Source organism: Pedobacter agri PB92 (assembly GCF_000258495.1).
Lineage (GTDB): Bacteria > Bacteroidota > Bacteroidia > Sphingobacteriales > Sphingobacteriaceae > Pedobacter > Pedobacter agri.
This window is the reverse complement of sequence record NZ_AJLG01000017.1, coordinates 1-42,067: the sequence shown is the minus strand read 5'-3', so window position 1 is coordinate 42,067 and position 42,067 is coordinate 1. Positions and strand designations below refer to the sequence as shown.

The 42,067-nt window shown below is 37.9% G+C and carries 27 protein-coding genes and 1 pseudogene; 18 read left to right on the top strand and 10 right to left on the bottom strand.

Features of this window, described 5'->3' with window-relative positions; genetic code table 11:
- Nucleotides 1–11: 11 nt before the first annotated feature.
- From ON09_RS04200 to ON09_RS04175, 7 genes and pseudogenes are all read right to left on the bottom strand, one after another.
- Nucleotides 12–497, bottom strand: coding sequence for a hypothetical protein (locus tag ON09_RS04200; RefSeq protein WP_010599810.1), 486 nt, complete (start codon nucleotides 495–497; stop codon nucleotides 12–14).
- 118 nt (nucleotides 498–615) lie between these two features.
- A pseudogene (rimO, locus tag ON09_RS04195) lies at nucleotides 616–1,948 on the bottom strand (30S ribosomal protein S12 methylthiotransferase RimO).
- Nucleotides 1,949–2,053: 105 nt separating this feature from the next.
- A complete protein-coding gene (ftsY, locus tag ON09_RS04190; RefSeq protein WP_010599809.1) occupies nucleotides 2,054–3,016 on the bottom strand; it encodes a signal recognition particle-docking protein FtsY in 963 nt (320 codons plus the stop codon).
- A gap of 82 nt (nucleotides 3,017–3,098) precedes the next feature.
- The gene (locus tag ON09_RS24730; protein WP_010599808.1) at nucleotides 3,099–3,254 is read right to left on the bottom strand and encodes a DUF4295 domain-containing protein; all 156 of its coding nucleotides are present in this window, start codon (nucleotides 3,252–3,254) and stop codon (nucleotides 3,099–3,101) included.
- Between the two features lie 85 nt (nucleotides 3,255–3,339).
- The gene (gene rpmG, locus ON09_RS04185; protein ID WP_010599807.1) at nucleotides 3,340–3,522 is read right to left on the bottom strand and encodes a 50S ribosomal protein L33; all 183 of its coding nucleotides are present in this window, start codon (nucleotides 3,520–3,522) and stop codon (nucleotides 3,340–3,342) included.
- Nucleotides 3,523–3,565: 43 nt separating this feature from the next.
- Entirely contained in the window at nucleotides 3,566–3,799 is a 234-nt protein-coding gene (rpmB, locus tag ON09_RS04180) for a 50S ribosomal protein L28 (RefSeq protein WP_010599806.1), read from the bottom strand.
- Nucleotides 3,800–3,894: 95 nt separating this feature from the next.
- Entirely contained in the window at nucleotides 3,895–4,371 is a 477-nt protein-coding gene (locus ON09_RS04175) for a hypothetical protein (protein ID WP_010599805.1), read from the bottom strand.
- Between the two features lie 141 nt (nucleotides 4,372–4,512).
- On the opposite strand from ON09_RS04175, the gene acs reads away from it, so the two are divergent.
- Complete coding sequence (gene acs / locus ON09_RS04170; protein ID WP_010599804.1) at nucleotides 4,513–6,411, top strand: acetate--CoA ligase; 1,899 nt, start codon at nucleotides 4,513–4,515, stop codon at nucleotides 6,409–6,411.
- Nucleotides 6,412–6,467: 56 nt separating this feature from the next.
- Here the strand turns inward: acs and ON09_RS04165 are convergent, their stop codons facing one another.
- Together ON09_RS04165 and ON09_RS04160 are read right to left on the bottom strand one after the other, a co-directional pair.
- A complete protein-coding gene (locus ON09_RS04165; protein WP_029204101.1) occupies nucleotides 6,468–7,832 on the bottom strand; it encodes a RagB/SusD family nutrient uptake outer membrane protein in 1,365 nt (454 codons plus the stop codon).
- Nucleotides 7,833–7,849: 17 nt separating this feature from the next.
- A complete protein-coding gene (locus tag ON09_RS04160; protein ID WP_029204100.1) occupies nucleotides 7,850–10,942 on the bottom strand; it encodes a SusC/RagA family TonB-linked outer membrane protein in 3,093 nt (1,030 codons plus the stop codon).
- Nucleotides 10,943–11,141: 199 nt separating this feature from the next.
- Here ON09_RS04160 and ON09_RS04155 point away from each other — a divergent pair, with 199 nt between their 5' ends.
- From ON09_RS04155 to ON09_RS25860, 9 genes are all read left to right on the top strand, one after another.
- Nucleotides 11,142–11,327 (top strand): CsbD family protein, encoded by a 186-nt coding sequence (locus ON09_RS04155; RefSeq protein ID WP_010599801.1) that lies wholly within the window; start codon nucleotides 11,142–11,144, stop codon nucleotides 11,325–11,327.
- Between the two features lie 148 nt (nucleotides 11,328–11,475).
- On the top strand, nucleotides 11,476–14,295 hold the full coding sequence (locus tag ON09_RS04150) for a ligand-binding sensor domain-containing protein (protein ID WP_051010169.1): 2,820 nt from the start codon (nucleotides 11,476–11,478) through the stop codon (nucleotides 14,293–14,295).
- A complete protein-coding gene (locus ON09_RS25000; RefSeq protein ID WP_316927770.1) occupies nucleotides 14,276–15,601 on the top strand; it encodes a hybrid sensor histidine kinase/response regulator transcription factor in 1,326 nt (441 codons plus the stop codon). Before ON09_RS04150 ends, ON09_RS25000 begins: the two co-directional genes overlap by 20 nt.
- A gap of 115 nt (nucleotides 15,602–15,716) precedes the next feature.
- Nucleotides 15,717–18,791, top strand: coding sequence for a SusC/RagA family TonB-linked outer membrane protein (locus ON09_RS04145; RefSeq protein ID WP_010599800.1), 3,075 nt, complete (start codon nucleotides 15,717–15,719; stop codon nucleotides 18,789–18,791).
- An 18-nt stretch (nucleotides 18,792–18,809) separates the two neighbouring features.
- Nucleotides 18,810–20,294: a RagB/SusD family nutrient uptake outer membrane protein gene (locus ON09_RS04140; protein WP_029204099.1), complete on the top strand. Its 1,485-nt coding sequence runs from the start codon at nucleotides 18,810–18,812 to the stop codon at nucleotides 20,292–20,294.
- A 107-nt stretch (nucleotides 20,295–20,401) separates the two neighbouring features.
- Nucleotides 20,402–21,460 (top strand): glycoside hydrolase family 130 protein, encoded by a 1,059-nt coding sequence (locus tag ON09_RS04135; RefSeq protein ID WP_010599798.1) that lies wholly within the window; start codon nucleotides 20,402–20,404, stop codon nucleotides 21,458–21,460.
- Nucleotides 21,450–22,736: an MFS transporter gene (locus ON09_RS04130; protein WP_010599797.1), complete on the top strand. Its 1,287-nt coding sequence runs from the start codon at nucleotides 21,450–21,452 to the stop codon at nucleotides 22,734–22,736. Before ON09_RS04135 ends, ON09_RS04130 begins: the two co-directional genes overlap by 11 nt.
- Before the next feature lie 55 nt (nucleotides 22,737–22,791).
- Nucleotides 22,792–23,967, top strand: a complete 1,176-nt coding sequence (locus ON09_RS04125) for a hypothetical protein (protein WP_238533600.1) — start codon at nucleotides 22,792–22,794, stop codon at nucleotides 23,965–23,967.
- Entirely contained in the window at nucleotides 23,957–24,508 is a 552-nt protein-coding gene (locus ON09_RS25860; protein ID WP_238533599.1) for a hypothetical protein, read from the top strand. Before ON09_RS04125 ends, ON09_RS25860 begins: the two co-directional genes overlap by 11 nt.
- Nucleotides 24,509–24,834: 326 nt before the next feature.
- Here ON09_RS25860 and ON09_RS04120 read toward each other — a convergent pair whose 3' ends face one another.
- Nucleotides 24,835–27,768: a M16 family metallopeptidase gene (locus ON09_RS04120; RefSeq protein WP_010599796.1), complete on the bottom strand. Its 2,934-nt coding sequence runs from the start codon at nucleotides 27,766–27,768 to the stop codon at nucleotides 24,835–24,837.
- Between the two features lie 218 nt (nucleotides 27,769–27,986).
- Here ON09_RS04120 and surE point away from each other — a divergent pair, with 218 nt between their 5' ends.
- The 8 genes from surE to ON09_RS04080 all read left to right on the top strand — a co-directional run.
- Nucleotides 27,987–28,832, top strand: coding sequence for a 5'/3'-nucleotidase SurE (surE, locus tag ON09_RS04115; RefSeq protein WP_010599795.1), 846 nt, complete (start codon nucleotides 27,987–27,989; stop codon nucleotides 28,830–28,832).
- 9 nt (nucleotides 28,833–28,841) lie between these two features.
- Nucleotides 28,842–29,114 carry a hypothetical protein gene (locus ON09_RS04110; RefSeq protein ID WP_010599794.1) on the top strand — a complete coding sequence of 91 codons (273 nt, stop codon included), beginning with the start codon at nucleotides 28,842–28,844 and terminating at the stop codon, nucleotides 29,112–29,114.
- 97 nt (nucleotides 29,115–29,211) lie between these two features.
- Nucleotides 29,212–30,321, top strand: coding sequence for a lipid-A-disaccharide synthase (lpxB, locus tag ON09_RS04105; RefSeq protein WP_010599793.1), 1,110 nt, complete (start codon nucleotides 29,212–29,214; stop codon nucleotides 30,319–30,321).
- Nucleotides 30,322–30,572: 251 nt separating this feature from the next.
- Nucleotides 30,573–33,671, top strand: coding sequence for a SusC/RagA family TonB-linked outer membrane protein (locus ON09_RS04100; RefSeq protein WP_010599792.1), 3,099 nt, complete (start codon nucleotides 30,573–30,575; stop codon nucleotides 33,669–33,671).
- 246 nt (nucleotides 33,672–33,917) lie between these two features.
- Nucleotides 33,918–35,324 carry a RagB/SusD family nutrient uptake outer membrane protein gene (locus ON09_RS04095; protein WP_010599791.1) on the top strand — a complete coding sequence of 469 codons (1,407 nt, stop codon included), beginning with the start codon at nucleotides 33,918–33,920 and terminating at the stop codon, nucleotides 35,322–35,324.
- Nucleotides 35,325–35,526: 202 nt separating this feature from the next.
- The gene (locus ON09_RS04090; RefSeq protein WP_010599790.1) at nucleotides 35,527–36,528 is read left to right on the top strand and encodes a LacI family DNA-binding transcriptional regulator; all 1,002 of its coding nucleotides are present in this window, start codon (nucleotides 35,527–35,529) and stop codon (nucleotides 36,526–36,528) included.
- 216 nt (nucleotides 36,529–36,744) lie between these two features.
- Complete coding sequence (locus ON09_RS04085) at nucleotides 36,745–39,189, top strand: glutaminase family protein (protein WP_010599789.1); 2,445 nt, start codon at nucleotides 36,745–36,747, stop codon at nucleotides 39,187–39,189.
- 94 nt (nucleotides 39,190–39,283) lie between these two features.
- Nucleotides 39,284–42,067: SusC/RagA family TonB-linked outer membrane protein (locus ON09_RS04080; RefSeq protein ID WP_010599788.1), on the top strand; the 2,784-nt coding region annotated here is incomplete at its 3' end.

Here is a 42,067-nt window from a genome sequence, read left to right as displayed (position 1 = left end):
TTTTTTATATATTACTGAACCTGAATTGTATAAATACTTCTTGGTGATGCATATTCCTGCGGTGCTGCTATATTGTTAACAAGCAATTTTACAATTACGCCGTTCTTTACTTCTAAATTTAATTGGTAAATTTTGTCGCTCCCCAATTTCAGATAAAAATTATTGTCGATATTCTTAGCTAAACTAATCAGCTCATATGACGCTAATTGGTAATAGCTGATTTTATTGTCACTATTGAAAGTGAAAGGTGTATTGATGTAAACATTAATGTACTTGATGTTGTTATTAACATCTTTTGAATAAAGCTGTATTTGATTTTTATCAAAAAATCCAGGAGTTGCAGGATTTAATAAATCAATGCCCGAATTTCCTTTAAGAACAATCAAAGATGGGGTTGATTCAAGGGGCGAGCATGCGCAAAGTCCGCCACCGCCATTCTTTTTGCATCCAAGGTTGGCAATAAAAATGACCAATAAGATTAGAGAAAACTTTTTCATAGGTTTTTATTTCTTAAACGATTCTGTTTTACATTCTGCTACACTTTAAAGGCCAATTTCCAAAATAAAAGCCTGAAAGCTGTGTATTTGGACTTTAGAGATAAAAATATAGACGCAGTTAAACAATCGTTCCGTACAAGTCAAAATCTTCAGCTCTATCAATTTTTACATGTACAAAACTTCCGTTGGCTGCATATCCTGTTGCTGCATCAATAAGTACCTCATTGTCAACTTCTGGTGAATCGAATTCGGTTCTGCCTACAAAAAAATCACCTTCTTTTTTATCAACCAAAACTTTGAAAATCTGTCCAATTTTGTCTTGGTTAATATCGAAAGAAATACCCTGTTGAATTTCCATAATGTCGTCAACTCGTTGTTGTTTTACTTCTTCAGGAATATCATCGACCAAAGTATGTGCATGTGTTTTTTCTTCATGAGAATAAGTAAAGCAACCTAAACGGTCGAACTTGGTTTCGGCAACCCATTCTTTCATTTCTTGAAAGTCATATTCAGTTTCGCCAGGGTAGCCGCAAATTAATGTGGTGCGCATAGCGATGTTTGGCACTTTGTCCCTAATCTGGTTTACCAAATCAATCGTTTTCTGCTTCGTTGTACCACGGCGCATCGATTTTAGCATATTGTCGGTAATGTGCTGCAATGGCATATCCAGGTATTTGCAGATATTATCACGCTCATTCATTGCATCTAAAATCTCCATTGGAAAACCACTTGGATAAGCATATTGTAAACGAATCCATTCAATTCCCGGAACGTCAGATAAACGACGCATCAACTCATCAAGTTTACGAACGCCGTATAAATCTAAGCCGTAGTAAGTTAAATCCTGAGCAATAAGAATCAGTTCCTTAGTGCCGTTTTTAGCTAATATTTTTGCCTCATTTACCAATTCTTCCATTGGTTTGCTCATGTGTTTCCCACGCATTAAAGGAATGGCGCAAAACGAACATGGACGGTTACAGCCCTCCGCAATTTTAAAATAAGCAAAGTGCGATGGCGTAGTTAATAAACGTTCGCCAATCAGCTCATGTTTATAGTTTGCACCTAATTCGTGTAAAATATTCTGTAAATCATTGGTGCCAAAAAAAAGCATCAACATTTGTAATTTCTGATTCTAATTCTGGTTTGTAGCGTTCAGATAAACAACCTGTAACCACTACTTTGCCAATTTTACCCGCTTCTTTAAGTTCGCTGAATTGCAGAATGGTATCGATAGATTCCTGTTTAGCATTATCAATGAAACCGCAAGTGTTAATCACAACAATATCGTCCTTGCCCATTTTGTCAGCTTCGTGAACAACATTTAGGTTATTACCACGTAACTGTCCCATCAATACTTCTGAATCGTATATGTTTTTTGAACAACCTAACGTAATCACGTTGATTTTAGGTTGTTTAATTGCAGCTTTATTTCTTACTATTTTGGTATTCATCTTTTACACTTAATCTTACTATTACTTAAACAAGTGGGAGCGTCCCGCACCCTGAGTTTATTTCAGGGTTTTATTTGCCAATAAAGGCTGAATAAATTAGTTCAGTTATTTGAACAAACTACTCACAAACTCTTTTTTATCAAAAAGTTGTAAATCGCCTATTTTTTCGCCTACCCCAATATATTTCACCGGAATTTTAAATTGATCTGAGATACCGATCACCACGCCGCCTTTAGCTGTACCATCTAGTTTAGTAATCGCCAGGGCATTTACATCAGTAGCCTCGGTAAATTGTTTGCATTGCTCGAAAGCGTTCTGTCCTGTTGAGGCATCCAATACCAGCAGAATTTCATGTGGCGCACCCGGAACCACCTTTTGCATTACTTGTTTAATTTTACCGAGTTCGTTCATTAAACCAATTTTGTTATGTAATCGGCCAGCAGTATCAATAATCACAACGTCTTCGCCATTGGCTACAGCCGATTGTAAAGTATCGAAAGCAACAGATGCTGGATCCGAACCCATTGGCTGTGCAACCACTCTCACATCTACACGCTGTCCCCAAAGTTTAATCTGGTCAACGGCAGCAGCTCTAAATGTATCTGCTGCGCCTAACACCACCTTTAAACCCGATTCTTTAAGTTTATGTGCAAGTTTTCCAATGGTTGTGGTTTTACCTACGCCATTAACACCCACCACCATTATTACATAAGGTTTATGATCGCCATACTCGAACTGACGGAAATCGTTGCTGTTATTTTCAGATAGCAGCAATTGAATCTCATCTCTTAAAATAAAATTAAGCTCTGAAGTATTGAGATATTTGTCTTTAGAAACACGTTCTTCAATGCGTTTAATGATTTTTAATGTGGTGCTCACACCTACATCAGAAGTTACCAGAACCTCTTCCAGGTTATCGAGCACCTCATCATCAACGGTTGATTTTCCTGCAACAGCCTTGGTAATTTTGCTAAAAAAACCATCTTTGGTTTTCTCTAAACCTTTATCAAGTGCTTCCTGAGCTTCAGGTGCAGTTTCTTTCTTTTTGAAAAAATCAAATAAGCCCATATCTAAATTTTATATAACAAAAAAAGCCCTCCCGGTTAAAACGGAACGGCCTTTAATATTTTCTGATTAAAAAATATTAACCTTATTTAGATGCGATAGCATCTTTTACGTGGTCGTTATGAACGATAAGTTCTTTGAATGAATAAGCACCAGTTTTAGGTGATTTAACCATTGTAATTACTTTCGAATATTCTTTACCTGTACCGGTTTTAAGGGTTGCAACTACTTTCTTTGCCATGTTCTTATAATTTTAATGATTGAATGATAGATTGATAGAATGCGGGTTAAAACACCCTAAACCTTCTACCGTTAAATCATCAATCTTATTTAATCTCTTTGTGTACTGTTACTTTTCTCAATACTGGGTTGAATTTTTTCAATTCTAAACGCTCAGTAGTGTTTTTACGGTTTTTCGTAGAAATATATCTAGACATACCTGGCATGCCACTTTCTTTGTGCTCAGTACATTCTAAAATAACCTGAACTCTGTTACCTTTTTTTGCCATTTTAATATTAATTGTAAACTGTTAATCTCAACAGTTAATGTTTTTACAAAAATCCTTTTTTTACAAAACGATTGATCGCTTCGCTAATACCCACTTTATTGATGGTTTTAATCGCTGAAGTAGAAACTTTCAACGTAATCCAACGGTCTTCTTCAGGGATATAAAATTTCTGAAGTTTCAAATTAGGATAAAATTTGCGTTTGGTTTTAACGTTCGAGTGTGATACGTTATTACCTTTCATTGCCATTTTTCCTGTTAAATCACAAACTCTTGACATGACTTGTAAATATAGTTGTTAAAATATCGTCGCTTAATTTTTTTAAGAGTGTGCAAATATCTGAATAATAATTTAAAAAGACAATAGTACTGTGTTTATTTTTTTAAATTTAGATTGATATCCCACTTCCCTGATTCTAAAAGCTCAAAATCAAGGGTTTCACCCATGGTTACAATTTGCAAATGTAAGGGAAATTCGAGCTTGGTAAACGTATATAAACTTGATGTTTTAGTGGCTGATTCACCCTTCATATCCTCATATTTTCCCTTCAAAATTTTCACAGCAGAAATGGTTGGAAGGTTATCATCTCCATATTGTTTATTTCCCTGTAAAACTGCAGTTTTAATAGCATTGGAATTTGATTCTGCTGTCGCAAAACTGATCTTTACATTGACAATTTCCTCTTTGGATTTTTTGTTTTTACTAAAAAATACATCATCGATCTTCGCTGTTTTGGCAAACAAGATGTATTGATTTGTTTTTTTTAAGGTATCTGTTAGATGTTCACTGGCCGATGAAACCAATGAATTTGTAAGTAACAGACAAAAGATGATGGCGATAATTTTTCTCATAATTCAAAATTAAGATAATTCGGCAATTGTCGGTTTTTTTCCGCGTTAATTAACCACAACGTTTTTGATACAATTCGAATATTTAATTCCATCAATATTTATTTAAATTAGCCGCTACTAACAAAATATATACCTAGCACCATGCAAATCACATCTTTTAAGCAATACGAAGAAGATTATAAAAAAAGTATAGAAAACCCCGAGCAGTTCTGGGGAGAGGTTGCACAGAATTTTCAATGGCGCAAACCTTGGTTTAAAGTATTATCATGGAATTTTAATGAGCCGGATATTAAATGGTTTGAAGGGGCAAAGCTTAACATTACCGAAAATTGTCTCGATAGACACCTGGAAAAAAATGGCGATAAACCCGCTATTATTTGGGAACCTAATAACCCGGAAGAAGAAAGTGTAACCCTGACTTATAAAATGTTGCATGAGCGGGTTTGTCGTTTTGCTAACGTGTTAAAACGCAACGGAGCTAAAAAAGGTGACCGCATATGCATCTATATGCCGATGGTGCCTGAATTGGCTATTGCCGTTTTAGCTTGTGCCAGAATTGGTGCAGTTCATTCTGTTATTTTTGGCGGGTTTTCAGCAAAATCAATAGCCGACCGTATTAATGATTCTCAATGCAAACTTGTCATCACTGCTGATGGCGCCTACCGCGGCAATAAGCAAATTCCGCTTAAAGACGTAATTGATGATGCTCTAATTGGCTGCCCGACAGTTGAAAAATGTATCGTTTTAACGCATGTTCGTACTCCCGTTTCTATGCTGAAAGGCCGTGATGTTTGGTGGGAAGATGAAGTGAAACACGTGAACGATATCTGCGAAGCAGAAGAAATGGATGCGGAGGATATGCTTTTCATTCTTTACACTTCAGGATCAACCGGCAAACCTAAGGGCATAGTGCATACCTGCGGCGGCTATATGGTTTACGCAGGTTATACTTTTACCAATGTATTTAATTATCAACCTGGCGAAGTTTATTTTTGTACTGCAGATATTGGCTGGATAACAGGCCATTCTTACATTGTTTACGGACCGCTTTCTCAAGGTGCTACATCAGTATTATTTGAAGGCATTCCAACCTATCCCGATGCTTCGCGATTTTGGGATATCGTAGAAAAGCATAATGTAAATACACTTTATACAGCACCAACGGCCATACGTTCGTTGATGAGTTTTGGTGATGACCCTTTAAATGGAAAGGATTTGAGCAGCATCCGCGTACTGGGTTCGGTAGGAGAACCAATTAACGAAGAAGCCTGGCATTGGTTCGATGAGAAAATCGGACACGGAAAAGCGCCAATTGTTGATACCTGGTGGCAAACTGAAACCGGCGGCATTATGATTTCGCCGATTGCAACCGTAACGCCCACCAAACCTAGTTATGCTACTTTGCCTTTACCTGGTATTCAGCCAATTTTAGTTGATGAAAATGGGAAGGAAATTGAAGGAAATGGTGTGAGTGGAAACCTTTGTATTAAGTTTCCGTGGCCAGGCATGCTGCGGACCACCTATGGAGACCATGAACGCTGTAAACAAACGTATTTTTCTACTTATGAAAATTTATATTTTACTGGTGATGGTTGCTTACGTGATGAAGATGGATATTATAGAATCACGGGTCGTGTAGATGATGTGTTGAATGTTTCCGGACATAGAATTGGAACTGCAGAAGTAGAAAATGCCATCAATATGCATGCTGGTGTGGTAGAAAGCGCTGTGGTTGGTTACCCTCATGATGTTAAAGGACAAGGGATTTACGCTTTCGTAATAAATCCCGAAATGCATGGAGAAGAGGAGCTGACTAAAAAAGATATTCTGCAAACCGTAACCAGGGTAATTGGTGCGATAGCAAAGCCTGATAAAATACTTTTCGTTTCTGGTTTGCCTAAAACCCGTTCAGGTAAAATTATGCGTAGAATTTTAAGAAAAATTGCAGAAGGCGATACCTCAAATTTAGGTGATACCTCAACGCTATTGGATCCGGCGGTAGTGGAGCAAATTATCGAAGCTTCGAAAACTTTAAAATAAAATGCTAAAAAAAAAAGCCGATCTATTGATCGGCTTTTTTGTTGGATTTAACTTGATTAATACCCAGGGTTTTGCGTTAAGTTTTTGTTTGCATCCAGTTCTACTTGAGGAATTGGGAAAACTAAATTATTTGCATTCCATGGAATCGATCCAATATTAGTTTGCGTCCTTTTTGCATCATGCAGGGCAAAACCTTCGAAAGCAAGTTCCAGTTTACGTTCATTTAGAATGTTTGCAAGTGTTGCACTCGTGGTGGTTAGGCCAGCCCGGGTTCTTACTACTGCTAAATCTTGTAAAGGTGTTCTACCTCCAATTGGTGCGGCAGGTGCCAAACGAACATTGCATTCTGCTCTAATCAGATACATCTCGGCTAACCTGATAATGGAAACATTGCCATATGGATTCGCAAATTTTGAGGTGTACATATCTCCATCATCATAAAATGCATTTACCCTATCGTCTGTTCCAACATAATTTGCATCGATCCAGGCTTGCGAGATCACAGCATCTCCACGACCTCCATAAGTAGATGAACCGTAAAATTCATTGTAACCATTAAATCCTGTTAAGGTGGTCACCTGAATAGAAAAAACATCTTCGGTAGTATTCGATCCGGCACTGGATCCCATGGTTGGGAAAGCAGCACCATAAGATGAAGTTAAGGAATAATTTCCTGAGGTAATTACCCTGTTCGCTGCCGCACCAGCTGCGGCATAGTTGCCCATCTGCAGGTACAATCTGGCCAGCATTCCTGCTGCTGCAGATTTGGTTGCAAAAAAGCCGTTTGTTGCAGGTAGCTTAGCTTCAGCATCGGTTAAATCGGCAATAGCCTGGGCATATACAGCAGCAACAGTTGCCCTGCTTACATAACTTTGATCATTAACAGCTGTAGTTGGTGTCAACACGATGGGTACGCCCAGGTTGGTTGTTGGTGACCCATCATTATAGGCTTTACCGAACAATCTAACCAAATCAAAATAAACTGATCCCCTGATAAATTTAGCTTCTCCCTCAACTTTATCCTTTTTCGCTGCATCAACCTTTGCAATGGCGGCTAAAACATTGTTAGCATCATTAATAGCCGTATAACCCGCTGCCCAAACATTGTTAACAAAGGTGTTTGTTTTCAGTAGTGATTTATTAATGGTTTGCGTAAGCTCCTCATAAGTTCCGTACCATTCAATTGCATTGGTATTGGCCAGGAAATCTGCCATTAAAAAAGGTCTTCCACCGTAGAGATTTCTGCTTCCCAATGCTGAATATGATCCAACTAAAGCAACTTCTACATCTTTAGAAGTTAATAGTGCTTTGCTTTGCTCAATGGTATCTACAGGAGAAATTTCAAGCGCTTTTTTACATGATGACGCTACTGATAGTAACGTTGATGCCAATAGAAATTTATATATATATGTCTTTTTCATGTCTGTTCGTCTTTAAATTATAAGCCAATGTTAATACCAAAAGAAATTACGCGTGGCTGAGGTGCAGAATAGAAATCGACACCCTGATTAATATTGGTTGATTGATAGTCTGCATTAACCTCCGGATCCCAGCCTTTGTAGCCTGTAATGGTTGCCAGGTTTTGTGCAGTAGCATACAATCTCAACTTACTCAGTTTTATTTTTGTTAAAACAGATGCAGGAAAGGTATAGCCTAGTGTGAGTGTTTTTAAGCGCACAAAATTTCCACTTGATATGTATCTGGTTGAATTTCCAATTCCGTTTCCATAAAATAATCTTGGTTCCGGAACGGAAGTAATATCACCAGGCTTATCCCAATAAGCCATCTGATCAGCGGTTTGATTATCATAACCGTTAGATGCATTCGCACTCATGTATTGGCCACCAGCATTGAATATTTTGTTGCCAGCCACTCCTTGAAAAAACACACCCAAATCAAAGTTTTGATAAGAAAACGTATTATTAAAACCGAAGGTGTATTTTGGGTTAGGGTTCCCGGCAAAAATTCTTTGTGCCTGATTGATATCAGTTGTCGTCGATCTATCTAAATTGCCTGCAGCATCTGTGGTATTGCGGTAATACAAAGCATCTCCGTTAGCGGGGTTTACGCCTGCATACTCCGGTAAGTAAAATACGCCAATGGGTTGCCCGGCAATGGCAGCATTGATTTCGTTGCTGTTTAAAACTTGTCCACCTAAATCGGTGATTTTATTATTGTTAATTGCGGCCGTAAGTGCAGTAGACCATTTAAAAGCACCGACAAAGTTTTCAGTATTAATTCCCAGCTCAAAACCAGTGTTTTTCAACTTGCCAAGATTTTGTGTGATGGTTGCAAAACCAGTTGTTTGCGGGATAGGCACATCAAGCAATAAATCGGTGGTATTTTTTTGATAGAAGTCAAATGTACCTGTGATTCTATTTTTTAAAATACCGAAATCCAATCCTAAATCCAATTGTTTAGTTTTTTCCCAGGTTAAATCAGGGTTAGCTATGCGGGATGGAATCTGACCTGCAACTCCACCATAAGCACCTGTTCCACTAAATAATCCTCTGGCAGAATAATTACCGATCTCAGCGTTACCTGTCAATCCATAACTGGCTCTTAATTTTAGCAAACTGATGGTTTCGCTACTCTTTAAGAAATCTTCTTCTGAAGCAATCCATGCAACTGATCCTGCCGGGAAGTATCCATACCTATGGTTTTCTCCAAACCTGGAAGAACCATCTGCTCTCACACTAAATCCAACCAAATAACGATCATTGTATTTATAGTTTGCTCTGAAAAAATAAGAAAGGAAACTAAAAGCACTTTCGTTACTGGTCGCGATTACTTTAGTTGCTGCCGAACCTAATTTGATATAGGCATCACTAGGAAAATCCTGTCCTTCAATCGTACTGTATTTAGTAGTTGATTTTTGATAACTGGTTCCTAAAATCGCATCAAAAGTGCTCTTGCCAGCAGTTGTATTGTAGCTAAAGAAATTATTGGTATTGGTGTTAATTACAAAAGTGGAAATATTCTGACCATCGCCGTTAGCGGTACCAGTATTTCTAAAGGTTAACGATCCATAATAACTTTCCTCATTCTGGTTTAAATTATCAATAGAGAAATCAGTGCTGAATTTTAATCCTTTAGCCAGGTTTACGTTGGCAAATGCTTTTCCTATGGTGCGATAAACAGTTGCTTTGTAGGCTGCATTTTCAATTCCGATGAAAGGATTATAATAAACCGGGTAATTAGATGCAGCACCTGGAAGTGTTCCGCTAATTAAACCTGATCTTGGATCGATAAAAGGCGTAATAGGAGATAAGGCCACAGATTGTAGCGGACTTGAAAAGGCGTTGTCATTTGATAAACGATTGTTAATGCTGTTGGAGAAATTCAGGTTTACACCTACTTCTAGAAAGTCGGTAACTTTATTGGTTAAGTTTAGCCTTCCGCTGTAACGCTTATAACTATTTCCTACAACAATACCCTTTTGATCGAGTGCTTGTCCACCGATATAAAACTTCGTTTTTTCATTTCCACCGGTTAAGTTTAAGTCATACTGTTGTGTAATCGGGTTGTTCTGAAATGATTCTCTTTCCCAATTGGTATTCACTTTGTATGTTTGATAATCATTATTTCCTGCAGAGTAACGGTTTAATCTGCCTTCAACAATTGATGCGTAATCATCTAAACCTTCCTGAAGAGTGGCATAATCGCCGTTTAGAAAATCCTGATTTGCAGCACCGGCACCTGCTCTTCTGATAATTTGTACATATTGTTCGGCATTCAGAAATTCTCTGTGGTTAGATGGCGTGCTAATTCCGCCTAAAGCATTAAATTGAATAAGCGTTTTTCCAGCCTTACCTTGTTTAGTGGTAATTAACACAACACCATTAGAAGCCCTTGCTCCGTAAATAGCAGAAGCTGATGCATCTTTCAATACCTCGATTGATTCAATGTCGTTCGTGTTTAAATCAGCTAAGGCACTTGTTGGTGCGGTTGTACTGGAAAAGTCTCCGGAAGTAATCGGGATTCCATCTACAATATATAATGGCTCACTGCCAGCGGTAACTGAGGCTGCACCACGAACACGAACCGTGATTCCCTGGCCGAGTTTTCCATTTTGGGCCGAAATCTGTACACCAGCAGCTTTACCCTGTAAAGCTTGTTCAAAGCTCGTTACGGGCAGGTTTTCAAGATCTTTGGATTTTACTGAAGCAACTGAGCCGGTAACATCTCTTTTAATTTGCGTTCCGTAACCCACAACTACAACATCAGAAAGTGTTGTATTTTCTTCATCTAAATTAGCATTTACCGTAGCGCCCGTGATGGAAACTTCTTTGGTTTTAAAACCAATAAAAGTAAATACTAGAGTTTTCGCATCACCCGGAACGCTTAACTTATAAGCACCTGTGGCATCTGTTTGGGTTCCGTTGGCTGGAGCCCCCTTTACATATACGCTCACACCTGGAATTGCTCCAGCCATGCTGGATGTAACCCTTCCGGTGATGACCTTGTTTTGTGCGAAAGCAAGTGAAATCAATCCGAAAGATAAAATCATACTTAGGAGTAGTTTTTTCATCAAATTTTAGTTTTAGTTAATAAGGTTTTGGCTATTGAGGGAATGATATCTCAATTTAATAAAAAATACACATAAAACCTTTAGGAATAATTCGATTTAACAGTTTACATCGGTTGAATAGCTTATTTGAAAACAAAAAATGCCAAACACTGTTAATTAGTTATATCAAATATGGAGTATAAACATAAAATATATCAAAATGGATAAGTTAGAAATTAAAGGAAAGTGGAACGAAATAAAAGGAAAAGTTAAACAAGCCTATGCTGATTTAACTGATGATGATTTGAAACATGAAGACGGACAGGATGATGAGTTGTTAGGGAAACTTCAGCAAAAAACCGGTAAAGGAAGAGATGAACTGGTGAAGTGGATTAACTCGCTATAATTTCATCAATTATAATCAAAACAGGCGGTCAAGAAATTGATCGCCTGTTTTGGTATATGGTGTTTTTTAATTTGAATTGAATATTTTTGCCTAGCTTTAATCATCCCAGAATTTCTAGCCAGTAAAATTTTTGATTGACCAGCTTCATATGAGCAAAGCATATTCTTTATTTTTTTTCTTACTTATAGGATTAACAACCTCTAAATATGTTGTGGCCAACGATACAAAGCCAAAAACATCCTTTTATTATCGGCAAATCGATAGTAAAAATGGTCTCTCAAACAGTTCAATTAACACTATTTTCCAGGATCAGGATCAACTATTGTGGGTAGGCACCTGGGATGGTCTAAATCGTTATGATGGTGCACATTTCAGTGTATACAATCATAATATAGATCAGGTTGAAAATAGCATCGGCGGCAATGTGATATTGTCTATCAAAGGAGATCAAAATCAAAATATCTGGATTAGTACGATTGGCGGAATTTCGCGTTACAATAAGCCAAGCGGAAAATTCAGCCGATATTTTTATAAAAAAACTGCACCTCAAAAAATACGTGAAAACGAGTATGATTTGATTGTGAATGATAAAGGTGAAGTTTTTTGTTTTGCTGTGAATGGCGTTTTAAGCAAGTTTGATTTTGATCATGATCAATTTGTTTCATTTCAAAAATTTGGTACCAAAGAGACCATTGTTAAAATGAATTTCGTTGGCGACAAGCTGTGTTACCTGAATAAAAAGGGTATTTTAACTGTAACAAAAGTTAGCCAAAATAAACTCCAAACCGTAAAGTCTATATCAGATCCTTCTGGTATAAGCAATTTCTTCAGCGTTGATAACCAAATCATTTATACCACCAATACGGAGCATCAATTTATAGTGGATGGCAACTTAGCTGTAAAACCACTTGATTTACCGCTTAGAAAAATTAAAGCCATTGCAGCTTACAAAGCGCACTATTTGATAGCATGGGAAAATCAGGGAATGAGTGTTTTTGATAAGGCTTTCAAAAAAACTGATTTTTTAAGAAATGAAGTCACTGCGCTTGAAAATCTGAAAATTACTGGGTTTAACGTAGGAAATGACCAGGTATTATGGATTGGAACCGATGGTAACGGGTTAATTCAAATTTATCCGAAAGAAAATTTTTTCGGTTTGCTAACGAAAATAAACGGCACTAAAATTAATAAACCAATCAGGGCTTTTGCAGAAGATTCTGGCAATTTATGGGTAGGAACAAAAGGTAACGGCGTTTTTATTTTTAATAATTTCTGGTCGGAAGGGAATAAAAAACCGCAAAAAATAGACGTAAGTTCTGGCTTAGAGAATAATTCTGTTTTTGCCATTAGAAAAGGTGCAGATCAGTTAATTTATATTGGTACGGATGGCAGAGGACTTTCCGTACACGACTTAAAGCTGAAGAGAACCATTAACTGGAAAGACATCAAAAACACCGAGAAGTTGCCTGAATTTAAGTCGGTTTATTCGATTATACAAGATAAAAATGGGTCAGTTTGGATGGGGACCAGCGGTTACGGCTTAATTCACGCCAACATCGTTCGCAACGCAGACCAATCATTAGCAGTAATAAACTTTAAACAGTTTGCCTCATCAGCAGAAAATAACGGGCCCATTAATGATATTATTTATGCTTTAGCAGAAGGGAAGGATAATCGTTTATGGATTGCCTGTCGTTACGGAGGCTTAAGTGTGTTAAATAAAAAAACTGGTCAGTTTAAAACTTACAAGGCCTTCGGTTACGAAGGAAGTTTATCACATAGTGATGTATTGTCGTTATTCTACGATAGTAAAAACCGGCTTTGGATTGGTACCAGCTATGGCCTGAATTATTTGTCGAATGAGGAATCATTAAAAGAGAAGCCAAAATTTATAAAAATTACGACAGATAAAGGGTTGCCAAATAATACTATTCATGCTATTCAGGAGGATGGCCTAGGGAATATTTGGGTGAGTACCAATAAAGGGTTGGCTAAAATCAATCCCGCGAACAATAGCATTGCCAATTACCAGGAGAGCGATGGTTTACAAAGTAATGAATTTAGCGATGGTGCAACTTTTATGGCAGCCAACAACAATTTATTTTTCGGTGGTATATACGGCTTTAATTATTTTTATCCGAAAGATATTATTGAAAATACAAAACAGCCCAACCTGCTCATTTCCGATTTACAACTGGGAGGCAAGGCATTCCAAAATAATCAATATTTAATTGTAAAGGCAAAGCAGCAAACTATCCAAAGTTACGAGCTGGAACGAAAAAGTAATTTTTTCCAATTCTCTTTCAACGCTTTAAATTATTTTAATGCATCGAAAAATGAGTTTGCCTATAAACTTAAAGGCTTAGATCAGGCCTGGCGTTATACTGGAAGTGATGGGAAAATAGCTTATTACAATATTCCGCCGGGGAAATATGAATTACTAGTGCGCTGGAGCAACGGCGAGGGCGTTTGGACTAAAGATATTGTTGCTTTGAAACTGGATGTAAAGCAATATTTTTGGCTTACTTATCCGGCCTACGCCTTTTATTTATTGCTTTTAATTGCTGGGGGATATGCATTTCACCTTTACCGCAAGAATAAACTGGAGATGAAATTTAAGCTTGAACGCGAATATTTATTCAGGCAAAAAGATGAAGAGGTACATCGCCAGCGGATTAATTTCTTCACCAACATCGCTCATGAAATCCAAACGCCTTTAACACTCATTTTAGGGTCTGTTGAGCATTTTATGCAAAAGAAATCGTTACTGGATAAATCTGTAGATAAAAATTATTTTTTGTCAGTTGTGCACCAACATACGGCTCGCTTAACTTATTTGGTGCAGCAATTACTAGAATTTAGAAAAGCCGAAGCAGGGTACCTGAAAAGAAGTGATGATTATTTCGATATCAGTAAACTACTCAACAGCTTAACTCAGTTGTTTATTCCTGCTGCTGAAAAAAAATGAACAGCAATTTGTAAGAGAAATTCCCGAGGGGATTGCCGGTTTTATTGATAAAGATAAGTTTGAAAAAGTTCTTTTCAACTTACTATCAAATGCTTTTAAACATTCTGGTAAAGGAGATGAAATTATATTTAAAGCAAACTGCGAAGGAGATAAAAATGAGCTGGAGATTTTAGTTGCCAATTCGGGTTGTAAGCTTAAAGAAAGCGATTTAAAAAACATTTTTAAGGAGTTTCATATCGGGAATAATAAGCAGATCAATAATCAGAGTACAGGCATTGGCCTTGCTTTCACCAAAGAACTGATTTCCATTATGGATGGCGATATTAAAGTGAACCTGGAGAACGATTGGATTTATTTTAGCTTTAAGTTGCAACTAAAACAAAGTATCGAGGGCAAAGAAAACGAAGTGGTGGCATCTGCGCCTTCTTATTTGTTTGAATCGATTTTGAAACCTTATCATCAGGATACAGTTGAAGAGAATAACAAAGAGGCCTTGATAAACGATTTGAAGAGCGATAGCCAAGCTGTCATTTTAATTGTGGAAGACGATGCGTCGCTCCGTTTCCTGATTAGAAATATTTTGAAAGACCAGTATACCGTTTATGAAGCCGAAAATGGAAAAGCAGCCCTCGATTTTCTGAAAAATAATGCACCAGATTTGATCATCAGCGATGTGATGATGCCAGACATGAACGGACTTGAGCTTTGCAAACATATTAAATCAGCGCCTGCAACCTGCCACATTCCATTTATCATGTTATCAGCTAAAGGAACAGAAGAGAGCAAAACTGAGGGTTATGAAACTGGTGCCGACGCTTACATTGCCAAACCTTTTCATGTAAATTACTTGCAAATGCGTGTGCGTAAACTTTTAGATTATCGCAACCGCATGAACCATTTAATCAGGGATAGAAACATTAACAACCAATTTGTTGATGTAGATATGGATCAGGGTGATAAAGAATTCCTGAATAGCTTGGTAAAGGCTGTTGAAGATAATTTGGCAGAACCTGATTTAGATGCTGCCAAACTGGAAGATATTTTGTGCATCAGTAAGATGCAGCTGTATCGCAAACTTAAAACTTTAGCGGGCATGACACCATCTGAATTTATTAAAAGAATCCGATTAAAACATGCTGCAGTTTTACTCCAAAACTCAAAGCTTAACGTTTCAGAAATTTTCTACTTAACTGGTTTTAATAACAAATCTTACTTCTTCAGGGAGTTTAAAAAGATCTATCATCTGGCTCCGAACGATTATCGGCAAAAGCAACACGAAGGAACAGCAACCACGGAGGTTTCCTAATTAAAATAGCTTTAAATGGCTGTTTTGCAAGAATAGTGAACTAAAATGTTATTATAGTACACTACTCTTGCCTGCTACACTTTCTATATTTGCTCTCAATCAAATATAAATCTTTATGAAAAAAAACAGACGTATTTATGCAACGTTGGTTTTCTTGTTTTTAGCCGTTACAGGTTTTACAAGCTATGCACAAACTAGGGTAACCGGTAAAGTAACTGATGAAACTAATCAGCCTTTGCCTGGGGTAGTAGTGATGCAAACCAACACACAAAACAAAACTTCAACTGATGGAAACGGAGTGTATGTTTTAACACTTCAGCCAAATTCAGCACAAACTTTAACCTTTACTTATATTGGCTACAATGCCACAACTTTATCACCAGCTGGAGGTAGTTTGAATATTTCTTTAAAGCCAGCTTCGCAATCGTTAAGCGATGTTGTGGTAGTGGGTTATACCTCACAAAAGAAAGCTTCAATTACCGGATCAGTAGCTACGGTTGATATGAACGATTTACAAAAAACCAGAATTGTTGATGTAGCGCAAGCCCTTCAAGGTCAGGTTGCCGGTGTATTCGTTGCAGCCAATACGGGTGCTCCTGGCGATGGTATCAAACTGAGAATCAGGGGCGAGGGAACCTTAGGTAATAACGACGTACTTTACGTAATTGATGGTGTTCCTACTCGCGATATTTCATTTTTAAACCAGAGCGATGTAAAATCGATGACGGTTTTAAAGGATGCTGCTGCTGGCGCCATTTATGGCTCCCGTGCTGCTAATGGTGTGGTGGTAATTACAACCTTTAGCGGAACGAAAGGCAAAGCAAATATCAATGTTGAATATTTTGCAGGTTTTCATCAGGCAACTAATTTGCCAAAGATGTTAAATGCAGATCAGTATTTAACCATTAAAGATCGGGCATGGCATAATACTTTAGGCAATGCGGCAAACGCGGTGAGTCCTTATCAGGCGGCCAGAAGTAGAACGGATTTGGCAGATACCGATTGGTTAGGCGAACTGTTTGAAACCGGTAAATCAAAAAATCTACAGGCATCGGTAAATGGTGGTTCTGACCAGGTTCAGTATTTAATTTCGACAGGATATTACAAACAGGATGGTATTGTGGTTCAAGATCATGATGGTTACGAACGTTTCAATTTCAGATCAAACGTAAACGCAAATATTACAGATCGCTTCAAAGTAGGTACAAATCTTCAGTTAAGTTTCGCAAAGCAAGATAAATTGTCCTCAAGCGGCGATGTTCCTGGTGTAATTCGTCATGCATTATTGCGCCCGCCAGTTTTGGGTGTTTACAAAAGCGTTACTGATCCTACTTACTCGGCTGCAAATCCTTATACCGATTTACCTTTTTACACTAGTAATAATAACGGATGGGATAAAAATTTCGAGTTCAGTTCAAACCCAATTGCGATCGTAAACTTTACAAATGATAAGCGTAAAACTTTCCAAACATTCGGAAATTTATATGCTGAATATGCTTTTTTAAGCGATAAATCTTTAACCTTCAGATCAAGCGTGGGTGTTGATATCAGTTTTTCTCACAATAAAAACTTTGCTCAGAATTATGGTGATGATAATGACAACAATCCTGATGAACTTTATCCAGGTAAAGGCAGAAATAATAAGCCTAATAATTTAGATGAAAATAGAGGTGAAGTAATGAATTTCACGTTCACCAATACTTTGAATTATGTAAAAACTTTCGCACAGAAACACAATGTAAATTTCTTGCTTGGTGCTGAGAATATCTCCAGTAAATCATCAGCAATTGGTGGCAGCAGACAAAATTTTAATAAAAGCACTTCAGGTTTCCAGTACTTAGACTATGGAAGTTTAACCAATATTTATAATTCAGGTTCAGCAAGTGAGTTTAATTTGGTATCGTTTTTCGGTAGCGGAACATACAACTTCGACAATAAATATTTTGCAACAGCTACTTTAAGGGCTGATGGTTCTTCACGTTTCGGACCTTCAAATAAATGGGGTTATTTCCCTTCAGCATCAGCAGGATGGATTATCTCTAATGAGGAATTTATGAAAGATGCGCAATGGATTTCTGAATTGAAATTAAGAGGAAGTTGGGGACAAGCAGGTAATCAGGAAATTCCAAATAATACTTACCAAACTTTAGTTTCAGAATCTGGTGGTATCGTAAACGTGGTACGTTATGGTAACCCAGATGTGAAATGGGAAACAACTACACAAACCAACTTCGGTATTGATTTCGGTGTGTTGAAAAACCGACTATCATTAACTGCTGATTATTTTGTGAAAAAAACCGATGATATTTTGTTAACCGTAGGCTTGCCAGCTGTATCGGTAGGGGTAATTGATCGTACTTACGTAAATGCAGGTGAAGTAACCAATAAAGGTTTCGAATTTGGTTTAAATTTCAGAAATCAGGAACATGCTTTCAAGTATAACGTAAATGCCAACATCGCTACGCTAACAAACCGTGTGAATAAATTGCAGGAGTTTGTGAAAAATATCAATGATGACAGAACGCATACCAGAACTGAAGTTGGGCAGCCGATCAATTCTTATTTCGGTTTAGTTTTCGATGGTATTTATCAAACACCAGCTGAGGTAAGCAGTCACTTATTTACAAATGCAAATGGTGCATTACCAGGCGATATCAAGTTTAAAGATTTGAATGGCGATGGACAGATCAATGCTGATGACAGAACAACAATCGGTAACCCGGTTCCGAAATTAACTTATGGTTTTGCCTTTTCTTCATCGTTTAAAAAGTTCGATTTCTCATTCTTACTTCAGGGTGTTCAAGGTGTAGATCGTTACAATGATTTAAAACAAATTATCAATTTTGATAGCCGCCCTTTCAATTCCATGACTTCTGTTTTAGATAGCTGGAATGGTCCAGGTACAAGCAACACCTTACCAAGAGTAACTTTTAATAATAATGGTGGCGGTAATGTTTCCAGCGTTTTTGTTGAGGATGCATCATACCTAAGGTTAAAAAATATCGAAGTTGGTTATACTTTCGATGTTAAAAAAATAGGTGTTAAAAATGTTCGTTTATATGCCTCAGGTCAAAACTTGTTCACCGTAACAGATTATACAGGTTTAGATCCGGAGTCGACTTCTTTGATTGATCAGGGAACTTACCCACAATCAAAAGCATTTATTTTAGGATTAAAAATTAATCTGTAAACCCTTTTTGCAATTATTATGAAAAAGATATTATTTATAGGCGCAATGTTCAGTGTGGTAACATTCGCGGGTTGCAAAAAGCAACTTACTACCGAAGCGATAGGTTTAACAACTTTAGAGCAGGTAAATACGACACCAACGTTAGGAACAGTAGAAAATTCGGTTAACTCTGCCTATCAACTATTATCAAACCGCTTGAATATTCTGGCACAATGGGATTGGTCTGGAGGTTTGGTTTTTCAGAATGATTTGGTGATGCAGGATATCGCATCAGATGATATGGAGAAAAAATGGAACCCGGATGGCGATCAGCCCTGGATGGACGATGTAAACAATTTCACTTTTACATCTACAAACGGAGGTCCGAACGGGTTATGGAAATATGATTACGAGGGGATTAAAAGATTAAATATTGCCATTGAGCTACTAACCAAGCCTGATATTGAAGCGATTACTGGTATAACAACAGCCCGCAAAAATCAACTATTGGGTGAAGCTTATTTTTTAAGATCATATTACTATTTTTCTTTAGTTACCAATTTTGGCGATGTGCCATTAATCTTAAAACCAGTAAGTACCTACCAGGAAGCTTTCGAAGTAGCAGTGAGAGCTGATAAAAATGTAGTTTGGGACAAAATCAAATCAGATTTAAACTTAGCAAAAGGTTTGTTGCCAAATGCGAAATACAGTTCAGCAACTGAGAAGTGGAGAGCCAATAAAGGTTCTGCTATTGCTTTGTTGGCCAAAGCGGCGCTTTATACAGAGAAATGGGCAGATGTGGTAACGAACGTTAATGAGTTGCAAGGTTTAGGCTTTTACAGCTTGAACAGCAATTATTTTGATAGTTTTAATCAAACAAAAGAGTTTACAGAAAACGAAAATATTTTTGTTTACGATCACCAGTCAAACCAAAATCCATTAAAAGGTAATGGTATTTGTGCACCACTAGGTTGGGGTTTCTTTGCACCAAGTACCGATTTCTTAAATGCTTTTGAAGCAAATGACCCAAGAAAACTTTATACGGTTGATGTCCCAAATCAAAATGTAAATAAATTATTGGGTAGCACAAACGGATCGAACAAGGGAAATGATGATGCTGCAAACAATAAAGTTTACATCAGGTACGCCGATGTTTTATTATGGAAAGCTGAAGCTCAAAACGAGTTGGGTCAATATGCTGATGCGGTTTCCATCATCAATCAAATCAGAACAAGAGCAAGAACCAGTGTGGGCGCAACAGGTATTTTGCCTCCAGCTGGAACTTTACCCAATCGTGCTGCATCAACAGATAAAGCCGTTATTAAGGATTGGTTAATTTCTGAGCGTAGAGTAGAGTTAGGTTTCGAATCGCAAAGAATGTTAGACCTTAAACGCTGGAAATTAGCTAAAACTGTTATGACAGCGAAAGGCAAAAATTTCCAGGATAAACATTATCTATATCCGCTACCACAGGCCGAAGTTGATGCTTCTGCTGGTACGCTAAAACAAAACCCAGGTTATTAATCGTTAATTAATTGCTGTCTGTTATAAATGCAACAGACAGCAATTAATTTTTAAACTCATTTCAGGTCAATTTTTATTGGCTATTGGATAACTATTCCCTAAATATTATGACAGATAGTGCTAAAAGATTTTCTCAGAACCCAATTTTATCTCCAAAAGATTTAGTTCCAAGCAGGCCAGGTTTAGAAATTGCTTGTTTGCTTAACCCAGGCGTTTTTACTTTTCAAAATAAAACCTGGTTGCTTATTCGCGTAGCAGAAAGACCCCAACAAAAAGAAGGTATTATCTCTTTTCCAATTTTAAAAGGTGACGGTATAGAAATTATTGAGATCAGGGAAAATGATCCTGATTTGATTGCCGACGATCCTCGTGTAATCAATTACAAAGGGGCCGATTACTTAACTACACTTTCGCATTTACGTTTAGTTTGCAGTGATGATGGTATCAATTTTTACCAACCAGAGGGCTACCCATTATTGCAGGGCGAAGGACCGGCTGAAGCTTTCGGAATTGAAGATTGCCGGGTAGCATTAATTGATGATACCTATTACTTAACCTTTACAGCGGTTTCAGCAGAAGGTGTCGGTGTGGGTATGCGGACAACTAAAGATTGGAAAACGTTCGAAAAACACGGAATGATCATTCCGCCACATAATAAAGATTGTGCTGTTTTCGAAGAAAAAATCAACGGTAAGTTTTATACACTTCATCGCCCGAGCAGTGTCGATTTAGGTGGTAATTATATTTGGCTGGCCGAATCGCCTGATGGCATCCATTGGGGAAATCATAAATGCATTATTAAAACCCGCAAAACTAACTGGGATAGTAAACGAGTTGGTGCCGGTGCAGCTCCTATTAAAACCGAAAAAGGCTGGCTGGAGATTTATCACGGTGCCAATGCAGAACATCAATATTGTTTAGGCGCATTTTTAATGGATTTGAACGATCCATCTAAGGTAATCGCTCAAACCAATGAACCTATTATGCGCCCAATTGCTGAATACGAGATGTGCGGTTTTTTCGGTCAGGTAGTTTTTACCAATGGCCACACCGTTAACGGCGATGAACTGACCATTTACTATGGTGCTGCAGATGAATTTGTTTGCGGTGCTAAATTTTCTATTCAAGATATTTTATCGCAACTAGAATATAACCATGCTGACTAAACTTAAATCAGAAATTACGCACTTCAAAAATCAGTCGTATAATTTCAGGGTACTTACCCTTACCAACTTAATTTACAGTATTGTACTTCCTGTAATCGATATTTTTGTGGCAGCCTATGTTATGCGTAGCTCCAATGATCCTGTTAAAGTTGTCATTTATCAATTAACGATCTATACAGGCATTCCAATTACGTTTTTCCTGAACGGTTTTCTGCTCAGCAAGTTTTCCATCAAAACCTTGTATTCGTTGGGTATGATGTTAAGCGGCGTTTCCATGATGGTAATGATGTCGTTAACTACCCTGGATAATACTGGAATTGGTATTGCCGGTTTAATTATGGGGATGTCTTTTGGTTTTTATTGGGCGAACAGAGACTTCTTAGCACTTGCCATTACAAATGATGAAAACCGAAATTATTACTATGGTTTGGAAACGTTTTTCTATACCATTATTGCAGTTGTAATTCCAGTATTGATTGGTTGGTTTATCGAATTTAACGCGGTAAGTGGCGGTGCGCATTTGGCTTATAAAATTGTAACCGGGATGGTTTTCGTGATTACCATTTTAGCTTCTATCATGTGTTTCAGAGGGAACTTTCAAAATCCGACCGAAAAGAAATTTGTTTACTTTAAGTTCGATCCATATTGGTACAAGTTATTGCGATTGGCCACACTAAAAGGCTTGGTTCAGGGCTTTCTGGTTACTGCACCTGCCATGTTAATTATGCTTTTGGTTGGTAAAGAAGGAGCATTAGGAACGGCACAATCAATTGGTGCCATCATTGCGGCTATAGCCATGTACATCATCGGAAGAAATACATCACCGAAACACAGGTTATATATTTTTGGAACAGGCTTAGTGCTTTTTGCAATTGCTGCAATAATCAACGGTGTGTTGTACAGCAGTTTAGGGGTAATTCTTTTCATGTTATTTTTATTGTTAGCTAAGCCGCTTCTTGATTTAGCTTACTTTCCGATTCAGTTTAGCGTCATTGATATTTTAACCAAAAAGGAGAAAAGAAGTGAATTCGCCTATATTTTAAATCACGAGGCTGGTTTGTATATTGGACGCCTAACCGGAGCAGGTACATTTTTAATCTTAGCCTATTATTTTTCAGTTGAAGTTGCCTTGCGATACGCCATAGTTATTGTAGCGATATTACAATTGGCTTCTTACTGGGTGGCCAAAGACATTATTAAACAGGGCAAAATTGAAAATGTTGATCAAGCACCAATTTTAAGTAATGAAGAACCTGGCGTTGTTGCGCCAGTTTAAACCAAATAGATTAACCAATTGATCTGTATTTACAGGTCGAAACATATCAAATAATATGAGATTGAATTTCAAGGTACTTTACGCAATTATTTTTATTTCAAGCTGGAACTTTGCTCATGCCCAGGTAAAACAGCTTAAGCTAAGTAGGGTAGAAGAAATGGCGAATTTGCCTCAGCCATTAAAAATTATTGACTGGAAATTGATGGCACAAAACTTCGATAAAACCGTTTACGATTTTAATGCAAAAGGTGAGTATTGGCCAATGATTTGGATGGACAGCACCCGGAAAAATTTCGATCAGCCGGTAATGGGCATTTACACAGCTGTTGGCGATGTTCGTCAGGGTAAAAACAATAAAGGCATGTTCCACGAGGCATTAGCCAACATGGGTGCAGTCATGGGCGCAAGTTTAGTGGGGATAGACAAGAGCAAACAAAATGGTGTAAACTATGCTGCGATGTTGAAAAACTATTTTAATCGCGACACCAAATGGAATATCATGATGAACAATACTGCTCCGGAAGTAGCCCTTCTAGGTGGTGGCTATGGCAGAGACTGGTGGTATGATGTATATCCGAATGTGTTGTTTTATGCCGTTTGCGAGCAATATCCGGAAGAGAAAGATTTCGATTGGATGGCAAAAAGTATTGCTGAAAAATTTTATCAGGCCGATTCCATCCTAAAAGGCGATTACAACTATTCGTATTTCGACTATGCGGCAATGAAGCCTATGAAAAACCAGATTTGTGCACAGCAAGATGCTGCGGCTGGTCATGCCTGGGTGTTATATGCTGCTTATAAAAAGTTTGGCGATAAGCGCTATTTAAAAGGTGCTATCAGTGCGATGAAGGCCTTGGAAAGCAATAAGATTAATCCTACTTACGAATTGCTGATGCCATTTGGTGCTTATTTAGCTGCAAGAATGAATGTTGAGCAGGGAACGAATTTCGATGTGCAAAAGCTACTTGCGTGGACGTTCGATGGAACCGCCGTTTGCCGTGAGGGTTGGGGTGTTTTAACGGGGAAGTGGAATGGATATGATATTTCTGGCGTGGTCGGAAGTACAGTAGATCATGGCGGATATGGCTTTTTGATGAATACTTTTGATGCAGCCTGGCCATTGATCCCAACGGTTCGTTATGATCCATCTTATGCCAATGCAATTGGGAAATGGATGTTAAATGCCGTAAACGCTTCACGTTTTTTTTATTCCGCAGTATATGCCTGCTGATCGACAGACCATCCCGCAACATGCTGCTGTGACTAAAGGTGTAATCGCTTATGAAGGCTTTGCCAAAACTTCTACTTTTGATACCCTTTACATGGACAAAAAAGGGCCGGTTGCGCAGGGAGATGGGCCAAAATGGGTACCAGGTAAAAACCCTGATGTATCCCAATTTAGTGTTTATGGTAGCGGCCACGTCGGAATATTCGGCGCCATCGTGGAGAAAACTAACATCGAAGGTGTGTTGAAACTGGATGTTTTGGCTACTGATTTTTACAGAAATAAAGCTTATCCAACCTATTTAATTTATAACCCTTTTGCGCAAAGTAAAACCGTTGCTTACAAAGTAAAAGGAATAAAAAAAGTTGATCTATACGATGCAATTAGTCAAAAGGTAATTGTTAAAAATATTGCCGCTAAAAGTAATGTTTCTATTGCTGGCAATCATTCTGTTTTAATTGTAGAAGTACCTGCCGGAAGCAAATTAATAACCACTAATAAAAAACTAGTCGCAAACGGAATCGTGATCGACTATATGAAGAAATAAGTATCTACTTATGCGCTTAAATTAACGAAGCACTGCCTTAGGGTGGTGCTTTTTTTGTTTACAGAAGTTAGTGCCTGTACATTTATTACACGGCCTTTCTTCTTAAACCCGACAGTAGCGGCCGCCCCGAAATTTTTTCAATGAGGGCTATAGCGAATGGCGGGGCTGAAGACCGCCATGAAATTATGAACGTTCCTTTTCTAATTAATAATAAAGCATATAAAAATATTACAGCATAAAAAAAAGTGTTCCGGGTTTAAACCGGAACACTTTTCTATTTACTAGGCTTTGCCTTAATTTTTGGTCTTTCTGCTTTAAGCTTTCTCTTAGTATCCAAAAATCTGCTCTAAATTTAGTTTGGTAACAGCGCCAAATTTAGCTAAATCTGCAAGGTTGATTTTTTTCTCTGAAGCCACAACGCAATAACTATATGGTTTACCAGAAATATTACCATTATGGAATGATTTAACGTCAGCGAAAGTTAACGGCTTTAAAGCTGCATACTCATCAATTCTTGAATCATGATCGAAACCTAATTTCTGATCAGCTAAATATGTGTAAATGATACCGTCTTTTGTGATTCTTGTCGTTTCAATTCCATTCAAGGAATTACTTTTAGAAAGATCAAATGATTTATCAGACTCTGGTAATACCGTCAACAACTCGTTCATTCCTGCTACAGCCTCGTTCATTTTATCAGCTTGCGTACCTACGTAAGCAATCATCGTATTTTCTTTTTCTTTGCTGTTTGGCGAAGAATAAACTGCAAAAGTAGAATAAGCTAAAGCTTTAGATTCACGGATGGTTTGAAACACGATAGAACCCATGCCACCACCAAAGTAATTATTGAATAAGCCAATTTTTGCCGCATTTGCCGGATCATATAATCCAGAATTACGTACCCAGCGGATTTCAGCCTGCACCATATCATAATCTGCAAAGTAGACTTTGTTAGAATCGGTTTTGGTGTACACAAACTTCTTCATTGGTGCTGCAGGCGTAAATTCTTTAGCTAATGCATGAACTTTGGTAATATCAGCAGAAAATGCAGGTAACGTTTTCGGGCCAAAATAAGTGATGGTGTGCTTATAATTGGTTAAGTTATGCAACAAGTAAATTAAATCAGAAGATTTCATGTTTTTGATTTCATCATTGCTTAATCCGTAATTGAAAGGGTTATCCGAGCCGTATTGAGCATAACTCATTAAACCTCCTAAAATAGAAGCTTTGTTTAATTTTGCATTTTCTCTCGATTTCAATAAGCGACCTTTTAAATCTTCCAAAGCTTTTTCATTTGGCTTGCAGTTTGCAAGCACGTCTTCTAACAACACTACTGCTTTATCAAAATTCTCTTGTAAACCACTTAGAGAAACGGTTGTGATTTCGGTGCCTACATTAATGTTATAGCTGCAGGCAAGATTATAAAATGCTTTACTAATGTCTTCCGCAGAATATTTATCTGTACTTAAAAATGCTAAATATTGCGATGCATATGGCAATAATTTGTAATTGTAAGAACCCATATCAAAACGGTAGCTCATGCGAAATATACCATTTTCTGTATTCTGAACGGTAATCACATCTGCAATACCAGCTTTACCAAAATTCAAATCTTTTTGATAATCTAAAAACTTTGGTGCAATTGGTTTTACAGGAGAACTGATAATGGTTTTGGTGAAAGGGGAAACCTCATTAGCATTGGTTTTTACTGCGGTGATGGTTGGTTTTTCAACTTTGATAATGCTCTTATCTTCACCTTTATGTTTTAAGATGGATACATAATTATTGATGAAAAACTGATTGGCAAAATCTACAATTTCTTTCTTCGTTACTTTTGCCATCGCATCGGTTGCAGCTAAAGTTTTGTCCCACTCGGTACCACGATTTTGAATGAAAGCATCCATGGTTGCGTTGGCACGAACATCATTGTTATCATAGCCCTGAAGTTCTGCTAATTTGATATTGGCAACAGTTGCTTTTATTAAACTTTCGTCGAATTCACCTTTTTTAAGCAAATCAACTTGTTCTAATAATAGTTTTTGTGCGTCTTCTAAACTTTGTCCTGCTTTAGGCGATCCAGACAAAATAAAGATTCCATAATCCTTCATTTGATTATAACCCGCTCCAGCCCTCAACATTTTTTGTTGTTTATTAATGTTGATATCCATTAAACCTGCTTTACCGTTTGATAAGATGCTGCCAATCAGATCAAGCAATAAACTCTGGCGGCTATTTTGTGCAAAACCACGATAAGCTACATAAAGACTTTCGGCACTTGGACCATAAATATTAACCTTTTGAACCTGAGTTAATGGTTTTTCAGGTGCCGGGTTGTACAATGCCAGTGGCTTCGAAGCCATGTATGAGAAATTCTTGTCGATTTTTTTGATTAAATCATCGTAGTTAATATCACCCGACATAATTAAGGCCATATTATTTGGCACATAATATTTGTTGTAATATTTTCTGATTTCAACCAGTGATGGGTTTTTCAAATGCTCGATGGTACCAATGGTAGTTTGTTGACCGTAATTATGTGTTGGAAATAATGAATAAAGCATTTTCTCATACATTTTACGTCCATCATTGTCCATTCCAATGTTTTTCTCTTCATAAACAGCTTCTAATTCTGTATGGAAAATACGGAAAACCGGAGCACGGAAGCGTTCCGCCTGAAGTGACAAAAACTTATCTATTGCATTTGATGGCAAATCTTCCTCATAAACAGTTTCTTCAACTGATGTATGGGCGTTGGTTGAATTGCTACCAATCGATTTCATCATCTTATCATATTCATTTGCAATTGAATATTCAGATGCCTCGCCAGAAACTTTATCAATCTCTTTGTAAATTTCTTTACGTTTGGCTGGGTCGGTAGTTTTATTATAAGTTTCGTAAAGTGCCTCTATTTTATCTAATAATGGTTTTTCTTTAGCATAGTTTAAAGTTCCAAACTTATCAGTACCCTTAAACAAAAGGTGCTCTAAGTAATGGGCCAAACCCGTGTTGGTTCTCGGATCGGTATTACTACCCGCTCTTACTGCCATTTTGTAAGTAATGTTCGGCTCCTTATTATTTTGCGATAAAATTACGGTCAATCCGTTTTTCAGCGTATAGAAACGCGATTTTGTAGGGTCGTTGGTTACATACTTATAAGGGTAGCCACCAGAATTACCTGTTTTCCATTGGTACGCAGTTTGAGCTTTCACGCCCGAACTTGCAACAAGAAAACAAGCTAACGTAAATAGTTTGATTTTCATTTATTTGATTTTGGTTTATGATTGTGATTGGAGCATTTGGTTACTGTAAACCAATTACAGCAGTCAGTTAATAAGTTATTTATCCAAATATATATGGTTTCAATCATGGAATGAAATGCTTTAAGAATTTTCTAACTAATCATGTAGTAATAAATCATTTTAGCAGATAAAACTATGCGTTATTGTGCCTTGATTTTATATTCTGTATTTTTACCGACATGACAAAGCACAGGGCAAAACCAAATATTTTAGTTGTTAACGATGACGGAATTACTGCTACAGGAATAAAAAACCTGATGGAAGTAATGCAGGAAATTGGTAATGTAGTTGTGGTGGCACCAGATAGTCCGCAAAGCGGGATGGGGCATGCGATTACGATTGGCAAGCCAATCCGGTTTGATAAAGTTGACCTTTACAACGGCGTGGAAATGTATAAATGCAGTGGAACGCCGGTTGATTGCGTTAAACTTGGCGTTAATAAAATATTCAAAGGCCAAAAACCTGATTTATGTGTATCTGGAATCAATCATGGTTTAAATAATTCAATTAACGTTTTGTATTCTGGCACTATGTCGGCAGCAGTGGAAGGAGCTATTGAAAAAATTCCATCTATTGGTTTCTCCATGGATGATTTTGCAGCTGATGCAGATTTTAGTCATACCAAAAAATACATCAAAGATATTTGTTTACAGGTGCTGGAAAATGGCTTGCCGGAAGGTGTTTTGCTCAATGTGAATTTTCCAAAAGGTGATCAATTGAAAGGCGTGAAAATCTGCCGCCAGGCAAATGCAAAATGGATGGAAGAATTCGAAGAACGCGTTGATCCGTACAAACGTCCTTATTATTGGTTAACCGGAGTTTTTGAGAACTTTGATAAAGGCGAAGATACCGATGTTTGGGCGTTGGAACACGGGTATGTTTCAGTTGTTCCGGTTCAGTTTGATTTAACGGCACACCACGCCATTCAAACTTTAAACGGATGGAATTTTACAGGTGCTGATCAATTGAAATCTGATCAAGGCAAAACGACCATTTCCGCCCCTGACGGGATTAATCTGGGCTAGTTTTCAGCGATGAACGAAAAGCTAAGAAAACTGAACGATTCGGTATGGATCGGATTAGGTATCGGACTGATGATCCCTGCAATTTTATGTTCCATCGCCTGGTACATCATTCATCATGTCGCATCGTTAGCAAAAGCCGATTTATTATACATCGGTGGCATAGCAGTTAACGCTTATGTGATGCAACACTTTTTCAAATACAATAAATTAAATATTGGTCGGGGAATTTTAGCCGCCACATTTTTGTGTGCCTTCATTTTTTTCGCCTATAAAGTTTTTTAACATTATAACCGTCATTGCGAGGTACGAAGCAATCTTATTTAGACATCCGATTTAAGATTGCTTCGTACCTCGCAATGACGATAAGTGAGTTACTCCAATGAAATACTACCTCGTAGCCGGAGAAGCATCAGGCGATTTACACGGTGCAAATTTAATGAAAGCTTTAAAGCTGGAAGATCGTGATCCCGTGTTCCGTTATTTTGGTGGCGATAAAATGCAGGCTGAAGGTGGTGAATTGGTAAAACACTATGCCGATATGGCTTTCATGGGTTTTACCGAGGTAGTACTAAATCTAAGAACGATCTTCAAAAATCTTAAAAAATGCAAGGAAGATATTTTGAGCTGGAAACCAGATGTGCTGATCCTGATCGATTTTCCTGGTTTCAATTTAAAAATTGCTGAATTTGCAAAAGAAAATAATATCAAGGTTTGCTATTACATCTCTCCGAAAATTTGGGCATGGAACCAAAAGCGTGTGTTAAAAATTAAAAAGGTTGTTGATCACATGTTTTGCATCCTTCCATTTGAGGTAGATTTTTACAAGAAGTGGGGCATGGACGTGGATTATGTTGGAAATCCACTTTTGGATGAGCAAGCAGCATTTTCACCTGATCCTCAATTTTTAACAAATCACAATTTAAGCGACAAAAAAATTATCGCCCTACTACCTGGCAGCAGAAGGCAGGAAATAGAGCGGTTGCTGCCCGTCATGTTAAGCATTACTGATCAGTTCCCGGATTATCAATTTGCAATTGCTGCTGCACCAACATTTGATCAGGCATATTATCATCAATTTATAAAAGACAAAAAAGTCACTCTTTTATTTAGTAATACTTACAATCTACTTCATCACGCTCACACTGCAGTAGTGGCTTCGGGAACTGCAACATTAGAAACGGCTTTATTCAAGGTTCCGCAAGTGGTGGTTTATCGCGGTGGGGCCATTTCTATTGCTATCGCGAGGATGTTGGTGAAAATTAAGTTCATTTCACTGGTCAATCTGATCGTCGATAAAAAAATTGTTACAGAGCTTATTCAGGAGGATTTTAATTCAAAGAAATTAAGCGAAGAACTTCAGGCAATAGTTTCAGGTGAGGGACGAAAAACCATGCTTAGTAATTACGAGGATTTACTTTTATTAATGGGGAAGCCCGGCGCATCTGAAAAAACAGCAAAACTAATTTACCAGTATTCGGCTGGCAAATAATCTCTCCAATAAAAACTTTTTAAATTTTTTCAAAACAAATGAGGCGTTTCTGCGTTACTAAATCGTTTTGCGTAATTATATTCTTCCCTAATTAATTCTTCACGTTCTCATTAATTAAGCGAATTATTAGACCGCACAGCGTAACTAATTATAAACTAAACTAATGAGTGCCAATGAAAAACATTCTACTCAGGATTACGGGATTCCTATGCCTGTTCCTAATTTCAAGCCCCCAGTTGTTTGCTAAATCAATGAAAGAAACCAGGAGTTTCAATTATTATTTTCAGCAAGACACCACAAAAAGAGACACTACGAAAAAAGTTCCTGTCGCCAAACCTGCCGATTCAGTTAAAGTTCCGGTAAATCCGCTTGGTGGTGCAAGCCCTGTACCTTCAGCACCACCAAAAGATGGTCCTGCAACAGCTCCAGCTAATGCTGCCGGACAAAAAACGATCACCGGTGTAGTTTTAGATGAAAAGAAAATCGGATTGCCTGGTGTCGGAATTAAAATTCAGGGTAAAACAGGTGGTTCTGTTACCCAGGAAAACGGACGTTTCAGTATCACGGTAACTGCTCCGACCGATGTTTTGGTTTTCAGTTACATTGGTTACCAAAGCAGATCAGTACCAGCCGGGAACGGTGCTGCACCCTTGACCATTAACCTCGTTCCATCAGCTTCGCAAAAGTTAGATGAAGTGGTGGTAGTTGGTTACGGTACGTTAAAAGCCAAAGAGGTAACATCAGCCATTGCAACGGTAGATACTTCTCAGTTCAGGCAAAGCGGATCGCGAAACCCACTTGATTTATTGCAGGGAAAGGTGGCTGGTTTGCAGATTACGCGAACGGGCGGTTCAAACCCCAATTCTGGCGTTGGTATCCAATTACGTGGAGTAACTTCGGTAACAGGTAGTCAAAGCCCGTTAATTGTAATTGATGGTATTCCCGGAGGAAACTTGGACCTTTTACAGCAGGATGATATTGCTTCCTTTAGTGTGTTAAAAGATGGATCAGGTGCAGCAATTTATGGAACCAGAGCCAATGCAGGGGTAATTTTAGTCACCACCAAAAAAGGTAAAGCTGGTCCAGCCCGTTTTGATTATTCCGGGTATCTGCGTAAAGAATACTTATATCAGCGCCCAGACTTTTTAACCGTAGATGAGTTTAGAGAAAAAATCCGTAGCGGTCAGTTTGATCGTCAAGACTATGGTGCTTCACTCGATCCTTTTGATGATTTGGTCAATCACGGTAACTTAAGTCAAAATCACAACCTTTCAATGTCTGGCGGTTCAGAAAAAACAAGTTACAGAGCCAGTATCAACTACCGTGATTTGCAGGGTTTTGCAAAAAATAACCGCCGTACAGAATATGGTATCAGGTTAAACCTCAATTCTAAAGGATTAGATGATAAATTGTTCACACAGGTAAACTTATCAACCAATTTTAATAAAGGCGATTTATTAGGTGGCGGTGGCTGGGAAAATCAGCTCACCAGAAATCCTACACAATCTTATTATAACCCAGATGGAAGCTGGTTCTTTGATCCAAATGCAACAAATGAAATTGCAAGATTAGAGCAAGAAACCAATAAACGCCAGCAACAAACCAGCTCAATTGATGCTAAAGCTGAATATGAAATTTTTAAAGGTTTCAAAGCTTCAGTTTTTGGTGCCGTTCAAAGAAACAGTTATGTTGATGGATCTTACCGTTCGGTTTTTGGAGAGTATTCTTTAGAAAATGATATCTATAAAAATGGGGGTTATGCCGCCCGCTCCACAGTATTAGAACAAAATTTTAACGTTGAGCCAACCTTACAATATGCTACAACTTTTGGTGAAGACCATAGTTTAACGGCCATTGGTGGTTACAGTTATCGTTATGAAGTTAATGAAGGTTTCAATGCCGGTAACCTTGGTTTCTTAAACGATCAGTTCCAGGAAAATAACTTAAATGCCGGTAACCAATTGGCGGCAGGTAAGGCTTTTTTAGGAAGTTTTAAAAATGATAACACGTTAATCGCATTTTTTGGAAGGGTAAACTACACTTTCAAAAACAGGTATTATTTACAGGCAATTTTACGTAGAGAGGGTTCATCCCGTTTCGGTGCCAATAATAAATGGGCAAACTTCCCGGCTGTTTCTGCCGGCTGGACCGTTACCGAAGAAAAATTCATGGAAAACGTAAAATGGGTTAATAACTTAAAAGTGAGGTTAGGCTACGGAGAAACCGGTAACTCCGGTATTTCCAACTATGCTTCATTGGTAACATTAGGAACAGGAGGGGTATATCTATATCCTGATGGTCAGTACCGCGAAACTTATGGCCCAAATAGCAATCCAAACCCAGATTTAAGGTGGGAAAAGAAACAGGAAATTAACTTAGGTTTAGATTTTACTTTGTTTTCAAGCCGTTTATCCGGATCATTGGATTTATTTAAACGTGTAACGAAAGATTTATTAGATAGCTACGATTCTCCTCAACCGCCATTTGTAAGATCTTCTATTTACACCAACGTAGGTTCAATTTCGGCGAAAGGTATTGAGTTGGCTTTAAGTTACAAAGCAGTTGACGGAAAAGATTTCAAATACAATATCGACCTGGCTGCAAGTACAACCAGCAATAAATTAGATTCTTATTCGAATAGCGAGTACAGAAGAGATTATTTATCTACCGCTCCAATTGGCGGTTTTGGCGATTTAGGTAACTCTATTCGTATTTATGAAGGTGGTAAAATTGGCGATTTCTGGGGTAAACGTTTTGCGGGCTTCACCGGCGATGGAAAATGGTTATTCTTTAACCGAAACGGACAACCAATCAGAAACGACCAGATTAATAACTCATTCTTTAGAGATCAAACCGATTTAGCGGTTATTGGAAACGCCATTCCAAAATATTACCTGTCGTTAACCAACAGCTTTAATTACAAACAATTCGATCTGCGTCTTTTCTTAAGAGGTAAGTTCGACTATCAGATTCTGAATACAACCGCACTATCATACGGAAATAAAGTTTCTGGTACCAATCTTTTAAACTCTGCTTTTGATAAGTATGCTCAAATCAATGATACCTACATGTACTCTGATTATTATATCGAGAACGGTAGTTTCTTAAAAATTGATGAGGTTACTTTCGGATACACTTTCAAACTTAAGTCGAAAAACATCCGCAATTTAAGAGCATACATTACGGGACAAAACCTGGCTACCTTTACAAAATATACCGGTAACGATCCTGATTTTGTGAAAGATACAGGCTTAGGTCAACCAGCAGATGATGGCGTTTTAGGAGTTGATGGAAGGGGTCCGTATCCAAGCACATCATCATTCTTATTAGGCGTAACCTTTGGATTTTAAACTGAATAACATGAAAACATTAAATAAAATATATACATCGTGTTTAGCAACTATGTTGCTAATTACGGCAAATGGTTGTACAAAACTCGATGAGAATTTATATGATACCATTAGCAGCGAAAATTTCTACAAAATAAAAATGAGATCATTTCTGCAGTATTAAGACCTTACACGCATGCCAATGCATGGGGTACTTCATCTGGTCAGGATGGCTGGTGGCGTTTAGCAGAACTTTCTGCCGACCAATTGGCCTGGCCAACAAAAGGCAGGCACGGAGAAGACGGTGGTAAGTGGAAGCGTTTGCACTACCATACCTGGACGGTAGACGAAGGTGGCATAAACAGTGCCTGGTCATTAATGTACTGGGGTGTAGGCTTATGTAACGTGCCTATCGAAAACTTAGAGAAACGCGATGCTGCACAACTGGGCATTACCCAACAGGAAAAAGACGCCTTTTTGGCTGAACTGAAGTTATTTAGAGCATACCATTATTTAAAACTAATGGATTTGTTCGGCAATATCCCGGTGGTTACTGTTGTGGGCGAACCTGCAAGGCCATCCACACTAAGCAGAACTGAGGTTTTTAATTTTATAGAAAAAGAAATTAAAGATAATATTGATAAAGCGCCAAAACTGTCAAAAGCTATGCTTGGTAGAATGAGCCAGGCAGGTGGATACGCAATGCTTGTGGAGCTTTACTTAAATGCCCAGGCATGGACTGGAACAGCCAGATGGGATGACTGTATCGCTGCTGCAGATAAGCTTATTACCAACCAGGCTGGCGGAATGAACGGTAACATGGCATTAGATCCAAATATTACAGACCAGTTTAAGCCAGATAACGATTTAAGTAAAGAAACCATCTTTTCTGTTGCTTACGAGTTTCAAAGAGCAAATTTTCAGCCTGGTTTCCCTAGCGATTTTTATCACTTTAATCAGCAGTTTATTTACGGTGGAAGTAGAAACGGTAATGACGGAATTGTGGTGATACCGGACAACTTTACAAAGTATAAGGATGCCGATTTAAGGAAAAGAACCTGGTTATTAGAAGGCAAAATGACTCGTTTTGATAACGGACAGCCTTTAATTGCTACCGGTGGAAATGAGTACGATGGTAAACAATTGGAATTTGTTGATAACATCAGGAAAAATAAAACTGGCTCAACCGTGTCAAACATGAGCGAAGGTGAAGAAAACAGTGGTGTTCGTTTTAATAAATACAAGTTGGGTAACCAGGTAGCCAATGCAACCACACAACCAAGTACGGTTTATAACAATACCGATTGGAACATTTATCGCTTAACGTGGATTTACTTTGCCAAAGCAGAAGCATTAATGCGCAAAAATGGCGGTACTGCAACAGCAGAAGCTGTTCAGTTAATTAACGATTGTAAAGTGAGGGCTTTTGCTACTGCAGATTGGCCAGCCAATCAGTATACGGTAGCAAGTTTAACACTCGATGAATTGTTAGTTGAAAGAGGTCGCGAGTTTATTTTCGAAGGTTTCCGCCGCGATGATTTAATTCGCTTTGGAAAATTTGCAACCGGAAGCTGGTGGGATCATCAACCTACCAATGCAAACAGACAGTTGTATCCAATACCACAACAGCAGATTGCGCTAAATTCTAATCTTAAACAGAATCCAGGTTACTAATTAAACGAAGAAAGGCACTATTTAAAGTGCCTTTTTTCGTTTAATGCAATTGAAAATCTTAAAAATGAGTTTCTTAAGCGCCTCAGAACTAAATCGATTAATTTTCAAAATTATTAATCATTATACTTTATATTAGCAAAAATTCAAAAACGATTCTGAGGATGGTATCTTTTTGAAAATGTAATAATTTGAACGCCCAATAATGAAAACCCTTTCAATCAAAGATATTGCTGTTAAGGCAGGTGTCTCCATCACAACTGTTTCATTTATCATCAATGGTAAAGCTAAAGAAAAATCGATTAGTGAAGCTGTTATTAAGAAGGTAGAAAAAATTATCAAAGAAAGTGGTTATAAACCCAACCAGATCGCCAGGAGTTTAAGAACCGGCAATTCTAATATTATAGGTTTAATTATTGAAGATATTTCAAATTCATTTTTTTCCCGTATCGCTCGCTTAATAGAAGATAAAGCATATAAAAAAGGATATAAGATTATCTATTCCAGTACGGAGAACAATGTAGAAAAGGCAAAGGAACTGATCAATATGTTCAAATCGAGGAAGGTAGATGGTTACATCATTTCGCCAACCAAAGGCATTGAAGAAGATATTCAGGTGCTCCTTTCAGATAATAAACCAGTGATCTTATTTGATAGGAATTTATCAGATATTGATACACATTACGTGGGCGCCGATCATTTCAAAGCTTCCTATCAATCTATTGAAAGCTTCATTAAAAACGGCAAAGGGAAAATTGCACTGGTAACTACCGATATTGATGTAGAACAAATTATAGAACGTTTTGAGGGATATAAGAAGGCACTCATTGACCATGATATCCCGTACAATGATGAGTTGGTACTTAAAATACATTTCAACCAAGATGAGGCTGAAACCATAGAACAGATGAAATCATTATTCAGCTCTAAGGATATTGATGCTGTACTCTTCGCTACCAACTATTTAGCCATCAGTGGATTAAAGGCTTTAAAGCAGCTCAATAAAAAAATAGGAGATGAACTTTCCGTTATCGCTTATGATGATCATGAAGTTTTCGAACTCCACACACCAAGTATCTCTGCAGTGCAGCAACCCTTAGAAGAGATTGCCGAGACCGTAATTCAGCTAATACTCAATCAGCTTTCTTCTAAAAACAAACTGGAAAACCAAAAAGTGATTATTCCGGCAAAGCTAATTGAAAGATAATTAATATTTCATCGTCACATAAATGTTGCATTTTGGAGCTTTCAAAATGAATTTTAATTCTTTAATATTGATCTAGTAAAACGTTTTACGCCAAACAGGCTTAACTAGTCGCTAACCAATATCATACATTAACATTTTTCTTTCGTTGCAAACTGAAAGATTTTAATTGGTAAGATTAGTAAAACGTTTTAACAATATTAACCAAATTAGCCATTTATGAGAAATTTCTACCTGTTAGTATGCTGCTACGTCCTACATTTTAGCGTTCAGGCGCAAGACAAAATTCCTGCGTATCCTTTAATAGCACATGACACCTATTTAAGCATCTGGTCTTTCGGCGATGGACTAAACAATTCTGTTACCAAACACTGGACTGGAAAAGAGCAATCGCTTTTGGGCGTAATTAAAGTAGATGGAAAGTTTTACAGATTTTTAGGTGCTGAATCCAAAAATTACAAAACTATTCTTCCGGCAGCAGATGAAACCAGTTATCAGGCCAGTTACCTCACTAAAAAAGCAGCTGATGGCTGGAACAATTTATCATTCGATGATAGTTCATGGAAAAAAGATGATGCGCCGTTTGGAGACGATCAAACAGCTAAAACAAAATGGAACACTGACGAGATTTACTATCGCAGAAAATTTGCTTTCCATTCCACTTCTTCGGCGAAGAAATATTTAAAGCTTAGTCATGATGATAATGTTACTGTATACCTGAACGGAAAAATGATTTTCCAGAAAGATGGTTGGGTGCATGAGTATATTTATATCCCGATTGAAAATAACCTTTTAAAAGAAGGTGAAAATTTGTTGGCGATCAATTGTAAAAATACTGCGGGAGGAAGGCATTTGGATGCTGGAATTGTAGAAGAAATTCCTAATGGCTCCCAAGTGTTAAAAGCCGTTCAAACCAATGTTGCTGTTGAGGCAACCAACACCATTTACGATTTTAAATGTGGTGGCGTAAACCTGAAGGTAACCTTTACTTCTCCGTTATTATTGAACAATATTAAACTAACAGCCAGACCAATTAGTTATATCAGCTATGCTGCCAAATCTGCTGATGGAAAAGCGCATAAAGTTGATGTATATTTTAGTGCATCATCAAATTTGGCAGTAAACACACCTAATCAACCGGTTTCTGTTTGGAAAAATACCAATAACAATCTGTCGATTTTAAAAGCAGGTACAGTTGAACAACCGGTGCTGAAAAAGAAAAATGATGATTTAAGAATTGATTGGGGTTATATGTATGTTGCGGTGCCGACAAAATTTGGTGCAAAGCAATACATCGGTAATCAAATTGACAACCTAAACAGTTTTAAATCGGTTAAATATCCTCAGCAAAGTCAGGCGTTAAACGTAAAAACACAAGACTTGAGTACGGTGATTCCTTTTGGTACCGTTGGTCTAAAATCAGTTGAAAAATATGTGATGCTGGGTTACGATGATTTGAAATCTATAGAGTATTTCGGCGATCAGTTATTACCAATCTGGAGAACATCAGCATCAAGTACTTTCGAAAATCAACTTACACAGGCTAATAACGATTATGCAACGTTAAAAGCGAAAACAAAAGCTTTTGATGCGAAATTAGTAGCCGATGCCCTAAAAGGTGGTGGTACAGAATATGCTGATTTATGCAAGTTTGCATACCGCCAAAGTATCGCGGCACACAAGATTGTTTATGCACCTAATGGTGATATTTTATTTTTATCAAAAGAAAATTTTAGCGGAGGCTTTATCAACACGGTGGATGTAACTTATCCCTCGGCACCACAGTATCTGCTGTATAATCCTGAATTGTTAAAAGGTATGCTGAACGGCATATTCTACTACTCAGAAAGTGGGAAATGGAAAAAAGATTATCCTGCCCATGATATTGGTACTTATCCTGTTGCCAACGGGCAGATTTATGGCGAAGATATGCCTGTGGAAGAAGCCGGTAACATGATCATTTTAGTTGGCGCAATTGCCAAAGCTGAAAGAAATGCAAGCTACGCAGAAAAGCACTGGAAGGAAATGTCGAGATGGGCAGAGTACTTATTAAAAGAAGGATTTGATCCGGCAAACCAGTTGTGTACAGATGATTTTGCCGGTCACTTAGCCCGTAATGCAAATTTATCGGTAAAAGCAATTGTAGGTTTGGGTGTTTACGCCCAGCTGGCTCAGCAATTAGGGAAAACTGAAATCGCCACCAAATATAGAAGTGCGGCTTTGGATATGGTTAAGAACTGGCAGAAATTGGCTGATGCGGGAGATCATTATGCACTAACCTTTAACGATAAAAATACCTGGAGCCAAAAATATAACCTCGTTTGGGATAAATTACTGAAGTTAAATTTATTTCCTAATGATGTTTATCGCAAAGAAATCAACTACTATTTAACCAAACAGAACTCTTTCGGCTTACCGCTTGACAGTCGTAAAGCTTACACCAAATCGGATTGGATAATGTGGACTGCAACCTTAACTGATAATCAACCGGAATTTCAAAAATTTATAAAACCCATTTACAAATATGCTGCTGAAACCACTGATAAAGTGCCGTTAAGTGATTGGCACGAAACCATATCAGGAAAAAAAGCAGGCTTCCAGGCCAGGAGTGTTGTAGGTGGATATTTTATCAAAATGCTGGCCGATAGCTGGGGAATTAAATAAACCATAAAGTACTAACCAACATATAAAAAGAACAAGCAAAAAGAATAACTAATCTATCTGAAAAGATAACTAACCAAGTACAAAACCAACCATTATGAACAAAAAATTTACTAGGCTCATTAAGCTAAGGCTTATGACTAAGGAGAGCGCCTGCAAGTTAGGTGCACTTTCTCTGGCACTTGGATTAACATTTAATGCATCAGCGGGTGCAATAAATATTAATACTTCGCCAATAGCAACGAAGGAATCAAAGCGTCCTGCTGCCGATATTGTAATTAGAGGTATAATTAAGGATGAAACCGGAACACCAATTCCTGGGGCAAGTGTTAAGGTAAAGGGCTCTTTAGTAGTCGCCGCTACTGACGTAAATGGAGCGTTTAGTATCAGCGTCCCGTCTGAATCATCGGTATTAATCATTTCTTATGTAGGTTACGAGCCTAAAGAGGTAACAGTTGGTAGTCAGAAGAATCTATCTATCTCGCTGGTTCCAAGTTCTAATTCTTTGGAAGAGGTTGCAGTTGTAGGTTTTGGTACCCAACGAAAAGTTTCATTAATTGGTGCGCAGTCTACCATTAACTCAAAAGAGTTAAAACAACCAGTGGCGAGTGTTACTCAATCATTGGCTGGAAGAATTGCCGGTGTGGTTGGTGTGCAAAGAAGTGGAGAACCTGGTAGAAGTACAGCTGATATCTGGATTCGCGGTATTGCAACTTTTAGTGGTTCAAGTGCTCCGTTGGTATTGGTTGATGGAGTTGAGCGTTCTATTAATGCAATTGATCCGGAAGATATTGAATCATTTACGGTGCTTAAAGACGCATCAGGAACGGCAGTTTACGGTGTTCGTGGGGCCAATGGCGTAATTATCGTCAAAACTAAAACCGGTAAAGTAGGTAAGCCTTCTATCTTTTTCGACTATAATGAAGGGTTAAGCACTTTTGTAAGGCATCCTAAATCGTTAGACGGCGTAACATACATGAATCTTGCTAATGAGGCGTTGACAGGAAGAGGTCAGGCTGCAAAATACTCACAAGATTACATTAATAAAACAGCCTCCGGAGTCGATCCGTTGGTTTATCCGAATGTAAACTGGATGGATGAGCTTTTTGATAAATATAGTAGCACCCGCAGGGCCAACTTAAATGCAAGTGGCGGCGTAGAAAATGCTCAATATTATGTTTCGTTAGCTTATTATAATGAGGGTGGTTTCTTAAAAACGGATGATTTAGCACAGTATAATTCTGCCTTGAACTATACCCGCTACAATTTTACCAGTAACTTAAATCTGAAACTAACCAATACCACCAAATTAGATTTAGGTATTCAGGGTTATGCCTCAAATGGAAATTATCCTGGAGAGAGCACTGAAAATATCTTCGGTTCAGCGTTGGATGTATCTCCTGTAGAATATCCAAAAATCTACCCAGGTGGTTTAATCCCAGGCCGTTCATCAAATGGAGGTTTCCGTAACCCTTATGCAGATTTAACCAGAAGAGGTTATCGTACCGAATTTAGAAATCAATTATACACCAATTTGCGTTTAACGCAAGATTTAAAAATGGTTACCGAAGGTTTAACCGCTACAGCAATGGTTGCTTTCGATGCCTACAACGAGAACTTTATTAGAAGATCAAAAAGAGAAAGTACTTATTTTATTAGAGACATCAACAATCCATATAAAGCTGATGGCAGCTTAGATTTATTTCAATCATTTACCAGTGGAGGTAATTATTTAAGCTTCGAACCTTCAAGAGGAGGAAACAGAAAGTTTTATACTGAAGGTGCAGTGAATTACGACCGGGCTTTTGGAAAACACCGCATAGGAGGTTTAATTTTGGCTTATACTCAGGATTATACCAATCCTTTTGCAGGAGATTTCACAGCTTCAATTCCTGAAAGATTTATTGGGGTTGCGGCTCGTGGAACTTACTCTTACGACGATCGTTACTTTTTCGAAGCAAACTTCGGTTATAATGGATCTGAATTATTTTCTCCGAACAACAGATATGGTTCATTCCCGGCATTTGGCGTGGGCTGGATTCCATCAAATGAAAAGTTTTGGGGTAACATGAAAAACACCATCTCATTCTTAAAATTCAGATACTCAGATGGTATCACAGGTATCGGTAAAATTTCTGATGCCAACCTGGTGGGAAGAAGATTTGCTTATTTAACCTTAGTTTCTGACGGTGCTGCGGGATATCAATTCGGTCGAGGATATGATAACGGAATCAGCGGAATTAATGTAACGGATTATGGTGTTGATGTAGTTTGGGCAGAATCGCGTAAGCAAGATCTCGGTATGGAGATCAAAACTTTAAAGGATAATCTTTATCTGATTGTTGATTTATTCAAGGAGCAGAGAACTGGTATCTTTTTTCAACGTCAATCCATTCCTGGCTATGTGGGTTTAACCAATCAGCCTTATGGTAACTTAGGTGAGGTTGATAACCGAGGCATTGATGCGACATTAGAATATAACTTTAAAGTTGGGCAGGTAGATATCGGTTTGAGAGGAACTTTTACCTACAATAAAGATAAAATCATCAAGGATGATCGCCCGGCGCAACCTTATCCTTGGATGAATCGCGTTGGAACTAACGTACTTTCCAGATTTGGCTACATTGCCGAAAAGTTATATGATACTCAAGAGGAAATTAACGCCAGCGCTGCTCCAGGTTCGAAAAGTAATTTAAGACCAGGCGACATCAAATACAGTGACTTAAATGGTGATGGTTTAATTAACGATTATGATAAGGCTCAAATTGGCAGAGGCGACGTTCCAAACAAAGTTTATGGTTTTGGTCTAAGTGCATCATACAAAGGTTTTGCATTGAGCACATTTTTCCAGGGAACGCATGGTGCTGATATTATGTTAGGT

Bases quoted from the DNA above. Each gene is read 5' to 3' on its own strand.
- ON09_RS04130 (WP_010599797.1), top strand. From the start codon at position 21,450: ATGCTGACTAAACTTAAATCAGAAATTACGCACTTCAAAAATCAGTCG.
- rpmG (WP_010599807.1), bottom strand. From the start codon at position 3,522: ATGGCAAAAAAAGGTAACAGAGTTCAGGTTATTTTAGAATGTACTGAG.
- ON09_RS04150 (WP_051010169.1), top strand. From the start codon at position 11,476: ATGAGCAAAGCATATTCTTTATTTTTTTTCTTACTTATAGGATTAACA.
- ON09_RS04110 (WP_010599794.1), top strand. From the start codon at position 28,842: ATGAACGAAAAGCTAAGAAAACTGAACGATTCGGTATGGATCGGATTA.
- ON09_RS04175 (WP_010599805.1), bottom strand. From the start codon at position 4,371: ATGAGAAAAATTATCGCCATCATCTTTTGTCTGTTACTTACAAATTCA.
- ON09_RS04125 (WP_238533600.1), top strand. From the start codon at position 22,792: ATGAGATTGAATTTCAAGGTACTTTACGCAATTATTTTTATTTCAAGC.
- ON09_RS04100 (WP_010599792.1), top strand. From the start codon at position 30,573: ATGAAAGAAACCAGGAGTTTCAATTATTATTTTCAGCAAGACACCACA.
- ON09_RS04145 (WP_010599800.1), top strand. From the start codon at position 15,717: ATGAAAAAAAACAGACGTATTTATGCAACGTTGGTTTTCTTGTTTTTA.
- lpxB (WP_010599793.1), top strand. From the start codon at position 29,212: ATGAAATACTACCTCGTAGCCGGAGAAGCATCAGGCGATTTACACGGT.
- surE (WP_010599795.1), top strand. From the start codon at position 27,987: ATGACAAAGCACAGGGCAAAACCAAATATTTTAGTTGTTAACGATGAC.
- ON09_RS04085 (WP_010599789.1), top strand. From the start codon at position 36,745: ATGAGAAATTTCTACCTGTTAGTATGCTGCTACGTCCTACATTTTAGC.
- ON09_RS04155 (WP_010599801.1), top strand. From the start codon at position 11,142: ATGGATAAGTTAGAAATTAAAGGAAAGTGGAACGAAATAAAAGGAAAA.
- ON09_RS04160 (WP_029204100.1), bottom strand. From the start codon at position 10,942: ATGAAAAAACTACTCCTAAGTATGATTTTATCTTTCGGATTGATTTCA.
- ftsY (WP_010599809.1), bottom strand. From the start codon at position 3,016: ATGGGCTTATTTGATTTTTTCAAAAAGAAAGAAACTGCACCTGAAGCT.
- ON09_RS04140 (WP_029204099.1), top strand. From the start codon at position 18,810: ATGAAAAAGATATTATTTATAGGCGCAATGTTCAGTGTGGTAACATTC.
- acs (WP_010599804.1), top strand. From the start codon at position 4,513: ATGCAAATCACATCTTTTAAGCAATACGAAGAAGATTATAAAAAAAGT.
- ON09_RS04135 (WP_010599798.1), top strand. From the start codon at position 20,402: ATGACAGATAGTGCTAAAAGATTTTCTCAGAACCCAATTTTATCTCCA.
- ON09_RS25860 (WP_238533599.1), top strand. From the start codon at position 23,957: ATGCCTGCTGATCGACAGACCATCCCGCAACATGCTGCTGTGACTAAA.
- ON09_RS04120 (WP_010599796.1), bottom strand. From the start codon at position 27,768: ATGAAAATCAAACTATTTACGTTAGCTTGTTTTCTTGTTGCAAGTTCG.
- ON09_RS24730 (WP_010599808.1), bottom strand. From the start codon at position 3,254: ATGGCAAAGAAAGTAGTTGCAACCCTTAAAACCGGTACAGGTAAAGAA.
- rpmB (WP_010599806.1), bottom strand. From the start codon at position 3,799: ATGTCAAGAGTTTGTGATTTAACAGGAAAAATGGCAATGAAAGGTAAT.
- ON09_RS04200 (WP_010599810.1), bottom strand. From the start codon at position 497: ATGAAAAAGTTTTCTCTAATCTTATTGGTCATTTTTATTGCCAACCTT.
- ON09_RS04165 (WP_029204101.1), bottom strand. From the start codon at position 7,832: ATGAAAAAGACATATATATATAAATTTCTATTGGCATCAACGTTACTA.
- ON09_RS04090 (WP_010599790.1), top strand. From the start codon at position 35,527: ATGAAAACCCTTTCAATCAAAGATATTGCTGTTAAGGCAGGTGTCTCC.